Raw genomic sequence first — 57,671 nt, 5'->3', positions numbered from 1 at the left:
GCCCAAGTTATAGTTTGAGAACTTCCACCAGCATAAGAAACAGCAGTATTTGGTGCTGTTACACTAAATGGTCCAGCTGTAGCATTAACAGTAACAATCATATCGTCACTATTGTTTGCAGGCCCACCAGCTCTATTATCACGAACGGTAACTCTAAAATTCATAGTTCTAGCAACCGATGATAATGCTTCAACAGTAAGCTCAGTTCCAGCAGTAGTAGTTGCTCCAGCTAATACTGACGCCATTCTTGGGAAATATCTTGTTGGAGTGGTTGCAGAATTATACGATCTAAAATTCACTCCTGTTGTTTTTGTAGCACTTGGCGCTGCAGATGTAGTTTGAGAATCCATTTGCTCCCAGTTATAAGTTAAAACATCTCCATCAGCGTCTGTTCCTGTTGCTGTCAACATAAATGGAGTACTTTTAGGAATCGTATAGTCTAAACCTGCACTTGCCGTTGGAATTGAGTTCCCAGTTGCTGTATTAACTGAACATGTTTTAGCCTTGATATTATTTGTAACTTGTTGGATACTAATAGCATGAAAATAAGCATCTGAGTGAGGTTGTACATCAAGTGTTGTAATACCAGCATAACCCATAATTGTTGAACCAGAACCTGGCTCCATTTGAACACCTGTACCTTCGTTACTATGTGTAAATGTATGGTTAGCTCCAAATTGGTGACCCATTTCGTGAGCAACATAATCGATATCAAAATTATCTCCCGATGGGATTCCATCTGCAGGAGAAGTGATTCCACTACCCTTAGATCCATTAGTACAAATACAACCTATGCACCCAGCATTTCCACCACCACCAGTTGCGCCAAATAAGTGACCAATATCATAATTAGCCTCTCCGATAACCGATGTTAACGTAGATTGTAATTGTGAATTCCATTGCGACATGCTTGATGAAGCTGCATAAGGATCAGTAGAAGCATTGGTGTAAATTACCAAATCCGTATTGGCTATTAGCACCATTCTTGCACCAAAATCTTTTTCAAAAACCCCATTAACACGTGTCAAAGTATTGTTGATAGCTGCCAATGCCAAAGCTTTAGTACCTCCAAAATAAACGGCATATTCACCCGTACATGACATGGCTAAACGAAATGTTCTTAAAACAGCATCATCTGCATTTGGTCTTAAAACGGCCGAATTAACTTGAGGCGTCACTGCGTCTATCACAGCGCATTCAAAATGGTCAAATGAAGCAGCTTTATCTGATTTTCTATAAACAGTATAAGTAGCTAAATCTTGCGAATAGGGTTCAATAAAAACAGCCGATCGGTCTGCACCTAGAACCATCGATTTGAATCCTAAAGGAGAAACACTAAAATAGGCTGTTAATGTTGGGTTATCAAAACCATAACCCACATACGATTTGATTTCAGGATAGCGAGCGGCTAAAGCAGGATCCAAATTTGAATTTTCAAAAACTTTAAATTTTTCCATTTGTCCATCCGCATTAGGCAAAGACAAAATAACGTTTGATGTTCTTGAAGTTGCACTTCGCTGAGGCGAATTGAAAAGTGCTGCTTTTAAAGCATTTACATCTAAATCTAAAAGGTTTTTTTGAGGAAGTTTCATACTGCTTTGAGCTACAGTAATGTCGCTTTTAGCAGTAGTTTTCCAAAATGAACCTTTTTGTTGCGCAAAAGAAAAGCTCGTTATCACTAATAACGCAACTGAAAGTAATTTGTACTTCATAATTTTTTGATTTTTAGATTATAATAATTTTCGAAAGTATTGACTTTTTTTATTTTCAAAATCAAAATCTTAAAAAAGATATTAACAATGACCCTTAAGATTTGCTTAATTTAAAAAGTATTCACACACTTTTATAGATAAAAATAGGAATTACTTAAATATTTCGTTAGAAAATAATATTATTATAAATTTAAAAAAAACTATTTTTATAAAAAAATTAGACTAACACATGCAACTTAGTTATTGGGAAATTAAAAACTGGTTTTCAAATGTTGATTTTACCATAGTTGGAAGCGGAATCGTAGGCCTTCATTGTGCTTTACATCTACGCGAACGTTTTCCTAAAAGCAAAATTTTAATCCTTGAAAAAGGAATTCTTCCTCAAGGCGCTAGCACTAAAAATGCAGGATTTGCTTGTTTTGGAAGCATCTCAGAAATTATTGACGATTTAAAATCGCACACCGAAGAAGAAGTAATCCAACTCATACAAAAAAGATGGGAAGGATTACAATTGTTGCGAAAACGTCTTGGTGACACTACAATCGATTTCAAACCTTATGGTGGTTATGAATTATTTCTCAAAGAGGATGAAAACACCTATGCTGAGTGCTTACAAAAACTGTCTTTCATCAATGAAATTATAAAACCCTTATTCAAATCTGATGTTTTCAACAAAGAAGTTGATCGTTTTAATTTCAAAGGAATTCACGACTATGTGATTTTTAACCCATTTGAAGCCCAAATCGACACCGGAAATATGATGGAAGCGCTTTTGAAAGAAGCAGTTTCAAACAATATTCTAATCTTGAATCAAGCAACTGTCTCTTCTTTTGTCGAAAAAAACAATGCCGTTAAAGTCATGGTAAATGATTTTTCATTTGACACAAATAAACTTCTTTTTGCCACCAATGGTTTTGCTTCACAACTGACTAATAACGCTGTAAAACCAGCCCGAGCACAAGTACTGATAACAGAACCTATTCCTAATTTAGACATAAAAGGAACCTTCCATTTAGACAAAGGCTATTACTATTTCAGGAATTTTGAAGATCGAATTCTTTTAGGTGGTGGCAGAAATTTAGATTTTGAAGGCGAAACTACAACCGAGTTATCGCAAACCGAAAAAATCCAAAATCGCTTGGAACAATTATTAAAAGAAGTAATTTTGCCCAACCAAGAATTTAAAATTGCACATCGATGGAGCGGCATCATGGGAATCGGTTCTCACAAAAAACCAATTGTTTCTCAATTATCAGAAAATGTGTATTGCGGAGTTAGATTGGGCGGTATGGGCGTCGCAATAGGAAGTTTAATAGGAAAAGAATTAGCAGAATTAGTATAAATGACAACAAAAAAGAACACTTCAAAAACGACAAATCAATCTTTTTTTCAAAAATTAAAACGCTTTATTTGGAAAGCCATGTTGTGGTTTTTTGGACTTTCTGTTTTTTCAGTTATTGTTTTTAAATGGGTTCCGATACCGTTAACTCCTTTGATGATTACACGACCCATCGAACAAAAATTTGACGGTAGAGAAATGACGTGCAGTCACGATTGGGTTCCCATTGAAGACATCTCACCCAACCTTCAAAAAGCAGTAATTGCGAGTGAAGACGGTAATTTTTTAAAACACAACGGCTTCGATTTTAAAGCCATGCAAAAAGCGTTTAAAAACAATAATCGTGGAAAAAAACTCAAAGGTGGTAGCACAATTTCGCAACAAACCGCAAAAAATGTTTTTTTATGGCAAGGCAGAAGCTACATTCGTAAAGGACTAGAGGCATATTTCACCTTTTTAATCGAATTGATTTGGGGAAAAGAACGCATCATGGAAGTATACCTTAATTCTATAGAAATGGGTGATGGTGTATATGGCGCACAAGCTGCAGCAAAGTATTGGTATAAAACCGACGCTAAAAACCTAACTAAAAATCAAGCAGCAGGTATTGCAGCCATTTTACCCAACCCAAGAAAATTCAAAGCTTCGAATTCTTCAGCTTATATTGAAAAACGAAAAGTGAAAATTATACGTGTGATGAATCACATTGGTAAAATAAAATACTAAAAAAAAGCGTTGGCAATCACCAACGCTTTTTTTGATTTATAAAAACAACGATCGGTATTGCGACCAATGTTTGTAAATTAAAATTCCGTTCAAAACCGCAACTACCAATGCTCCGGCTATGGCTGAAGCGTCCAAAAACAAATGAAACAGCAAAATATTTAGTGAAATAGGAACCAATACTACCAGTGCAAATGCCACCCATTTTTTCAAAAGCAGCATAGCGCCAATTATGATTTCCAATAAACCAACCGTTTTCAATACATAACCTGTATTGGCGAGTGATGTCATAAATTCTGCTGCCTTGGTAGGCAATTCTGGCAATGGGATAAAAGGGTTGGGTAAAAGTTTGTTCAATCCAAACAGTACAAGGATTAAACCTAATAGTATTCTAACAATTTTGGTAAACATTGAATTCATAACAATTTGTTTTAACGGTTAGTAATATGGTAAAAATATAATTAATTTTTTAAAATATAAATATTTTTACAGCTAATTTTTTAAACAATACTGTATTTAAAAGTATTTGTACCGCTTTTGTAACATTATAATCAATGCTCTAACTAATAGTAATAATTTAAAAAAAGAATACTTATGCAAGCTCACGAAATAGATTACCAAATTTTTGGAGAAGAAATGCAATACGTTGAAATCGAACTTGACCCTCAAGAAATTGTCATTGCCGAAGCAGGTAGTTTTATGATGATGGACAACGGAATTAAAATGGAAACCATTTTTGGAGATGGTTCCGAACAACAACAAAGTGGTTTGTTTGGAAAATTGCTTTCGGCAGGAAAACGCGTTTTAACTGGTGAAAGTTTGTTCATGACGGCTTACCTAAATCAAAACTACACTAAAAGTAAAGTTTCATTCGCTTCACCTTATCCTGGAAAAATAATTGCACTCGATTTAATGCAATTTGGAGGAAGATTCATTTGTCAAAAAGATTCTTTCTTGTGCGCCGCAAAAGGAGTTTCTGTTGGGATTGAATTTTCTAAAAAATTAGGACGAGGCTTCTTTGGTGGCGAAGGATTTATCATGCAAAAATTAGAAGGTGACGGAATGGTGTTTGTCCATTCTGGCGGAACATTAGCCAAAAAAGAATTAGCTGCAGGCGAAGTACTGAAAGTTGATACCGGTTGTATTGTGGGTTTCACCAAAGATGTTGATTATGATATCGAATTTATTGGTGGAATTAAAAACTCCATTTTTGGCGGTGAAGGATTATTCTATGCCACACTTCGTGGTCCTGGAACCGTTTATGTACAGTCGTTGCCTTTCAGCCGATTGGCCGACAGGATCATCGCATCTGCTCCCAGAGCAGGCGGAAGTTCTCGTGAAGAAGGAAGTCTATTAGGCGGTTTAGGCAATTTATTAGATGGCGACAACCGATTTTAAATAAAATAAAACCTGACAAATTCCTACAATCTGTCAGGTTTTAAAATTTATATAGTAAAATTCACTCCTAAAACAAAAGTTCTTCCCATATTCGGAATACCCTCGTTTTTCAATCTTGAAAGATGTGAAGTATACGTTTTATTCAAAAGGTTATTCGCATTCAAATTCACATCAAAAGCGGTTTTACCCAAAGTTACTTTTCCTCCAAAACCTAGATTTAACAAAGTGTAATCGTTCGATTTTGTTTCAAATTGGCTCGGATTATTTTGATCAAATGTGTACGTAACATTTAAAACTGCAAAACTATCTTTTAAGTATTTACCCGATTTGAATTCGGTTTTAACAGCATTGTTCCATTTGTTAGCCGGAATTAAAGGTAAATTCTCTCCGTTTTGTTTTCTTCCTGTTACACTTTCAAAACTACTCGTAACATGCAACCAATCTAAAGGATGCGGATGAAAATGTATTCCTGCTTCACCACCAAATAAATTAGCATTGGCTTGTAAGTAATCGTAAGTATCAAATCCGTTGGTTACAACACCATTTGGTGCAATAAAAATATAATTGTTGATGTGGTTGTAAAATCCGTTGACAAACAATTCAAAATGCGGATTTCGATATTCAAGATTCCAATCGGTTTGAAAATTCTGTTCATTTTTCAAATTAACATTCCCAATTTCATAGCGATTGCTGCCTTCGTGAACGCCATTTGAAGTTAATTCTGCCAAATTAGGCGCTCTAAATCCAGAAGCTAAGTTCAATCTGAAAATGATGTTTTCTTGTAAATTGGTTTTGAATCCCAACGACGAATTAAAACTTTGAAACGTTTTGTCAATGGCTTGAAAATAACCTTCATCTCCAACAATTCCGTGTTCTGTTGAAGTTACATTTCTATGGTCAAATCGCACTCCGGCTTGAATAACATTTTTCTTCCATTCATAATTTACCGTTCCAAAAAGGCCAAAATCATTCGTAGTAGCATCTGGAATTAAATATTCTTCTCCCGAATTGGTATTGGTTTGATGCATGCCCTGCGCACCAATAATCGATTCAAACTTTCCGATTTTCGGCAAATAATATTTGACATTATAATTATAGGTTTTCAATTTCATGTGTAAATTAGCTACATCACTGTCTTCAAATTCGCTTCTATCGTTAGAAATATAACCCAAATCGGCATCCAGTTTCGATTTTTTGAAAAAAATAGTATTGTTCCAACTCAAAATATTAGCATAAACAGCTTGTTTGGGAAAAGTTGTTTTTTTAGTAGACGTTTGTTCGGCGATCCCATTTTCTGGAATTCCCAAATCCAGTTTATTGAAATTATAACGCAAGGTTGATGTAAAATTATCAACAGCATATCCCAAAGCCGTTTTAAAATCGGATTCGTTATAGCGTGTATTAGTCACTCGATTTCCGTCTGGAATTTTATAATCAGCATGCGTATTGTAACTACCGCGAGCTAAAAATTTTAACTTTTCGGAAGATGCTTTTACACCCAAAGACGAATTACTTCCATTAGTATTGGAAAAGAATTTTTGACTAAAATTTCCTTCAACGGTATTGGATGCAGCGAATTTTTCTGGATTAAAATACAACACACCACCTATAGCATCAGAGCCATACAACAACGACGCTGGGCCCTTAATTACCTCAACACTTTCAATGCCGGCATCGTTTAATCCCAATCCGTGTTCTTCACCAAATTGTTGGTTTTCCAACCTCACGCCTTGTGAATAGACCAAAACACGATTACCACTCAATCCGCGAATGACTGGTTTTCCAATGGAAGTTCCGGTAGAAACTTGAGAAACTCCAGGAATGGTGGCCAAACCCTCAATTAAAGTCGACGATCCTTTTTGCGAAAGCGATTTCATCGATTGATGTTCAACTTTCATCACATTTTGCGATTGCAATTTGTTGAATGCAGTAGAGATAATTACCTCATCCATTTGATGAACGGTTTCTGCTAAAACAATATTTAGAATGACTTCTTTTTGTTGGAAATCAACTGCTTTAGTTTGGGTTTCAAAACCAATAAATGAGAAAATTATTTTAAAACTTCCTTTAGGTAAATTAGAGAAACTGTAGGTGCCTTTTTCATCAGAAACGGTTTCTTTATGAAGTTCTGGCATACTGATAGTAACGCCAGAGACAGGTTTGTTTTGTTGATTTAAAATAGTCCCAACGACTTTATTTTGCGCAGACGCAAGTATAGAAAACCCTAGCATTAGGGCGAGGAAAAATGTTTTCATTTGGAAAATGATTTATTGTTAAAAAATTAGATTTTCCGAATTGAATTCGGAATTAATTTGATTTAAACAATAAAACTGGGTGGTGCCCGAAGAGCAAAAAGACTGCCTCGAAACGATTGGGTAATTTCTTTGGAATAGAAAAAAGAATAGGAAACCGGAATCTCGAGTTTCTTGAAATGGAAGGCTGTAAAATCAGATTTTAAAGAAGAGCTGAAAGTAAATTCACAAACAAAACAGTGATCGTTATTGTGATGTGCATGAGTGAATTCGGTTTTGTTTTTAGCGTATTTGTGATGACATTCTTTGGTAGAAAGTTCCTTTTCTAAGTGACTAAAAGTATGCGCTGATTGGAGCACTATTGCAAACAATACTGCCCATCCAAAAAACAAACTTATATATGCATACTTTTTCTTCATCACCGCAAATGTAACTATGCTGAAATAAAAAACCATTTGAATTAACAAACTTTTAGATGTGTCAACTCAAATGGTTTTTAATAAAATTATAGTATTAAACTAATTTGTTAGCTACTAAATATTCGGCAATTTGAACCGTATTGGTTGCAGCACCTTTTCTTAAATTATCAGCAACAATCCATATATTTAAAGAGTTAGGCTGACTTTCATCACGGCGAATGCGTCCTACAAACACCTCATCTTTTCCTTGTGCAAATAATGGCATTGGATAGGTATAGGTATCATTATTATCTTGAACCACAACACCATCGGTATGGTGCAAAATTTCTCTAACTTCACTTACGTTAAAATCGTTAGCGAATTCTACGTTTACCGCTTCGCTGTGTCCTCCCACAACCGGAATTCTAATAGCCGTTGCAGTTACAGCGATGGTTTTATCACCGATGATTTTTTGGGTTTCACGAACCAATTTCATTTCTTCTTTGGTGTAGCCGTTATCTTCAAAACTATCGCATTGCGGAATGGCATTGCGGTGAATTTGGTATTTGTACGCCATCTCGCCTTTCACTCCAGCATATTCATTTTCCAATTGCTGTACCGCTTTCACACCAGTACCTGTAATCGATTGGTAGGTAGAAACAATAACGCGTTTGATTTTATATTTTTGGTGTAAAGGTGCTAGAACAATTACCATTTGAATCGTAGAACAGTTAGGATTGGCAATAATTTTATCGTCTTTCGTCAATTCGGAAGCATTGATTTCTGGAACGATTAACTTTTTAGTTGGATCCATTCTCCAAGCCGATGAATTATCGATAACTGTAGTTCCTGCTGCTGCAAATTTTGGTGCCCACTCTAAAGACGTATCTCCACCAGCCGAAAACAAAGCTATGTCTGCTTTCATATCAACAGCCGTTTGAAGGCCAACCACTTTATATTTGGTTCCTTTAAATTCAATTTCTTTACCTACCGATTTCTCTGAGGCGACCGGAATTAACTCGGTAACTGGAAAATTTCTTTCTGCTAAAACTTGAAGCATCACTTCGCCAACCATTCCGGTTGCACCTACAACAGCAACTTTCATATAATATATTTTAGATTTTAGTTAAATTTTGGAAGTACAAAAGTAAATAGAAAATACTTTTAAAAATGAAAATTTTGAATATTCAATAAGGAATTTTGAATGTTGAAGATTTTAAAAAGAAAAACCGCCTCAATTATGAAGCGGTTTTATTTTGCTGGCGCTCCATACAGTTCGGCTGCGCCTCGAGTTTGTTAGAATATATAATATAGCGGTATTATTTTTTCAATAAATCTCTAATTTCAGCCAACAATTGTTCTTGCGTTGGACCAGCTGGTGCCGCAGGAGCCGCTTCTTCTTTTTTCTTCATGCTATTGATGGCTTTTACCATGATAAAAATTACAAAAGCAATTACTAGAAAACTTATTACTGCTGCTAAGAATTTTCCATAGAGTATGCCATTATCTGTTTTTAAATCAGCCAAGTTTTCTACATGTGCTGCTTTCAATGCTGGATTTAACAATGCTGGTGTGATTACGTCGGCAACTAATGAATTTACAATAGCTCCAAATGCTGCTCCAATGATAACTCCAACAGCTAAATCCATTGCGTTTCCTTTTGCAATAAAATCTTTAAATTCTGATACCATTCCCATAATTAAATTGTTTTTTGGTTATTATTTGTTTTAGTTTATAAACCAAAGATAAATAAAATTTTAACATAAATTTTGAGATTTTGTAGAATTATTACTACTCTCTATAGAAAATTCGCTTCACACGTTGCGAAATACTGGTCATAATTTCATACGGAATGGTTCCCAATTGTTTAGCCATATAGGTTACGGTTGGGTTTTCACCAAAGATGATTACTTCTGTACCTTCTTTGCAATCAATTTCTGTAATATCCACCATCAGCATGTCCATACAAACGCTTCCCAATATAGCTGCTTTTTTATTTTTAATGACCACATAACCTACGCCATTATCCCAATGTCTTGAAATTCCGTCGGCATAACCTATCGGAATTGTGGCAATTTTGGTTTGTTTTTCAGCCATAAAGCGTCTGCCATAACCTACACTTTCTCCTGCTTCTATCGTTCGAATTTGTGAAATAATCGATTTTAACGTCCCAACATTCTCTAAAAGCTTTTGTTCTTCTTCGTCATTGGAAACACCGTAAAGCCCTATTCCCAATCGAACCATGTCGTATTGTGCTTGTGGGAAATTAGAAATTCCAGAAGTATTTAAAATATGTCGAATGGGTTGAATTTGCAGTTCATTCATAAGTTTAGAAGATAACTTCTCATACAACTTAATTTGCGATAACGTGAAATCAATAAATTTCATGTCGTCACTCGTTGCCAAATGCGACAAAATGCTTTTCACTTGAACTGCTTTGTTGTCTTTGAGTTTGGCAATTAACTCGTCTATATTTTCTTCTTCAAATCCCAATCGGTGCATGCCTGTATCCAATTTGATATGAATCGGAAAATTTTTTAATTTCTTTTGCTCGGCCATTTTTAAGAAAGCCGTCAACCCTTTAATCGAATAGATTTCGGGTTCCAATTGATATTGGATAATCGCTGCAAAACTCGTATTTTCTGGGTTCAAAACCATAATTGGCAAATCGATTCCGGCGTTTTTTAACGAAATTCCTTCATCGGCAAAAGCCACACCCAAATAATCGACTTTATGATGCGACAACAACTTAGCGACTTCAAATCCGCCATTGCCATAACTAAACGCTTTCACCATCACCATTAACTTAGTCTCAGGCTTTAGCTTCGATTTATAGAAATTCAGGTTATGACTGATGGCATTCAGGTTGATTTCTAGAACTGTTTCGTGCGTCTTTTCTTCGAGCGAAGCCACAATTTCTTCAAAATGAAAATGACGTGCTCCTTTTATTAAAATAGTTTCATTCTCAAACGAAATCTTGTCTATTCCTTCTAAAAATTGGGCTGTTGTTTCAAAAGCAATGCAATTAGGAAACTTACTTTTAAATCCGGAAATGGTTTTACCAATAGCAATCACACGATTGATTTTGTTGGAAACAATCAAATGCGAAACCTGCGAATACAATTCATCGGTCACCAATCCACTTTGAAAAATATCGGAAAGAATCAAGGTTTTCTTTTTGTACTGCTTTTGACTTTCCAGAAAATCTAACGCTATTTTTAACGACTGAAAATCGGAACTATAACTATCGTCAATCAGCGTGGTATTGTTGTTACCGTTTTTAACTTTCAAACGCATTTCAACAGGATACAACATCGTCATCCGTTGCTGAATAATGTCTTGATCGTATCTAAAATAAAGCATTACCATCAAACAATGCATGGCGTTTTCAATAGAAGCTTGATCGGCAAACGGAATGGTAATTTTGAAACACAGTTTTTGAAACGTGATTTTCAATTCGGTTTTATCCGAACTTTCTTTGGCAATCACAAAAACATCGGCTTTTCCATCTTCAGAACTCCACGTAAAAGTTCTAATTTTCGGATTGAGAAAGGCTTCGATGGTTCTATTTTTATTCATAATTAAAACGTCTACCGACGAGAACAATTTTAATTTTTCTTTTATTTTTTCGCCTGCATCATGAAAACCTTCATCGTGTGCCGAACCGATATTAGACAAAATTCCGATGGTCGGTTGAATGATGCGTTGCAGATTCACCATTTCGTTAACGGTAGAAATTCCAGCTTCAAAAATTCCGAGATTGTGTTTTTCGTTAATTCCCAAAACCGAAAGCGGCACACCCACTTGTGAGTTGTAGCTTTTGGGTGAACGAATGATATTATAATCGGGACTTAACAAAAAATTTAACCATTCTTTGATAATGGTTTTTCCGTTACTGCCCGTAATTCCGATGATAGGAAAATCGAAGTCACTGCGGTACGTGGCCGCAAATATTTGTAGCGCTTGAAGTGTATTTTCAACCACCAAAAAATTGGCTTTCCCTTGTAAATTAGATGGAATATAATTGACGACAAAATTGACGACACCGTTTTCAAGCAGTTCGGCAACATATTTATGTCCGTCGTTATTGGGTCCGATGATGGCAAAAAACAAAGTGCTTTCGCTATTTTGTAACGAACGACTGTCGATAGAAACAGCGTCGATAATAGCTACCTCATTAGTTCCAACAAATTTGGCTTTAATGATGGGAATAATATTTCTGATGGATAAAGTCACTTTGACTATTTTTTTTCGTCTTCCGACAAATGTTCTGCATCTTTTACTTCCATGTTTTCGCGCATGGCTTTAAAATAAGCCGCTCGACTTAATGGTTCGTATTCTTCGGTTTCACCTAGTAAAACAAGATTGTCGCTATCGGCTTTTCTGAAACTGTAATGGGCTAAATTCCCGGTTCGCGTACAAACGGCATGTACTTTCGTGACATATTCGGCAGTAGCCATCAAAGCAGGCATGGGTCCGAATGGATTTCCTTTAAAATCCATATCCAAACCAGCCACAATTACACGAATGCCTGAATTGGCCAAATCATTACAAACTCTAATAATTTCGTCGTCAAAAAACTGCGCCTCATCAATACCTACCACATCACATCCTTGAGCAAGGATTCTAATGTTGGCAGCCGCTGGAACTGGTGTCGAACGAATTTCGTTTTTATTGTGGGAAACCACCATTTCTTCATCATAACGAGTGTCGATTGCCGGTTTGAAAATCTCCACTTTTTGCTTGGCAAATTGGGCTCTTTTCAACCTTCGAATGAGTTCTTCGGTCTTTCCAGAGAACATCGATCCGCAGATTACTTCAATCCAGCCAAATTGTTCTTTATGATTTACAGTATTTTCGAGAAACATTTAGTATTTTCGTTATTATAAAATGGTAATTTCTGTTACATTTGTACAAAACAAAAATATCAAAATTCTAACTACATATTCCACTTCAAGCGATAAATTATGAAAAAAAGATTGGAAGCTGAATTAATAAGCATTGCACACCGAGTTTTAAAGTTAAAAAACAAATCGGAAATCGATCAATTGTATCATGAAACTCAGAAATTATACGAAGCATTAACTGTTTTAAAATTTTACGGAGACAATTATGAACAAGTAAAATTGGATGTTGCTGCAGCTGATTTGGAAGAAAAAGTAACTGCTTTTGTAGAAGATAAAAACGTAGTAGAAACTCCTAAAGCGATTGAAATTGAAGCGCCACAAACTGCGATGGAAGAGACTCCTATGGAAGAAGAAGAAATTCTTGTGGTTGAGGAAGAACCAGTAGTTGAAGAAGAAGATGTTGAAACCCCAGAAGAACCTGTAGTTGTGGGCGAAATTACCATTGAAGAAGACGAAGTTGAAGAAGAACCTGCTGCTCCATTAAAAAGTGATTTCGATTTCGAACCGATATTTGAACTAGCTGCAGAAACTATTGAAGAAGAAACTGCATCTGAAGACATTGTGGAAAAAGGTGAAGTGAAAGTTGAAACTCCAAAACAAGAAACCAAGCAAATTTCGTTTGAAGATTTGTTGGGTGAAAATTATACCGAACCTGTTTTTGTTAAACCAAATGACATTGTGGTTCCCGATTCGTTAAAAAATATAATCGACGAAAAACCCTTATCGTTAAACGACCAACATTTAAAAGTTATTAATATTGGATTGAATGATAAAATGGCCTTTGTAAAAAATCTTTTTGGCGAAAGCAACGAAGATTACAACCGCGTTTTATCGCAATTGAATACGTTCAGCACGTTTGAAGAAGCCAAAGATTTTATTGATGAAATTATCAAACCCGATTACAACAATTGGGATGGCGTTGACGATTATGCTGAGCGATTTATCGAAATTGTAGCGAAAAAATTCTCGTAAATGGGAAAATTGTACCTTGTGCCAACACCCATTGGCAATCTCGAAGACATGACTTTTAGAGCGATTACCGTTTTGAAAGAAGCCGATTTGATTTTGGCAGAAGACACACGTACTAGCGGAAAATTGCTGAAACATTTTGAGATTGCAACGCACATGCATAGCCATCACATGCACAACGAACACAAAACCGTTGAAAATTTGGTAGCCCGATTGAAAGGCGGCGAAACGATTGCATTGATTTCAGACGCAGGCACTCCTGCTATTTCCGATCCCGGATTTTTATTGACACGCGCTTGCGTTGAAAACGGAATTGAAGTCGATTGTTTGCCAGGCGCAACGGCTTTTGTGCCAGCATTAGTGAATAGTGGTTTACCCAACGATCGATTCATATTCGAGGGATTTTTACCTGAAAAAAAAGGAAGACAAACACGCTATTTGGCTTTAGCCGAAGAGACACGAACGATGATTTTCTATGTTTCTCCTCATAAATTAGTCAAAACATTAGCCGAATTTATACAGTATTTTGGGGCCGAACGCCAAGTTTCTATTTCAAGAGAGTTGTCTAAATTACACGAAGAAACGGTTCGAGGCACGGCAACAGAAGTTTTGAAACACTTTGAAGCCAAACCACCCAAAGGTGAGATTGTGGCTGTGGTTGGTGGGAAAAATTTGAAGTAAAAAAAGGCAAACACAGATTACACAAATTTTCACAAATTATTTTGTTTATAAAAAATGTAATCGTTTGACATCCAACACAATTTTTATACATTTACGAAAATATAAGCCATAACATCATAATTCATAATTTTTAATTCCTAATTAAACTATGCGTTGGACCCTACAATCAAAGCCAGAAAAAGAACAAGTTCAAAAACTACAAAACGAACTTCAAGTCGATGAAATTATTCCTACTTTATTGATCCAAAGAGGAATTACCACCTACGATCAAGCTAAAACTTTTTTCCGACCAACATTAAACGATTTACACAATCCCTATCTGATGAAAGATATGGACAAAGCGGTTACTCGTATTGAGAAAGCGATTGCAAACGGAGAAAATATTCTCGTTTTTGGCGATTATGATGTTGATGGAACCACAGCGGTTTCATTGGTTTCTTCTTATTTAAAAAGTTATTACCCAAATGTTGCCACCTACATTCCAGACCGATATGACGAAGGATATGGCATTTCCTATAAAGGCATCGACTTTGCCGAAGACAACGAATTTACCTTAATTATTGCCCTCGATTGCGGGATTAAATCTATAGAACATGTGGCATATGCCAATGCAAGAAACATCGATTTTATCATTTGCGATCACCACCGGCCTGGCGATGAATTGCCCAATGCCATCGCGGTTTTAGATCCTAAACGTATCGATTGCAATTATCCTTATGACGAACTTTGTGGTTGTGGTGTGGGTTTCAAATTGATTCAAGCCTTGGCCGAAAACCGCAATCAAACGATTGACGATTTGATTCCGTATTTAGATTTGGTGGCTACCGCCATTGCCGCCGACATCGTTCCGATTACTGGTGAAAATAGAGTGTTGGCTAAATTTGGTTTGGAAGTCATCAACTCTAATCCAAGACCCGGAATTAAAGCTTTAATCCAAAATGTGAAGAAAAAAATTCTCACAATTACCGATGTGGTTTTCATAATCGCACCACGAATCAATGCGGCTGGAAGAATCAAACACGGAAACGAAGCGGTGGCTTTATTGACCGAATTTAATTTGGCGCAAGCCGAAATTTTTGCTTCCGAAATTGAACAACACAATGCCGACCGAAAAGATTTAGACAAGCAAATTACGATTGAAGCATTGGCTCAAATTGAAAACAACAACGAAAAAGAACGATTTACCACAGTTGTTTATCAAGACAATTGGCACAAAGGCGTTATTGGCATTGTGGCTTCGCGTTTGACTGAAACTTACTATCGACCTACAATTGTATTTACCAAAAGTGGCGATAAACTAGCCGCTTCGGCACGTTCGGTAAAAGATTTTGATGTATACAATGCCTTAGAAGCTTGCTCCGAACATTTGGAACAATTTGGTGGACACAAGTATGCTGCAGGCATGACTTTGAAAGAAGAAAATTATCAGAATTTTAAAAATGCTTTCGAAGAAGAAGTTAAAAAAACCATTCCTCCCGATTTGTTAATCCCAGAAATCGCTGTTGATGCGGAAATTGATTTTTCTGATATTACTCCGAAATTGATTCGAGTTTTAAATCAGTTTGAACCATTCGGACCACAAAACATGACACCTGTTTTCATGACAAAGAACATAAAAGACACTGGGTATGCTAAACTATTAGGTCAAAATGACGAACATCTAAAATTATTTGTAAAACAGCTACAATCTGATGGTTTTGGTGCTATAGGTTTTGGTCTTGGAACTAAAGTTAATTTAGTTAAAAATCAAGCCCTTTTTGATATCGCATATTGTATTGATGAAAATGAGTATAATGGATCCGTTTCCATTCAACTTCGTATAAAAGACATAAAACCAGCTGTTCAATGAAAAAGTCATACCTCTATGTTATTTTATTTATTCTGGTAGGTTGTAAAAACGTATCCGAGGAATATGTTGATGTTCGCGGAAAAGAGTATGCAGGTTCACAAAGTTGTATTCAATGTCATCAAAATATTGTGGATTTAATGGCTCAAAATTCACATACTAAAGCATCAATGCCTGCAATTACAGAAAATCTTTTAGGTAAATATGACGATGACAAAGATGCTTTTGTATACAATCCAAATCTTAGTTTACGCATTCAAGAACACAATGACAGTTTATATCAAGTGGTTTATGCCAATGGAAAACCCGTAGAACGCCATCGATTTGATATTGTTTTTGGAGTAAAACATGCGCAAACTGCTGTGTTTTGGAAAGACGAAAAACTATATGAAATGCCAATTTCGTATTATAATTCAATTAAGAACTGGGCTACAAGTCCGGGTTATGAAGCGCAATTTCCTTTTTTTGACAGAATGGTAAAAAAAGACTGTTTCAGTTGCCACAGTTCCAATATTGATAGTCCGCAACCCAAAGGTGTTACTGCCAATCAACATTATGGATCAACAGAACTAACGGGCATGTTAGACAAAAACTCATTAGTTTATGGAATTGATTGTGAAAGTTGTCATGGTCCAGCGGCAAAACACGTACAACATCACCTTCAATTTCCTAAAGAAAGAATAGCGCAATTTATTACATCAAACAAGACATTAGATGACCAACAAAAACTAGATCGTTGTGCCATCTGTCATTCTGGAAATGATACCCCACAATTAAAATCGCGTTTTGCATTTCGTCCTGGCGATCGATTATCGAGTTATTTTTTATCCAAAAAATCAACCTCAACCAAGGCTACTTTTGATGTTCACGGCAACCAATTGGAGTTGTTAAAACAAAGTCAATGTTTTATTAAAGACCAAAGTTTGAATTGCATTACGTGTCATAACCCGCACACAAACGCTGAAAAGAGCACGTCTTATTATTCACAAATTTGCATGAACTGTCACAAAGAAAATTCGGATAAATTCTGTAAATCAAAAAGTGTAATGAAAACGAATTGTATCAATTGTCATATGCCTGTAAAAAACTCGGATGTGATTCGTTTTACACAATCGGGAAGTAGTAAAAAGTATTTTTATTCGTTAAGAACCCACCAAATTGGTATTTATCCAATAAAGAAAAAAGATTAAAATTTCTTTAATTCCATGGTGGCTCCATCAAAAACACCATACGTAAAATAACCAATCCAATCGCCAAGATTTACATATTCAGAATGGTCTCCAACGGCAACAATCATGGGTAAATGACGGTGTCCAAACACAAAGTAATTGTAGTGTTTTGTTTCTAATTTACGTTTGGCATATTGAATCAACCATTCGTTATCTTCACCTAAGTAAACGACATCTTCTGCACCCGAAATCAATTTGTTTTTAACTGAAAGGTATTGTGCCAATCGCATACCAACATCGGGATGCAACCAACGGTACAACCATTTTGAAAACGGATTGGTAAACACTTTCTTCATGCGTTTATAGCCTTTGTCTCCAGGGCCTTTTCCATCGCCATGACCAATTAAAAACGTTTTATTATTGTAGGTAAACTCTTGGTTATCGTGATATACAGGAATGTTCAATTCTTTCTGAAAATAATCGTCCATCCATAAATCGTGATTTCCTACGAAGAAATAAATTGGGATTCCGCTGTCGCGAATTTCGGCTAATTTTCCGAGCACACGTACAAATCCTTTGGGAACAACCGTTTTATATTCAAACCAAAAATCAAACAAATCACCTAGCAGAAAAATAGCTTCGGCATCTTTTTTAACCTCATCCAACCAAGCTACAAATTTTTGCTCACGCGGAAAACTAGCTTCTGGCGTTGGAGCGCCAAAATGTTGATCGGAGGCAAAATAGATTTTTTTAGCTGACATGTGGTAAAAATATGAAATTACAAATTATCAGACGCATACCATTCGGCAAAAGAACTTTCTGTTTCTTGCAATTTTAAAGAGTGTAATTGAATTGCGTTAGGAAGTCGGTCTTGAATTTTTTTGGCAAAATCAACCACCATATTTTCACTAGTTGGTTGATAATCAACTAAAATAACATGATGCCCACGGGTTTTAAGTTCTTCGGCCAATTCAACATGAGGTGTGTTTTTATTGAAAACCGTAGCGTGATCAAATTGGTCTACGATTTCTTCTTTTACAATTTTCTTCAAATCAGAAAAATCGATTACCATTCCGAATTTCACGTTAGAACTGTCAGAAATTGGGGTTCCAATAACCGTTACTGAAAGTTTATAACTGTGTCCGTGAACGTTTTTGCACTTTCCGTCATAGCCATAAAGTGCATGTCCGGTTTCAAAACTAAATTGCTTGGTAATTCTGATTTTACTCATGAGAAATTATTTGGTGCAAATTTAGTGAAATTTACTCGTTTTGTTGTTTGTTTTTTGCACGATAATACATCCAATAGGCAATACCTACTAAAACTATAAAAGGCAAAAAAGATCCTATGGCAACTCCTATTTGATAGCTACCGTCTGGAGCATGTTTTACTTTTTCAGCAATAGCAACGTGTTGGATTAGTGAGAAGAAAGTCATGTTGATGGAATTAATTGCTAACAAATTTACAAAAAAATAAGGTCACCTTTGGAGTGACCTTACTAATATAGTTTTAATCTAAATATTATGGATTTTGCTCAAACGCTTGATTTTCACCAGGAACTGAAGATCGAACGTTAATTGCTTTTTTATCATTTCCAACAACAAACGCCACAAAGCTCATATTAGAAGCATTGGTCACATTAGTTGGTACGGGAACTGAGAATGTTTTTGTTATGGTTTGACCAGCAAGCGTACTTTCTGTAATTGGATCTCCTAGAATATCCGTTAAATTGGCTCTCAAAACGTGATCATTTTCAAAGTTAGCAATCACACTTCCTCCACCATAAAAGCTAGTGTAGTTGGTTTGGTTGCTGAATAAATTATCTTCTAAAACGTATACTACTAATTTTAAATTTGAGTAGTCATTAGCCAATTTAACCTTAACATCAAGATTAATTGTTCCTGCTGAAACATTAGAATTCATGGCCAAACCTAATCCCACATTATTACCAGTTAAACTTTTAACTTGTGCAATATTTGAATTCTCAGGATAGCTCCAAGTTGTTGTTCTATTCAACATTCCTGTTGGATAGCCTGACAAACTTATCATTTGTTTTAATGGATCAGCACCCGAAAAATGGAATCCATCGTAGCCGCTGCTTGTTTGTTGATGAATCGCTACAGGAACCGCTTTGGTAGTTTGCTCTAATACTTTTTCAATTCCGTAGGCAACTCTTGGGCAATACCCACACCAAGAACCCGTGTAATCTTCAATCAAAACTCTTTTTTGAAACTGTCCAGAAACTGGATCAACGCTTACTGGTGGAGTTACACTTCCTCCACCACTTCCTCCAGAAGAGGAGTCGTCTTTACTGCAAGAGGCAAAAAATACAGCCGCAGCTAAAACAATAATGTTTTTGTAATTTTTCATGGTTTAATCTGTTGGTTTGTTATTAGATATGCAAATAAAATAAAAAAAATGTTACAAAACTTCATTAAATTTTAATTTATTTGCAATTATAAACTAACAAACTATGAAAAACCTACTTGTGCTCTTTCTTTTTATTGGAATGAAATCCTTTGCTCAACAAACTTTACCCAATCTTACTATCCAAAACACAGAAGGAAAGACTCTTTCTTTAAAAACAGATTGTGCCGAAAAAGACAAATTGTATGTGTTTTCTTTTTGGGCAACTTGGTGTGCGCCATGTGTACAAGAGTTGGATGCTATAAGTGATGTGTATGATGATTGGAAAAAGGAAGTAAATGTCGAATTAATTGCTGTGGCTACCGACGATTCAAGAACGCAAAAAAGGGTAAAACCTTTGGTCAATGGTAAAGGCTGGGACTATCAGGTTTTGTTGGATACCAATCAAGAATTCAAACGAAGTCTAGGCATTTCTAATGTACCTTATTTGATAGTGGTAAAAAATGGAAAAATCGTTTTTACTGAAAACGGACATACCCCTGGCGGTGAAACGGAATTGTTTGAAAAATTAAAAAGTTTAAAATAATGAGAACCAATTACATCCTTTTGTTTTTTGTTTTATTTACTATAGCGACATCGGCACAAGAACAAAATAAAGATTCGGTAAAAGGGCGTCTTTCGGGATCGTTTGAATCGAATGGGCAATGGTATTTGAACGACAAAAAAAGAGATATTCAGCACGATTCGGTTCCTTTACGTTCTAATAATTATTTGTCGGTAAATTATAATTATGGCAAATGGACTACAGGTGTTCAGGTGGAATCGTATGCTTCTCAAGCCTTATTGAATTACAATCCGAAATTTAAAAATACCAATCTTGGAACCTATTTCCTAAATTATAAATCCACCAAAATAGACGCTACACTAGGCCATTTCTATGAGCAATTTGGCAGTGGATTGTTACTGAGAAGTTATGAAGACCGCTCTTTAGGAATCAATAATGCCATTCGTGGAGGAAGAATTAATTTCAAACCCAATCAAAACCTTTCGTTTACGGCTTTATACGGAAGAAAACGAACTGGTTTTGATGTAAGTAAAGGCCAGATTTTCGGATTTGACTCCAATTTCAATCTGAGTTCCTTACTGAAAAAAGAGGCTTTTGAATTAACTTTAGGAATGAGTTATGTGGGTCGTTATGAAAAAAGCTATTTCGAAACACCTAATTTTTCTGAATTAACAAGCGCTTATTCGGGTCGAATTGGTTTTACAAAAGATAAATTTTACATCAATGGTGAATACAATCTAAAATCGAAAGATGCCGTTCTTATTGTCGCCAGTAATAAAGTCAGCAACGATTTTATAAAACCAGGTTCGGCGGTCTTATTGAATTTTGGATATTCAAAAAAAGGATTGGGATTTGACACCACTTTAAGACGATTGGAAAATATGACTTTTCTTTCTGAGAGAGAACCTACGTTTTTAGGCATTGAAAAAACCAGTTTGTATTACAACGACGGCTTAATGAATTTTCTACCGAGTTTGACCAAACAAAATCACGCCAATTTATCCAATATTTACGTATACCAAGCGCAAGGAGGAATTAACATTGACCCTACCAATGGTATCGCAAAAGCTGGTGAAATTGGGGGTCAAATCGACTTTTTTTATGACTTTAAAAAAGGAAGTGCACTTGGCGGCAAATACGGAACCAAAGTAGCCATCAATTGCTCCAATTGGTATAATTTAGGTGGAAAATATACATTTGAAGACCAATACGGAAACTATGCTCCTAATTATACCACCGATTTTTTTGCTACTAAAGAAAAATACTATTCCGATTACAACATCGAATTTTCTAAAAAATTGAGTTCAAAAGTTAATGGAACCCTTTCCTACATTAATCAATATTACAACAACAGGTACATTACAGGAGCGGCCAATTTAGTAGTTAAAACTAACATTGTTACCGCAGAATCAACGGTGAAGTTTTCAAAATCTAAATCGTTTACCTTTGGTTTAGAGCACATGTGGGCCGATAACGACAGAAAAAATTGGTTATCTTCGTCAATCGAATACAATCATAATGCTAATTGGTCAATGTATGTAACCGATATGTACAATTATGGTTATGACGCCAATGCTGAATTAATTTCTCATGGAGTTGATGCTTTTAGAATACATTTTTATAACTTTGGGGGCTCTTATAAAAAAGGAAGTACTCGAGTTGCCCTAAATTATGGCCGTCAAAGAGGCGGATTGGTATGTGCTGGAGGAGTTTGCAGATATGTGCCACAAAGTACAGGAATTTCATTATCTTTGAGCACTGCTTTTTAAAATATTGGGGGATTAGCTCATTTGGCTAGAGCGCTTGCCTGGCAGGCAAGAGGTGACCGGTTCGAATCCGGTATTCTCCACAAAAAAACCGTCATGTTTTAAACAGACGGTTTTTTTTGTTATTTTCCATTTTTCAAATCTTCGGCAACTTTCTCTAATTCTGAGTACCAATCTTCTCCAAATCTTCGAATGAGTGCTTCTTTCACAAATTTATAAATGGGAACTTCAAGTTCTTTTCCTAAACTACAAGCATCGTCGCAAATATCCCATCGATCATAATTTACAGCGGCAAATTCGGTAAAATCTTTCACCCGAATCGGATATAAATGACACGAAACTGGTTTTTTCCAATCGATCACACCTTGATTATAGGCCTGTTCAATACCACAAAGTGCCGTTTTTCCATCAAAAATTACATAAGCACAATCTTTATTGTCAATAAGTGGTGTTTCCAAATCTTGGTCGGTTCCTTTAACCCAAGTCCCCAATCGTTCGATGGCTTCAATGCCTTCTTTTCTCAAAAAAGGTTTTACTTTGGGATAAATAGCCTCCATAATTTTGGTTTCTTCTTCGTTTAAAGGCGCTCCAGCATCACCATCAACACAACAAGCCCCATGACAAGCTGAAAGGTTGCACACAAAATCTTTTTCTAAAATATCTTCCGAAACGATGGTTTTCCCTAATTGAAACATTGGCTTTTGGAGTTTTTAAATACAGGCCAAAGGTACAAAGGATTTTTATGTTTTTTGCTATGCTCTTTATTAATCGAAAATTAACGTAATCTTTAGATTTTAACCGTTTGGAAAGAAGTAATTTTGCACTTTTAAAGAAATGAATTATGTTAGGATTTGATTTTAAAGAGATTGCAACTATAAGCATGGTGCTTTTTGCCGTAATTGATATTGTGGGAACGATTCCGATTGTAGTTGATTTACGTCAAAAATACGGTCATATTGAATCGGAAAAAGCCTCAATTGCCGCTGGATCCATTATGATTGTGTTTCTTTTTGTTGGAGAAGAGTTACTCAAATTAATCGGAATTGATGTGCATTCGTTTGCTGTTGCTGGTTCATTCGTATTGTTCTTTTTAGCGCTCGAAATGATTTTGGGAATCCGAATTTATAAAGAAGAAGAAGCCAGTTCGGCATCGATTGTTCCCTTGGCATTTCCTCTGATTGCAGGTGCCGGAACGATGACTACATTACTTTCATTGCGTTCTCAATTTCAAACTGTAAATATTATAATTGCTATAGTTTTAAACATCATTTTAGTGTATGCCGTATTAAAATCGTCTTCCAAAATTGAAAAAATGTTGGGTAAAAATGGTTTGGGTGTCATTCGAAAAACCTTTGGTGTTGTGCTACTAGCAATTGCTGTTAAATTATTTGCAGCTAATGTTAAAGGATTATTTGTTTAAATCAAATTTTACTATTTTTACCCTCTAAATTTATTCGATGAAAATTTTTACTACTATATTGATTGTTTTAGCAATTGCGCTTATCATTTTTAACGTCACCATGTTAGATTTCAACAAGCCTTTTGAAGGCAACAGCATGGTCGCTTTAATTGGAATTATAGCTTCTTTTTGCGCGGTTTTTATCCTTCTGATCTTCAAAATGTCGAAGAAAATTGAAGAAAAACTTAAAAATCAATAATCAATGTTTGATGTTCTTATTATTGGTGGAGGCGTTTCTGGAGTTTCTTGCGCTTTGATTTTAGGTTCTGCACACAAAAAAGCCTTTGCACAAGATAAAAAAATCGGAATTATTGCACATCAAAAAGCCTCTTCACTTCAAGATGCCTTATTTAACAATGCTTATGGTATCGCTCCAGGCAAATTAGGCTCTGAATTGCTTTCAGAAAGTTTAGAACAACTACACACTTTATATCCACACATTTCTCAAATTGAAGAAGAAAAAGTAATGGCAATAGCTGATGAATTTCCTAATTTCACAGTGATTACCAATAAAAATTCCTATGCGACAAAAAACATTGTGGTAGCCATTGGTTCATCCAATATGTTTGCTATTGAAGGCTTAATGCACTATGTGGAACCTCACAAAAAAGCAGTTGCCGAAAAACAACGCATCCAACTTAAAAATGACGACCACAAAGTTGCCGACGGGATTTATGTTGCTGGAACTTTGGCGGGCCATCGAAGTCAATTAGCGATTGCGGCCGGAAGCGGCGCGGCTGTCGCCACCGATATTCTAACTTTATGGAATAATGGGATTTCGAGTCAAGCTCATGATTCAATTAGGAAATAAAACTATTTTTTCAAAACCGCTTTGATCATTTTATCTTCTTTCAAAACAATTTGATAGTATTGGTTTTCGCCAAATAATTGTCGTGCAAATTCTGCTGTAATGTAACGGTTTACAATTGATTTGTTATTGCTCAAATTTACATCTATTCCTACTTTAGATAAGTATTTTTCAAACTGGTCTACATAGTAAGAATTGTTTAGCATTTTAACCTGAAATTGCTCAAAATTTAGTCCTTTAAAAGCATTTCTATTCTGATCCAGTTGTTCAAAAACAAAATGGCCTACAACACCTGTTTGCAAAATATATTCTAAACTTTCATCACCATGCGCTACTTCTAAAGGCACGAAAACATCAGGCACAATTCCGCCACCGCCATACACAATTCGACCTCTTTTAGTTTTAAATTTTAACGAATCGGCAATTTTTATTTTATCTTTTTCATACAATTCACCGCTTGCGTATCGACTTTCAGATTCTTTATAATAATCTTCGCTATCGCCTTTCTTATACGGTTTTTGAATGGAACGACCACTTGGTGTGTAGTATCTGGCAATGGTCAATCGCACTGCCGAACCATCGTCAAAATCCATTTCGCGTTGCACCAAACCTTTACCAAAAGAACGTCTTCCATAAATGGTACCTCGATCATTATCCTGAATAGCTCCTGCCAAAATCTCACTAGCTGAAGCCGAATTCTCATCAATTAAAACCGATACACGACCCGTTTCAAAATCGCCGTCTTCGGTAGCAAATGTCTTGTCTATAGCTCCTTTTTTGTTTTTAGTAAAAACAATAAGTTCTTCGTCTTTCAACAATTCGTCTGCAATTTGAACCGCCATTTCCATAAATCCACCGCCATTTTCGCGCAGGTCAATAACCAAAGAGTTCATACCACTTTGCTTTAATTTTACTAAAGCAGTATGGAATTCTCGACCAGTAGTTTCGGCAAAACGGTTGATTTTGATATACCCGGTAGTTTTATTCAGCATAATGCCAACATCGACACTTTTAATGGGAACAACATCGCGTTTTACGGTCACTTTCAATTGCTTTTTTTCCGATTTTCTATACACGGTTAGCGTTACTTCCGAATCTTTTTGCCCTTTTAGTTTGCTGTATAATACGTCATTTTTAAGCTTTTTGCCAAAAAGTTTGAAGTTGTCTGCATACAAAATTCGGTCGCCTTCTTTGATTCCTGCTCTTGCAGCTGGTCCGTTTTCAATGGGTTTTATAACCGCAATGGTATCATTATAAGAGTAAAAATTAATACCAATGCCTACAAAATCGCCTTTCATGCTTTCGGCAACCGCAGTTTGTTCACTAGGTGGAACATACACTGAATGCGGATCGAGATTGGCCAAAATATTGGTAACGGTTAAATCAACAATAGAGTCGGTTTTTACATCATCGACATATTCTTTGTCAATAAAATCTAAAAGTCGGTTGAGTTTAGTTTTGTAGTTGTTTTTGGCAAAGGCACCTTTTCCTAAAGGATAATTAATAAATCCGCCAATAACTATTCCTAATGCTATGCAGGAAAAAAACAAAATGGGTATGTAGATTTTATTGATTTTCATTGTGAAACAAGTGCTTAACTACAGTTAAAACGTGGTTTTTGAAGTATTATTTCTTTTATTTTATTCTAAATCTTCTATTTGTGAAACTTCAATTCCGGCTTTAATCAAAAAGTCTACACCCGAAGTATCGCGATAGCCGTTTTTGTAAACCACACGTTTGATACCCGATTGATGGATTAGTTTGCTGCATTCTTTGCAAGGCGAAAGTGTGATGTATAAAGTGGCATTATCGCACGATTGTGTCGAACGTGCTACTTTTAAAATAGCATTAGCTTCGGCGTGTAAGACATACCATTGCGTCAATCCTTCTTCGTCTTCGCAACAATTTTCAAAACCCGATGGCGTTCCGTTGTAGCCATCGGAAATGATCATTCGATCGCGTACGATGATCGCACCTACTTGTTTGCGCTTGCAATAGGAAAGTTTGCTCCATTCGGCGGCAATTCGGAGATAAGCCTTATCGTATTTATGTTGTTTTTTTTCTTTCATGGTGTGAATTCTATGCAAATGGATTACTTTCTAGCCCTGATTGCAATGGAAATCATTTTTTAATGATTGCAATGAAAAGCAGGAAATACCATTACAAATATAACTACTGATTCGCTTCTAATACAACTTATTTTTTCCAAATTGGATTTTCGATTAATAACGGTACTAAAACCCCTATGACGAAGCTTGACATGATGAGTGTAAAATCGCGCTTATTGAATCGGAATAAGGTTTGTGCAATAAAACCTAAAATTAAAACACCAATAACCACCAGAATTTGAGCGCTTTCAATCCCGAGTGCAAATTCGAAAAGCGGCCCTAATTTTTCGGCTGGTTTTCCAGGTAAAATAGAATTGAAATAATTGGAAAATCCCAATCCGTGTATGATTCCGAAGAAAACAGTAACGCTGGCTACAAAAGTCATGTTGCCACTTTTAGCCGTTTTTCCAGCCATAATGAGATTGAAAAGTGCCGCAATTAGAATAGTTATGGGGATTAAAAATTCGACTATTTCTGCTTTGACAGCAATCACATTAAACACAGAAAGTAATAAGGCTAAGGTATGTCCGAGGGTAAAAAACGAAACTAAAATTAAAATTTTCTTCCATTCTTTGGCCACATAAGGCGCTGTTAAAGCAATTAGAAAAAGTAAATGATCATAGCCATGAAGATCTAACACATGGTTCAACCCTACTTTAAAAAATATCCAGAAATCGTTCATAAAAAAGGGAATTAAGCAATTTTATAATGGTAAACATACAATATATTTTGATTTAGAGATATAAAGATTGTCTTAAATTCGATTAAAAACATTTTCCGTTTTTGAGGAATTTGAATTATCTTTGCCTTATAAAACTAATATAATTATGTCATTTTCAGATTTATTTGATAGCGAATTTAAAACCAGAAATAAAGGACACTTTTCAGCAATTGTTCGTGTTGCTACTGCCGACGGAGATTTAAGTCACGAAGAAAAAGAGTTTTTAGACAAACTTGCCGTTCGATTAGAAATTTCTCCTGCAGAATATGATGAAATTTTAGAAAATCCTTTGAAATACCCTATTAATCCGCCGTATTCTTATGCGCACCGATTGGAGCGTTTGTATGATTTATCAAGAATGGTGTATGCCGATCACGTGCTAGGACCAAAACAAAAAGAAATTTTAACCAAATTTGCTATTGCTTTAGGATTTACGCCAGGCAATGTAAACTATATCGTTGACAAAGCGTTATCTCTTTTAGTGATGAATGTAGATTTAGATACATTCACCTACGAAATGATACACATGAATAGATAATAAACCCTTTCAAAATAAAAAAAGTCCTGATTTCTCAGGACTTTTTTGTTATCTAGAAGCTTCCATAAATTCTTCAGCTTTTTGAACCATATTATAGCTACCGCAAAAGAATGGAACCCGTTGGTGCAATTCGGTGGGTTGAATTTCCATAATTCGAGAATAACCATCGGAGGCTTTTCCTCCAGCTTGTTCTGCAATAAATGCCATAGGATTGCATTCATACAACAGGCGAAGCTTCCCTTTTGGCGCTTTAGAACTGGTTGGATAAATATAAATGCCGCCTTTAATCATGTTTCGGTGAATGTCTGAAACTAAACTTCCAATATATCTTGAAGTGTAAGGTCTGTCGCCTTCTTCCAACTGGCAATATTTTAGGTAATTTTTTACCCCTTGTGGAAAATGAACATAATTCCCTTCATTGATAGAATAAATGCTTCCGTCTTTAGAAAATTGCATGTTGGGATGAGAAAGGTAAAAAGTACCGATAGCCGGATTCAACGTAAACCCATTTACACCGTGACCCGTAGTATACACCAACATGGTGGATGTGCCATAAATAACATAGCCAGCCGCCACTTGATTGATTCCGGGTTGTAAAAAATCTTCTAAAGTAACCGGTGTTCCCACAGGCGTCACTCTTCTAAACACCGAAAATATAGTTCCAACCGAAACATTTACATCAATATTAGATGAGCCGTCCAACGGATCCATCAAAACCACATATTTGTTATTGTGACTTTTATCACTTCCGGCAACGGTAATAAAATCGTCGTTTTCTTCCGAAGCAATTCCGCATACAATTTCGCGGTTGATCAACGTTTGAATGAATACTTCATTAGCATACACATCCAATTTTTGTTGGTCTTCACCTTGAATATTTTGTTCTCCTGCGGCACCAACAATATCAACCAAACCTGCTTTGTTTACCTTATAATTAACCACTTTGGCCGCCAATCGAATAGAGTTAATAATGCGCGATAATTCGCCTGATGAATACTGAAAAGCATTTTGATTTTCAATGATAAATTCTCCTAAAGTAGTGTTGCGTGTTTCCATTACGAAATCGTTGTAGTTATTTGTGCAAATATCGTTTTTTTTATGAATTTTAGAGGGGAAAAGTAAAAATTATTCTACATCAAATTGTCCAAAGTTATTTTACCTTTGTAGTAGAATTTTAAACTTAAAAATCATGAAAAAAAGAGCCATATCCCTACTGACAATACTATTTGTTCTGAGTTTTTCAAAAGGATTAGCCCAAATTAATTTAGGCGAAAGAGCTTTAGGTGCTCTTCAAAATGGCGTAGCGAGTTTTACCTTTAGTGATGAAGACGCTGCTAATTTATCGAGAGAAGCAGTTAGAAAAATGGATTCTGTAAATAAAGTCGCTGGACCAAAAGATGGGTATACGTTGCGATTAAATCGTGTTTTTGGAAAACACAGTTCTGAAAACGGTTTGAAATTAAATTACAAAGTTTATTTGACTAAAGAGGTAAACGCCTTTGCTACTGCCGACGGAAGTGTTCGCGTATTTTCAGGCTTGATGGATATCATGGACGACAATCAATTGTTGGCGGTAATTGGTCACGAAATTGGTCATGTGGCCAACCACGATTCCAGAGATGCGATGAAAGCCGCTTACAGAAAAGCCTTTATTTTGGATGGTTTAGCCTCACAATCGACTACTATTGCCAAAGCGACCGATAGTCAATTGGGACAAATTGGAAATGCGATTTTGGACAGCAAATACAGCCGAAAACAAGAATCAGAAGCCGATGCCTTTTCGTATGAATTCATGAAACGCAACAAATACGATGTAAATGCGGTGGAATCGGCTTTCAATATTTTAGCCAATTTAAGCGAAGGTGGCGAATCCAATTTTTTAACACAAATGATGAGTTCGCATCCCGATCCAAAAGAAAGAGCAGCAACTGCCAAAGCCAAAGCAGAAGCGGATGGATTGTACAAAGCGTATGTTCAAAAAGCAATTAGCAATAAAGCTGTTGTGGTCAAAACTCCAGTTAAAAAAGCACCAAAAAAGAAAAAATAATTTTTTTAACTTTTCCTATAAATCCCAAATGCTATTAGTCGCATTTGGGATTTGTTTTTTACATTTACCGCTAATCCAATTTAGTTGTATTTATGATTATTCGAAAAGGAACTCCAGCCGACATGCCTTCGGTTTTAGATTTGATTAAGGAATTAGCTGTTTTTGAAAAAGAACCCGAAGCGGTTATAGTCACCGTAGATGATTTGGTGCGTGATGGTTTTTCAGACAATCCATTGTTTCATTGTTTTGTGGCTGAGGTCGATAATGATATTATAGGAATTGCACTCTATTATTACCGCTACTCCACTTGGAAAGGCAAAACCATTCACTTAGAAGATTTAATTGTGAGAGAAAACCAACGCGGAACCGGTGCCGGATTTGCGCTGTATAAAGAAATCATCCGTCAAGGAAAACGAGATAATGTGCGACGTATCGAATGGGCAGTTCTCAATTGGAATACACCAGCTATAACTTTTTATGAAAAAACTGGTGCCAAAGTATTAGACGACTGGCGTGTGGCACAAATGGATGAAAACGGAATAGAGGCCTTTTTATCTCAAAATAAATAACCATAGTTACTGCATTAGAATTTGTTATTTTTTTAGATTTGTAAATTATTTAAGATTGTTAGTTTTAAACAAGAATTTGTACGGTTATGAGAATTTTTAAATTTGGTGGTGCATCAGTAAAAGATGCTGATGGTATTAAAAATGTATTCGATTTATTGCACAAAGTAGGTCATGAAGACGTGCTTTTGGTGATTTCAGCAATGGGAAAAACAACCAATGCATTGGAATTGGTAATCAAAAATTATTTCGAAAAATCGAATGAATTTCATGCTTCGCTTCAAGAAGTTAGAAAATACCACAACCAAATTTTACTCGACTTGTTTGACGACGAAGAACACGATGTGTTTTTTGCAGTAAACAGTCATTTTGCCGACTTAGAATACTTTTTAAGAAGCAACAAATCGCCTAACTATAACTTTGTTTACGATCAAGTGATTAGTTTTGGAGAACTAGTTTCGACTACGATTGTGAGTTATTATTTCAACGAAAAAGGTTTGAAAAACAACTGGATTGACGTGCGTAATTTCATCAAAACCGACAATACGTATCGCGATGCTAATGTAGACTGGGATCATACTCAAAAATTAATTTCAAAAGGCATCAAAAAGAAATCGTTGAACATCACCCAGGGATTTTTAGGTTCTGACGAAAACAACTTTACCACCACTTTGGGTCGTGAAGGTTCCGATTATACCGCTGCGATTTTTGCCTATTGCTTGAGTGCCGAAAGCGTGACCATTTGGAAAGACGTTCCGGGTGTTTTAAATGCCGATCCGCGTTATTTTGAAAATGCCATTTTGTTGAATCAAATTTCGTATCGTGAAGCCATTGAGTTGGCTTTTTATGGGGCATCGGTAATTCACCCAAAAACGTTGCAACCCTTACAAAAAAAGGAAATTCCGTTGTATGTAAAATCGTTTATCAATCCGCTTTTACCCGGAACAAGCGTTTCTAAAGGCGAAGATTTAGAACCCAAAACTTCGTGTTTTATTGTAAAGAAAAACCAATTATTAATTTCACTTTCGTCTATCGATTTCTCTTTTATCATGGAAGAGAACATCAGTGAAATTTTTGCCTTGTTCCACCAATTCAAAATGAAAGTGAGTTTGATTCAGAATTCGGCGATTAGTTTTTCCGTTTGTATTGAGGATAAATTTGGAAACTTCAACGACTTGAAAGCCATTTTAGCCAAGAAATTCAAAGTTTCCTACAATGAAAATGTGTCGCTTTACACCATCAGACACTTCACTAAAGAAGCCGCTGAAATGGTTGAAAAAGACAAAGTAGTTATCTTAAGACAACTTTCTAGAGAAACGATGCAGATTGTGACTAAGGAGTAATTTTTCACCAACTTTTTCCAATAATAAATACTACTTTTGACATTTAAGAGTTATCTTATCTATGTTGAAAAATAGTTTTTTATGGGCACTTTTGTTTTGTTTTTCGGGCGTTTTGGCTCAGGAAATCGAAACGCCTTATAAAAATAAAAAACTTCCTTTTTCAAAAGACACTATTGCAATTGACAATGTCAGCATCAACCAATCGTTTTTTAAAATTCTCGACAAACAAGGCAATCCTATTGATACTTCCTTTTATAAAATCGATTTCAAAAAAGCGAAACTCATTTTCAAAAACAACTATGTTTCCAACGATTCCATCACCATTCGGTATTTAAAATTTCCCGAATTTCTAACCAAAACTTATACGATATATGACGATGCGAGTGTGGTTCCCAACGAAGCTGGAAATTTATATGTGGTAAAAAGAGATAACATCAAACCGTTCAAACCCTTTGACGGATTGAATACTTCGGGCAGTATTACTCGTGGCATCACCGTTGGAAACAATCAAAATTCTACGGTAAATTCCAATCTCGATTTGCAAATTACGGGTAAGATTTCCAATAAAGTATCATTACGTGCTTCCATTCAAGACAGCAATATTCCACTTCAAAATGGTGGTTATTCGCAAAAATTAGATGAATTTGATCAAATTTTTATTGAGCTTTTTTCAGACAAATGGAACATTCGCGCAGGCGATTTATTTTTAGAAAACAGGCAATCGCAATTTTTAAATTTTAACAAAAAAGTACAAGGATTATCTACGCATTTCACTTTTGGAACTCCTGAAAACAAAACCGAAATCTTCGCCGCTGGTGCAGTCGTTCGCGGACAATATGCCAAAAGCAATTTTACCGGTCAAGAGGGTAATCAAGGACCATACAAACTTCGTGGCAATAACGGCGAGTTGTATGTGTTGGTAATTTCTGGTTCGGAACGGGTTTATGTGAATGGAATTTTGCTCAAACGTGGCGAAAACAACGATTATGTCATCGATTACAATGCTGGTGAAATCAAGTTCACCTCGCTTTTCCCAATTACTTCCGAAATGCGAATTGTGATTGAATACCAATATTCCGATCGAAGTTATACCCGATTTGTAACCTATGGTGGTGTGAATCATCAAGAAGAAAAATGGAGTTTGGGCGGTTATTTGTATTCTGAAAGTGATGTCAAAAACCAACCGTTGCAACAAAATTTATCGAGCGATCAAGTTGCCATTCTTCAAAATGCTGGTGATGATACTGCCTTGATGAATGCACCTTCTGCGTATGTCGACTCGTATTCTGAAAATAAAATCTTGTATCGAAAAGTAAACATTGGTGGCGTTGATGTTTTTCAATATTCCAATGTTTCTACCGATGTGTTGTACAATGTAAAATTCACTTTAGTCGGTGCCAATCTGGGAAATTACAACCTTACTAATAACTCGGCTGTTGGAAAAATTTACGAATATGTAGCACCAATTGGCGGTATTCCGCAAGGAAATTACGAACCCATTATACGATTGATTCCGCCATCGAAAATCCAAATTGCGACCGTTTTAGGAAAGTTCAATCCGTCTGAAAAAACTTCAGTCGATTTTGAATTGGGCATCAGCAATAACGATTTGAATTTGTATTCCAAAATTGATGATGGTAACAACAAAGGAATTGCGTCTAAATTCAATGCCAAACAACGACTTTTCACAGGAAAATATACGATTGATGCGTTTGCCAATTACCAATTGATTCAGAATAATTTCAAAACCATCGAGCGATTATTTACCATCGAATTCAACCGCGATTGGAATTTAACCAACATTTCAGGAACACAAAGTTTGTTGACTTCGGGTTTAAAGTTTGATTTTAAAGAAAAAGGCACTGCCAAATACCAACTGGAAAAACTCGATTTTTCGAATACTTTTTCGGGAACACGACATATTGTACAAGGAAATTTTAAAACCAAAAATCTTAGCTTACAACAAAACAGCAGTTATCTAAAAAGCTCAGGAAGCATTTCAAATACAACCTTTTTACGAAATCAAACCCGAGGAAAATACCATTTTAAGAAAAATTGGATAGGTTCAAGTTTTCGCCTAGAAGACAATCAAGAAAAACTGGTAGCCACCAATCAATTTACCACATTAAGTCAGCGTTTTAGTGAAGTTGGTGCGTTTATTGGTCGTGGTGACAGCACGCGAGTATATGCCGAAATGGGATATTTGCATCGCAACAACGACAGTTTGCAATCGGGATTTTTGAAACGTGTGAATACGTCTAATTCCTATTATTTGAAATCAAAATTGATTCAAACCCAAAAAACCAATTTATCGCTTTTTGTGAATTACCGCCGTTTGACCTTTACTGATGGGATTAAACCGAGTGAACCGTCGTTGAATTCGCGTCTTTTATATAACGACACTTTTTGGGGTCAAATGATTCAAACGAATACCGCTTATGAAACCGCTTCGGGAACCATTGCGCAACAGGAATTCACCTATTTACAAGTCAATCCTGGTCAAGGAGTTTATATGTGGAACGATTATAATAACGACGGTATTCAGCAGTTGCAAGAATTTGAAGTGGCGCCATTTCCCGATTTGGCGAAGTACGTTCGAGTTTTTCTTCCGAATCAAATTTTTGTGAAAACCCATCAGAATAAATTCTCACAATCGGTGACTTTGAGCCCGTCGAGATGGAATAACGAAGAAGGATTTAAAAAACTTCTTTCTTATTTTTACAATCAAACCGCATTTTCATTGGATCGAAAAATCGAACGCAATTCGGATAATTTCAATCTGAATCCGTTTTCAACCAGCACCGATAACTTATTGGGATTGAACACGAGTTTTAGAAACAGTTTGTTTTACAATCGTGGCAAACAAAAGCATTCGGTGACGTATACTTATTTAGAAAGTCGGGTTAAAAGTTTGCTTTCTATTGGATCACAAGAAAATAACTCAAGTTCTAATCAATTGCAATATGCCCATTTGCTTCAAAAAAGTTGGTTGTTCAATTTTGATACTTCTACTACTAAATCGAGCAGTATTTCGGATAATTATGCTTCGCGAAATTTTGAATTGAACAGTTATGCTGTGGCGCCAAAAGTTTCCTATTTATTCTCAAACAACAAAAGTTTGTCGCTATTTTTTGAATACAAAAACAAACAAAACACGATAAATGACCAAGAGCGATTGAAACAACAACGCATCGGATTATCGTTTAATTATTCGAGTGACCGAAAAATTACCATTAACGGTGAGTTTTCATTGTATAGTAATGACTTTATTGGAAATCAACTTTCTCCGGTTGCTTTTCAAATGTTGGAAGGATTGCAAGCGGGTAAAAACAATACGTGGCGTTTGTTATTGCAGAAAAATCTAACCCAATATTTAGACATTAACATCAATTATCAAGGCAGAAAATCAGATTCGAGTGCCGCGATTCATACCGGAAATGTGCAACTTCGAGCCTTTTTTTAGTGTCATAAAAATTCTACAGCCAACTTCTTGATGCGGAATGGTTATTGTTTCAATAAATTTCGTTAATTTTAATCTTTAATAACCAAAATTAGAAATCACCATGAAAAAACTAATTGTATTGTGTTTTGTGTTTTTATTTTCAAACACATTTTTTGCTCAAGACTTAAAAGAAAAAGCCTCTAAAGCAAAAGCGAAGACAGAGAAAGCGGCAACAGCCAAGAAAGAAAAAGCCGAAAAAGAAGCTAAATCAAAAGAGAAAAAAGCTAAAAAAGAGGTAGATGAAAAAGCCTCTAAACTAAAAAAAGATGGAACGCCTGACAAACGTTTTAAAGAGGCCAAAGAAAAAACAGATAAAGCTAAAAAAGAGACTGCAGAAAAAGTAAAAGAAACTAAAGCTTCAGCCACAGGAAAAGCAAAATCTGCAGAGGGTAAAGCCAAAGCAGAAGCAAACAAGACTGTTGCCAAAGTTAAAAAAACAGCTGCTGAAGAAAAAGAAGACCTAAAAGAAACAGCTGCTTCTAAAGCTGCCGAGAAAAAAGTAGCTGATAAAGTAACTGGAACTTATAAAGGCAAAAAGGTATTTACCGGACCAAAAGGTGGCAAATACTACATTAACAAAAATGGAAACAAAACATACATCGACAGAGATAGTAACTAATTGTCAAAATTCACACGATTTAAACTTAAATCTTTACGAATTTAGCATCAAAAACAGCCAAATTTTAGTGATGTAAATAGAATTCAAAAAATCACCCAAAAACGCAACTTTATTTTTTCAAAAGTTGCGTTTTTTTTATGGCTTTTTGGGTTTATAAAACCCTCCGAAAACTTCACGAAAACAAATTACACAAAAACATAAATCCCTTATTTTTAGCGTTTTTTTCATTTTTTAACGTTTGTAATTTATTGACAAACAATAATTTACAAAAAATACTAAAAGTAGCGTATTTCCTACGCATTGTTAAAAACTAAAGCCGATTGTGAATAAGTTTGACTTTATTCTTTGCTTAAAATTGACAATCTTTGTAACAGTTGAAATAAGTTAAAAAAACCTTAAAAAAACACCATAATTATGTCTTTCATAGAACCAATTCTAAAAGAGAACAAAGATCGCTTCGTAATTTTCCCGATTAAGCATCAAGATATTTGGGAATGGTACAAAAAACAAGAGGCGTGTATTTGGACTGCAGAAGAAATTGATTTGCACACCGATTTAAACGATTGGAATAACAAATTGAGTGCTGATGAAAAATACTTTATCAAGCACATTTTGGCATTTTTTGCCGCTTCTGACGGAATTGTAAATGAAAATCTTGCAGAGAATTTTGTGAGTGAAGTGCAATATCCTGAAGCTAAGTTTTTCTATGGATTTCAATTGATGATGGAAAACATTCACAGTGAAACCTATTCGCTATTGATTGATACCTATGTAAAAGATGAAGCTGAAAAATACGAATTGTTTCACGCTATAGAAACCTTTCCTGCGATTAAAGAAAAAGCAGAATGGGCTTTGAAATGGATTGAGTCGGATTCGTTTGCAGAACGTCTAATTGCTTTTGCAGCCGTTGAAGGCATCTTTTTCTCGGGTTCCTTTTGTTCTATCTACTGGTTGAAAAAACGCGGTTTGATGCCTGGTTTGACTTTTTCTAACGAATTGATTTCTCGTGATGAGGGAATGCACTGTGATTTTGCCGTGCACTTACACCGAAACCATATTGTAAATAAAGTACCCAAAGCCAGAATCACCGAGATTTTAACGAATGCTTTAGACATCGAGAGAAAGTTTATCACCGAATCACTACCTGTGAGTTTGATTGGAATGAATGCCACTTTGATGACCCAATATTTAGAATTTGTTACCGATCGATTGTTGGTTGAATTGGGCTGCGATAGAGTGTACAACTCTTCTAATCCATTTGACTTTATGGACATGATTTCGCTTCAAGGAAAAACCAATTTCTTTGAAAAACGTGTAGCCGAATACCAAAAAGCAGGTGTAATGAATTCGGATGCAGAATCGAGTAAAATTAGTTTCGACGCTGATTTTTAATATCACAAACCCTTTCAGAGTTATAAACTCTGAAAGGGTTAATAAAAAAATCTTATTACAAATAACCCGAAATAGGGAAGGGATTTTCTATTTCACAAAAAACAAGAACCTATGTACGTAGTAAAAAGAGATGGCCATAAAGAGCCTGTAATGTTTGACAAAATCACTGATAGAATTAAAAAACTATGCTATGGTTTAAATGATAGAGTGGATGCCGTGAAGGTAGCCATGCGAGTGATTGAAGGATTGTATGACGGAGTTACTACGTCGGAATTGGACAACCTGGCTGCAGAAACAGCAGCATCTATGACCATTTCGCATCCCGATTATGCACAGTTGGCGGCTCGTATTGCGGTTTCTAACTTGCACAAAAACACCAACAAATCATTCTCGGAAACGATGAATGAAATGTACCATTATGTAAATCCGAGAAACGGTCAATTAGCACCACTTTTATCGGAAGAAGTACATACTGTAATTCAGGAAAATGCCGAATTTCTAAATTCTCACATCATATACAACCGCGATTTCAACTACGATTATTTTGGTTTTAAAACCTTAGAACGTTCGTATTTATTGAAAATCAATGGTAAAATTGTAGAGCGCCCACAACACATGTTGATGCGTGTTTCGGTTGGAATTCACCTAAACGACTTAGATGCTGTAATAGAAACCTACGAATTAATGTCGAAGAAATTCTTTACACACGCTACTCCAACCTTATTCAATGCTGGAACCCCAAAACCTCAAATGTCTTCTTGTTTCCTATTAACCATGAAAGACGACAGTATTGATGGTATTTACGACACCTTGAAACAAACGGCTAAAATCTCGCAATCGGCTGGTGGTATTGGATTATCTATTCACAATGTTCGTGCGACAGGATCCTACATTCGTGGTACCAACGGAACGTCAAACGGAATTGTTCCAATGTTGAGAGTTTTCAACGACACCGCCCGTTATGTAGATCAAGGTGGTGGAAAACGTAAAGGAAGTTTTGCTATTTATTTGGAAACGTGGCATGCTGATATCTTCGAATTTTTAGATTTGAAAAAGAACACTGGTAAAGAAGAAATGCGTGCAAGAGATTTGTTTTTTGCCATGTGGACTTCCGATTTATTCATGAAACGCGTAGAAGAAGACAGCCATTGGACATTGATGTGTCCGAATGAATGTGCTGGATTGTGCGATGTGTATGGCGACGAATTTGAAGCATTATATACGTCATACGAAGCGGCTGGAAAAGGAAGAAAAACCGTTAAGGCACGTGAGCTTTGGGAGAAAATCTTAGAATCGCAAATTGAAACGGGTACACCGTATATGTTGTACAAAGATGCCGCAAACCGAAAATCGAACCAAAAGAATTTAGGAACCATTCGTTCGTCTAACTTGTGTACCGAAATTATGGAATACACCTCAGAAGATGAAATTGCGGTATGTAACTTGGCTTCGATTTCATTACCCATGTTTGTGGAAAATGGAAAATTTGATCACGAATTGTTGTTTAACGTAACCAAACGTGTAACACGCAACCTGAATAAAGTAATCGACAGAAATTACTATCCAGTTAAAGAAGCGGAAAACTCTAACATGCGCCACCGCCCGGTAGGATTGGGTGTGCAAGGTTTGGCCGATGCCTTTATCATGATGCGCATGCCGTTTACCAGTGACGAAGCCAAACAAGTGAACCAAGATATTTTTGAGACCTTATACTTTGCTGCTGTAACCGCTTCGATGGAAATGGCTAAAGAAGAAGGTGCGTATTCAACCTTTAAAGGTTCTCCAATTTCAGAAGGAAAATTCCAACACAACCTTTGGAACATCAAAGACGAAGAACTTTCGGGTCGTTGGGACTGGGCAAGTTTGAGAAAAGAAGTGATGGAACACGGTGTGAGAAACTCATTGTTAGTAGCGCCAATGCCAACGGCTTCTACGTCGCAAATTCTTGGAAACAACGAAGCTTTTGAACCGTATACTTCTAATATTTACACACGAAGAGTACTTTCTGGAGAATTCATTGTGGTAAACAAACACTTATTGAATGATTTAGTAGAAAGAGGTTTGTGGAACGAAACGTTGAAACAAGAAATCATGCGCCATAACGGTTCGGTTCAAAATATTGAGCAAATTCCGGCCGATTTAAAAGAATTATACAAAACGGTTTGGGAAATGTCGATGAAAGATATTATCGACATGAGCCGTCACAGAGGTTATTTTATTGACCAATCGCAATCGTTGAACTTGTTCATGCAAGATGCCAATTATGCGAAATTGACCTCGATGCACTTTTATGCTTGGAAAAGCGGCTTGAAAACTGGTATGTATTATTTGAGAACTAAAGCAGCGGTAGACGCAATTAAGTTTACATTAAACAATGACAAAAAAGCAGAACCAACCATCGTAGAAAAACAAGCTGCCGTGGCTGTTGAAGTAGTGGCTCCTGTTGAAAACGGCGAAATGACTGCTGAAGACTTTGCTGCTATGGTAGAACGTGCTCGCAACGCTGCTGGAAACGGTGGTGATGATTGTGAGATGTGTGGGTCATAGAAAATAGAATAAAGAGAAAAGAACAAAGAAACAGCTGTCTACAAGATGGCTGTTTTGTTTTTTAATTATCTTTGAAATCAAATTAAATACCATGGCAAAAGAAAAAGGAGTCTACACTGGAATTATAGAAAAAGACGAAAACGGCAATTATTTTTGTGGCGAATATTTATTGGATTACCAATATACCGAAGCGAGTTTTAAATTGGGCGACGAAATCAATATTAAAAGTGTGATTGCCAACCCAAGTGATAAAAGCTACAACCAATATCCAAAGAAATCAAGAAATTTCTTTTTGGCCAACGATAAAAAGTAACTTCAAATGATTACGCTTAAAAGAACGACTTCGGATCATCCTGATTTTGAAAAATTAGTGGTCGCACTCGACACGTATTTAGCCATTCTAGACGGAGACGATCACGAATTTTATGCGCAATTCAACAAAACGAATTTACTGAAAAATGCGATTATTGCCTATGAAAATGAAACGGTAGCAGGCATTGGAGCCTACAAAGAATACGATTCTGAAACGGTTGAAATGAAACGAATGTACACAGTGCCCGAACACCGCGGTAAAGGAATTGCTTCTAAAGTTTTATCCGAATTGGAAACGTGGGCCAAAGAAGAAAAGTACACAAATGCTGTTCTTGAAACAGGATTTATGCAAAAAGAAGCGATTTCATTGTATCAAAAACTAGGGTATGTTATAATCGAAAACTACGGTCAATATATAGGGGTTGAAAATAGTATTTGTATGAAGAAAACTCTTTTGAACATCTCTAAAATTTAATATCTAATATTTCATATTCCATGATGAACTGGGAACAACTTTTATCCTTAAAACGTCAAGGCGACAAAGGAAAACGACTTCGAATTGAACAAGACGATACACGTTTAGGTTTTGAAGTAGATTACGACCGCATTATCTTTTCTTCTGCATTTCGCAGTTTGCAAGACAAAACGCAAGTAATTCCACTTTCCAAAACCGATTTTGTACACACGCGATTGACACACAGTTTGGAAGTATCCGTTGTAGGCCGCTCGATAGGAAGGTTAGTTGGAAAAAAAATAATCGAAAAATACCCTCATTTACAAGAAGTACACGGATATCAAGCCAACGATTTTGGGGCGATTGTTGCAGCAGCTTCGTTAGCACACGACATTGGCAATCCGCCTTTCGGACATTCGGGAGAAAAAGCTATTGGTGAATATTTCTCGATTGGAAAAGGACAACAATTCAAAAGTGAATTAACCGCTAAAGAATGGCAAGATTTGATCGATTTTGAAGGAAATGCCAATGGTTTTTCAGTATTAACGAGTTCGCGTCCCGGAATTGAAGGCAGTATCCGATTGACTTATGCCGTTTTGGGTGCTTTTATGAAATATCCCAAAGAAAGTTTGCCTAAAAAACCAACGTCTAACATTGCTGATAAAAAATACGGTTTCTTTCAATCAGACAAAGCCTTTTTTAAAGAAGTTGCCGACGAATTGGGTTTAATTCCTAATAAATCGGGTAATGATATTGGTTACGAACGCCATCCACTGGCCTATTTGGTCGAAGCTGCCGATGACATTTGTTATACTATTATCGACTTTGAAGACGGCATCAATTTGGGATTGGTTTCCGAAGATTATGCCTTAGAATATTTAATCAAATTGGTGAAAGATACCATTGATACCAATAAATACCAAACCCTAACCACTAAAGAAGATCGCATCAGTTATTTGCGTGCTTTGGCGATCGGAAATCTGATTAATGATGCTGTTCGGATTTTTATTGAAAATGAAGAAGCTATTTTAAAAGGAAAATTCCCATATGCTTTAACCGACAAGAGCAAATACAAAGCACAAATTGACGACATCATCAAATTGAGTGTTAAAAATATTTATCAAAGTCGAGAAGTAATTGAAAAAGAACTTTCGGGTTACCAAATGATTAACAACTTGTTAGATAAATTCATCACGGCATATAACAACAAACACGTAGGAAAAGCCACAAATTACGACAAGCTATTATTGAAAATTCTTCCTGAAAAACACGATATCGAAAAAGAAAGTTTATACGATCGTCTTTTACACATTTGTCATTTTATTTCGATGCTAACTGACGGTAAAGCATTGTTATTTAATCAAATAATTTCGTCTTAAAAATTGTTAATTTTTTGATTTTCAACCAAAATAATTGCATTTACATCAAAAATAAATTAAGTTTGTCCATCTATTAAAAAACTACAAATTAAAATTATGAGAAAAATTACCTCTCTAGTAATGATTTTGTTCACAGTTTTAGGTTTTTCCCAAGACAACAAAGGAAAAATTCAAACCTATTTAGAACAAAATAAAGCTAAATTAAACTTATCAAACTCCGATATTTCCGATTGGTTTATCGAAAGCATTGGTACTTCTGAGTCGACAAAAATCGATACGTATTGGATCAAACAACGTTACCAAGGCATTGAAATCTTTAATGCAGTATCGAATGTTTGGATTAAAAATGATGAAGTAATCAATATTCAAAATGGCTTCATTTCAAATATTGGTCAAAAAATCAACACTACTGCTCCAAGTTTAAGTGTTTTAAATGCTTTGCAAAAAGGATTTATTGCGGTTAACGCTATTGATGTTAACGGACAAGTAATTGAAAATAAAAACGATAGAGAATACAAAATTTCTAATGGAATTTTAGGTGACGAACCTATTACCGCAGAATTAGTTTACCAACCCAATGGTACATCGTTAAAATTGGCTTGGGATTTTACATTCTACACGCAAGACCACAATCATTTATGGAGTATCAGAATTGATGCTACCAATGGAACGTTGTTAGAGAAACACGACCAAGTGATTTCTTGTAATTTTGATAACCACAACGCTTCTGCAAATGCTGGATTTTCATTTTACAGAAATGCGTTTAAAGAAGAAAATGCTGCTTTACCTGCTGCGCAAGTTCAAGGTGGATCGTATAGAGTAGTTCCTTTTAACTATGAAAGTCCAAACCACCACAGTAGAGATTTGCTTACAAATCCTGAAAACGCAACGGCATCTCCTAAAGGATGGCACGATACCAATACTTTGGCTGGAACAACGGCCTCACTTAGATATACTTATTTAAGAGGAAACAACGTATGGACAAGAGCTGATTATACCAATGGAAATCCAACAGCTACTTCAACTACTTCAACAGCCAACGGATATTCTCCAACAAATGCCAGTTTGACTTTTGACTATCCTTATCCTGGAACATCTGTTGCGGCCAACACCTATATTGATGCTGCTACTACCAATTTATTCTACATGAATAACGTGTTACACGATATTTGGTTCCAATATGGATTCAACGAGCCAAATGGAAACTTTCAACAAACCAACTATGTATCAGGAGGTAGTGCTGTAGATGCTGTTTGGGGTGATGCGCAAGATGGGTCAACAGCTGCAACACCAACTTTGAATAACGCTAACTTTTCTACTCCAGTAGATGGGTCAAAACCAAGAATGCAGATGTATTTGTGGAGTTATAGAAGAGTAACACAATTGTTAACCGTTAATTCTCCTTCTGATATTGCCGGACCAAAATACACTAGTGATAACGGATTCAATCCAGGTCACGTGAATGTACCAGTAGCGCCAGCAATGATTCAATCGGATATTGTTTTATACGATGATGGTACTCCAGATGTGGGGCAAACCGATAATGCTGACGGTTGTGCTGCTGCTGTAAATGCTGCTGCTATCAACGGTCACATTGCCATTATTAGACGTTCAACTTCGGTAGCCAACGGTGGAAATCCTTGTACTTTTGCAGCTAAAGCTGTAAATGCAACTAACGCTGGAGCAACCGCTTTGATAATTGTAAACAATGATGCAACTGCACCTGATTCAAGTATAGGTATGTCTGGAGCAGACGGAGCAATTACAATCCCAGTTATCAGTGTTTCGTTAAACAATGGTGAGGCTATCATCGCAAAATTAAAATTAGGTCAAACGGTTAATGCTAAAATTCAAGCGGCTTCACAATTGGATTTGTTTGTAAATACTGATGGTGATTTAGACAATGGAGTTATCGCTCACGAGTTTGGTCACGGAATCTCTACGCGTTTAGCTGGTGGTAGATTAAATTCTAGTTGTCTTCAAAACGAAGAACAAATGGGAGAAGGATGGTCAGACTGGTTCGCATTGATGTTGACGATGCACCCTGGTGATGTAGGTACTACTGCAAGAGGTATGGCAACATTTGTGATTAATCAAGACCCAACAGGTAGTGGTTTAAGAAATTACCCTTATTCAACCGACATGACCGTTAACCCTGAAACATTCAACACCGTAAATCTTAATCAAGTTGACGATGGTAATGGAAACATGGTTACTGAGACTCATAATGTTGGTGAAGTATGGGCTACTATGCTTTGGGACTTAACTTGGGCTTATATTAATAAATATGGTTATGACGACAACAAATACACTGGAACTGGTGGTAACAATAAAGTAATGCGTTTGGTTTTAGACGCCATAAAATTACAGCCATGTAGTCCATCATTTGTTCAAGCACGTAATGCTATTTTAGCTGCTGACTTAGCAACTACTAATGGTCAAGATTACTGTTTAATATGGGAAGTTTTTGCAAGAAGAGGTTTAGGATTAAATGCTGATTCTGGAAGTACAAACTCATCAATTGATGAAATTGAAGATTTCACAGTTCCAACTCCAGGAGCAACACCAGCAACAGGTTCTAACTGTACTTTGAGTGTAAACTATTTTGAAAACCAAGAGTTATTTAGAATATACCCTAACCCAACCAATGGATTTCTTAACGTAAGAATCAACAACTACGTTGGAAAAGTAAACATCCAAGTAATTGACATCAACGGAAGAATTGTAAGTGAGTACAAAAACGAAGACTTCAACATTGAAAAATCGTTAAACTTAAACAATCTTCAAACCGGAATGTATGTCCTTAAAGTAAGCGGAGATTCGTTGAACTTTACTCAAAAAATAATGAAAAACTAGATTTGTTATTATTTATAAATAGAAAAGCGGCTTAAATTAAGCCGCTTTTTTTATGTCTATTTTTAGTACTCTATTCTGATAAAACGTTGACAATCCCTTCAACAGCAATACCACATATTCTTTGAAGTTCCTCTACTGTTCCATGTTCCATAAACTCATCAGGAACACCAAGTGTTTTTATTGGAATGGTGTAATTGTTTGTTGTAGCAAATTCAATAATGGCACTACCAAAACCACCTTTTACAACACCATCTTCTATAGTAATTATTTTTTCAAAAGATTGAAAAATTTCATGCAAAAGAGTTTCATCTAAAGGTTTTACAAATCCAAAGTCATAATGGGCGATCTCATCTGAACTAGAAATTTGGTCTAATGCTAAACTCACATTATTCCCTATAAAACCAGTTGATAAAACCGCTATCTTAGTGCCTTTTTTGAGCAAATGAGCTTTTCCTATAGTTATATTTTGAAATTCGTAATTCTTGATTCTTAATTCATAATTAGAATACTTTCCTCTTCCTCTTGGATATCGAATCGCAATAGGATGCTCCAATCCTAAGGAAGCTGTGTACAACATATTTCGCAAATCGATCTCATCTTTTGGAGCGTAAATAATCAAATTGGGAATACATCGCAAATACGCCAAATCAAAAACGCCATGATGTGTAGCACCGTCTTCACCCACCAATCCTGCCCGATCCAAACAAAAAATTACTGGTAAATTTTGCAAAGCTACATCGTGAATCACTTGGTCGTAAGCACGTTGCAAAAAGGTAGAATAGATATTGCAAAAAACCACCATTCCTTGCGTAGCCATTCCTGCCGCCAACGTCACGGCATGTTGTTCGGCAATACCCACATCAAAAGCCCGTTCTGGAAAAGCCTCCATCATAAATTTTAACGAACTACCTGTAGGCATTGCAGGGGTTATGCCAATTATTTTTGGATTAGAAGAGGCCAATTCCACCAGCGTTTTTCCAAAAACATCTTGAAATTTAGGTGGTAAATTAACTTCCAATTTGGGATGGATTTCACCGGTAATTTTATCAAATTTTCCAGGAGCATGATATTTTACTTGGTCTTCTTCTGCCAATTGTAACCCTTTCCCTTTTGTGGTTATAATATGCAAAAACTTAGGCCCTTTTACTTTTTTCAATCGGTTTAATTCGGAGATCAAAGCGTCTAAATCGTGCCCATCAATGGGTCCAGAATAATCAAAATTCAGGGACTTAATCATGTTGTTTTGCCTCGGATTTTTGCCTTCTTTAACTGAAGTCAAATAATTTTTCAAAGCGCCAACACTAGGGTCAATTCCGATAGCATTATCGTTTAAGATCACTAATAAATTAGCATCGGTTACGCCAGCATGATTCAAACCTTCAAAGGCCATACCACTAGCAATTGAAGCATCTCCAATCACGGCAATATGATGTTTATTTTCGCCTTTCAATTGAGAAGCAATCGCCATTCCCAATGCTGCCGAAATGGATGTAGATGAATGTCCGACTCCAAAGGTATCATACACACTTTCAATTCGTTTAGGAAAACCCGAAATACCACCCAATTCTCTATTGGTATGAAAAACGGCTTTTCTTTCGGTTAAAATTTTATGGCCATAAGCTTGATGCCCCACATCCCAAACCAATAAATCATCTGGCGTGTTAAACACATAATGCAACGCAATAGTTAATTCAACAACACCCAAACTGGCACCCAAATGTCCTTCTTTGGCCGAAACGATATCAATAATAAAATCACGCAATTCACCTGCCAATTGGGGCAATTGCGAGGTTTCCAATTTTCGTAAATCGATTGGATTGTTGATATATTTAAGTAAATTTTCCGACATGTAGCAAAGGTACGAATTGAATTCCTATTTTTGCTTTATGGAAAACATTTTCACCGACGAATACTTCATGAAAAAAGCCTTACAAGAAGCCGAAACGGCTTTTGATAAAGGCGAAATTCCTGTTGGTGCCATTGTAGTAATCAACAACAAAGTCATTGCACGAAGTCATAATTTGTCCGAATTACTCAACGATGTTACCGCTCATGCCGAAATGCAATCCATAACTGCTGCAGCCAATTTTATCGGCGGAAAATATTTAAAAGATTGTACTTTGTATGTTACGCTTGAACCTTGCCAAATGTGTGCGGGTGCTTTGTATTGGAGTCAGATTTCAAAAATTGTTTTTGGGGCTCGAGATGAACAACGAGGGTTTCTAACATTAGGCACAAAACTACATCCAAAAACCCAAGTAATTCAGGGAGTTTTAGCTGAAGAAGCGTCCAACTTGATGAAACTTTTTTTTGCTTCCAAAAGAAAATAATATTAGTATTTTTTTACAGGAAAAATAGTCCAAAAATTTATTTTAACTTTACTACAATAATTCAATATCTTTTGGAGTTATGCCATTAATTGAAGATGTGATTTTAACATAATTTTCGAGAAAAAGTTCTAACCAATAATCCTTTTAAAAACTATGAAGACCATTAAGTTAATCGGTTTGTTTTTAGCAATCTTTGTATTGCATTCTTGTTCCAAAAAATCGGCTGCCGATTTTGATTCTGACTTTTCATTGTATAAGGATTACATCTCGAGTTTCTCATCTGGATACGTTCCGGTAAACTCCGATTTTCGGGTACAATTGGCCTTCAATAAAAGTGATTGGAAACCTAATCAAGAACTTGATGAAGATTTATTCGACATCTCACCAAGTGTTAGTGGAAAAGTGGTGGCGCTTTCTAGCAATACCATCGCATTCATTCCAAAAGAGAAATTGGAACAAAATACCTTGTATCAAATTACACTACATCTTTCGCAAATCAACAGTAAAACTCCTAAAGAATTAGCCGATTTTAACTTCTCGGTTAAAACCATCAAACAAGATTTTATTGTTAATACCTTAGATTTACAATCCTACGATAAAGACACTTATTACTTAAACGGAACTATAAAAACTGCTGATAATTTGAGCTTTGAAGACGCTCAAAAGCTGCTTGAAGTAACCCAAAATGATGAAGATTTAAAAGTAACTTTTGATAAAGCCACCAGCACTTCAACAGAATTTAAATTTACCATTGAAAAAATAAAACGCTTTGATGAAGACAGCGAAATTACCATTGCTTGGGACGGTGATGATGTCGATATTGAACAAAAAGGTGAAGTGAAATTCCCTATTCCGGGTAAAAATCAATTCAAAGTACTCGACATAAAAATTGGTGACGAAAACAACCAGTCGTTACTCATCAATTTTTCCGACCCATTAAAACGCGACCAAGATTTTAAGGGTTTGATTGCTATTGAAAATACTAAAAATTTGAAATTTGCCACAATGGGCAACGTTCTAAAAGTGTTCTTTAGCAACGAAGTCAAAAATGGAGAAGTAGACAAAGGCACATCCAATACAGCCGTAGCGGTTGAAGCTGTGGTTGATACTGCCGCTGTAGCTACAGATACTGCTGTTGCTGTGGTGGATGATATCTCCGATGCCGTAGTAGAATCTGTGGAAGAGGTTCCATCTTCTGAACAATCGTTTGCTGGCACTAAACTAGTCGAAGTCTTTCAAGGAATTGAAAACGACTACGGCTATAAAATGAAAAATAATTATTCCGAAAAATTGCTGTTTGACCAAATAAAACCAGGCGTTAAATTGGTTAAAAGCGGCACCATTATGCCGAGTTCCAACAATTTGAAACTGAATTTTGAAGTAGCCAACTTGAATGCTGTGGATGTAAAAGTGTATAAAATTTACAAAAACAACATCATGCAATTCCTTCAAGACAATGAAATAAACGGCACACGAAATCTAAAACAAGTGAGTCAGGCTATCGCCAAAACCACCATCGAATTGAAGCAAAATAACTTGCTGAATTACAGTAAATGGAATACCTATGCCTTAGATCTTTCTAAAATAATCAAGCCAGAACCCGGTGCCATTTATCGTGTAGAATTTTCGTTCAAGAAAAAATATTCACTTTACAAATGCACTTCTTCTGATAATACTGACGACAATGCATCTGAAGATGACGAAGAAGAGGTCGATGAAAATGACGTGAATTACAGCGGAGAAAACTACGACGATTACTACTATGAAGAAGATTATGACTATAGAGACAGTCAAGATCCATGCACCAATTACTATTTTTATAACACCAGAGTTGGAACGAACATTCTAGCTTCCGATTTAGGTGTAATTGCCAAAAGAGGTACAGACAAATCAGTTGTAGTTGCTGTAAGCGATATCGTTTCAACCGATCCTGTTTCGGGTGCTACCGTAACCTTATACAATTACCAACAACAAAAAATTGGCGATTCGAGTACAGATGGAGACGGAATAGCGTCATTTCAACTCGAAAAAATGGCCTATTTCGCCATTGTTACTAAAGGCGACCAAAGCACGTATGTAAAATTAGACGACGAACTTTCATTGTCGGTTAGTAATTTCGATGTTTCGGGTGAAACATTACAAAAAGGATTGAAAGGTTATTTATACGGCGAACGTGGCGTTTGGCGTCCAGGTGATACCTTATTTTTATCGTTCATTTTGAATGATAATGCCAATAAATTACCGCCAAACCATCCAATTAAATTAAAATTAAACGACCCTAACGGCAAAACCGTGTACCAATCGGTACAAAAACTAAACGATCTCAATCACTACAAATTTGTGGTGCCAACACAGTCGAGTGCTCCAACTGGAAATTGGGAAGCTGTAGCAAGCATAGGTGGTGCTCGTTTTTACAAAAGCATCAAAATTGAAACCATCAAACCCAATCGTTTAAAAATCAAAAATAGTTTTAACGACGCGATTCTTTTTACGAGTAAAAACAACGTAAATAACATTCAAGTGTTGTGGCTTCATGGTGCTGTCGCAAAAGATTTAAAAACCGAAGTTCAAGCCAAATTTTCACAACAAGTCACTACGTTTAAAGGTTATGACAAATATGTTTTTGACGATCCAACACGCAATTTCTCTACCGAAGAAATCAATATTTTTTCTGGAAAAGTTGACGCAAATGGCCGTGCTTCTATTCCGATAAAACCAACCTTACAAGGTCAAGCGCCTGGTATGCTAAAAGCAGCTTTCATCACTAAAGTTTACGAACAAGGTGGTGATGTGAGTACCGATGTAGCCTCGGCTTCCTACTCGCCTTACCAAACCTATGTAGGTGTAAAAGCACCTGAGCCTAACAAATACGGTTTGTTAGAAACAGGCAGAGTCAACCGTTTTGATATTGTAACGGTTACTGAAAATGGCAAACCAAAGGCAGTTCAAAATTTGGATGTGCGCATTTACAAATTAGAATCACGTTGGTGGTGGGATGCTTCCAATGATAATTTATCCAATTACAGTTCATCAAACTCCACGATAGCTTACAAAAATTATAGAATTTCAACCGATTATTCAGGAAAAGGAAACGTAGCTTTTGTGGTACCAGAAAACGATTGGGGTAATTACTTAATTCGTGTTTCCGATCCAACAAGCGGTCATGCTACTGGAACAAGAGTGTACATTGATTCGCCGTATTGGTCGGCTAAATCTAAAAATACCGATGGCGAATCGGCCAATATGTTGCGCTTTTCTACCGACAAAACCAAATATGCGGTAGGCGAAACAGCTAAGATTTTCTTTCCATCCAGTGAAGGCGGAAGAGCCTTAATCGCTATCGAAAATGGAACCAAAGTCGTAAAAACACTTTGGGCAAAAACCAAAAAAGGCGAAACGTCAGTCGAATTACCCATTACTGGTGAAATGGCACCTAACATATACATTAACATCACATTACTGCAACCACATGCGTCGACTAAAAACGATTCGCCGATTCGTATGTATGGTATCGTTCCTATTGAAGTGGTGGATAAAAACACCGTTTTGGAACCGCAAATTGTTATGCCAAATACGCTTCGTCCTGAACAATCAGTCAACGTAAAAGTTTCCGAGAAAAATGGCAAAGCGATGACGTACACTATTGCTGTGGTTGATGAAGGTTTGTTGGATTTAACTCGTTTCAAAACACCAAATGCTTGGGATAGTTTTTATACTCGTGAAGCTTTGGGTGTTAGAACTTGGGATGTTTATGATGATGTTATTGGTGCGTATGGTGGAAAAGTAAACCAAGTATTTGCTATCGGTGGTGATGCCGATTTGGGTGGTGGTAAAGCCAAAAAAGCCAATCGCTTCAAACCTGTTGTAATGTATTTCGGTCCGTTCGTATTAGAAAAAGGAGAATCCAAAACGCATAAAATAAAACTACCAAAATACATTGGTTCAGTGCGCACTATGGTGGTTGCAGCCAACAAAGAAAACAGCGCTTATGGTATGGCAGAAAAAGCTACACCTGTAAAAAGTCCTTTGATGGTATTGGCTTCGTTACCTCGAAAAATATCACCATCCGAGAAAGTAACTATTCCGGTAACGCTATTTGCAACCGAAAAAACCATAAAAAATGTTACGCTTCAAATTAAAACCAACACTGCGGTTAGAGTGGTTGGAAGTAAATCACAAATAATAAAATTCACACAACCCGATGAAAAAATGGCCTATTTCAATCTCGAGGTTGGAAGTGCTACAGGTTTGGGTAAAATCCAGATTATTGCCACTTCGGGTAAAGAAAAATCGGTCTATGATGTCGAAATTGATGTAACCAATCCAAATCCGGTAACCACCACTTATACCGATATTGTGGTCAATCCGAACAGTTCCAAAACCATTTCATGGAAATTATTTGGTGTAACTGGAAGCAACAAGTCTAAAATGGAAGTATCGTCTGTTCCAACGGTCGATTTCAGTCGAAGATTGGATTATTTGATTCAGTACCCGCACGGTTGTGTAGAACAAACTACGTCATCGGTTTTTCCACAATTGTATTTGAATGATGTTATGGATTTGGACGCCAATTACAAACAACGCATTCAAAGAAATATCACTGCTGGAATCCAAAAACTAGGTAATTTCCAAGTAGCCAATGGTGGATTCTCCTACTGGCCAGGCAATGCCGATGCCGACGATTGGGGTTCTTCATATGCCGGACATTTCTTAATCGAAGCCGAAAAAAAAGGCTATGTGTTACCGATTAGTTTTAAAAACAAATGGGTTTCCTACCAACAAAAAATGGCCAAACAATGGCGCTTCGAAAAACAATACGCCAACGATTTGGCACAAGCGTATCGTCTGTATACATTAGCATTAGCAGGTTCAGCCGATTTAGCTTCGATGAACCGACTTCGAGAAACGGTTGGCATTTCTAACGAAAGTAAATTGCGTTTGGCTGCTGCGTATGCCATCATCAAACAAAATGCTGCGGGTATGGCGTTGTTAAGCAAATCGATGATTGACGAGCAAAACGAAACCTATTATTACTATTATGGTTCGAGCGAAAGAAATCGCGCCATGGCGTTAGAAACTTTGATTCTGTTGGGTCAAAAACAAAAAGCCTTTGCGATGGCCACTAAATTAGCTAAAAACTTATCTAGCAATCAATGGATGAGTACGCAAACTACGGCCTACGGACTCTATGCAATGTCAAAATTTGCCCAAAGCAATGGCAGTAAAGGCGTTTCAATTCAGTACAACAATGGTGGAAAACCACAGGTGATCAATACCAACAAAACTATTGCGCAACGCGACTTAGTTTTAGTTTCGGGAGCCAATTCAGTAACCATTAAAAACAATAAAAACAATACGTTATTTGTGCGGGTTTTAAACAGTGGCATTCTTCCTGTTGGAAAAGAAAATGTGGTACAAAACAACCTTACTGCTAGTGTGGTTTTCAAAGACCGAAAAGGAAAAGCAATTTCAGTAACCAAAATTGCCCAAGGCACCGAGTTCATTGCCGAAGTAACGCTAACCAATCGCAAAAACGAATACGTATCCAATGTAGCTTTGTCTCAAATCCTTCCATCTGGATTCGAAATTGTAAACACGCGTTACACCGATTATGGCGATGCCACCAATAATGTAGCCGATTACATCGACATTCGTGACGACCGAGCCAACTACTATTTTGGAATGAGAGCCAACGAAACACGAACCTTCAAAATCTTATTAAATGCTTCCTATTTAGGTAAATATTACTTACCTGGATTGCAATGCGAAGCCATGTACGACAACGAGTTCTTAGCCAGAACGAAGGGACAATGGGTGGAAGTGGTAAAATAAAAAATAATACCCTATCAGAGTTTAAGACTCTGATAGGGTTGTTCTAAAAAATGAAAGAAAAAATAAAAGCGTTTTTCCAACGCATTATGAAATACATCAAAGCCAACAAAAAGAAATCTGCAAAAAACAGCATATAAATCATAAATCGCTTCCAAATGAAAATTACCCTAAAAACCTCAATTTTTTTTATATTCTTAATTATTGGATGTAAAAGCAATAAAGGTAATTTTATTAAAACAGATAGTGGTTCTAATTTTGATTCAACCGCTCTTGTTGTACAGACAGATACAGCTAAATATCAAGAAGTTGAAGAAGTTAAAAAAGAAAATAAATTTAATATTGATAGTATTCTAAAATCAAATCGTAATATCAAAATTGAATATAAAGACAGCCTAATTTACGTATTAGGTGATAGAGAATTTTATAATACCAATGGACAAACTGTTGCATATACAAAACTACAAGAAGGTGGTGATGTGTTTGCAATTGTTTATCCAAACTCTTCAGATGAAGAGAACATACCTAATGTATTATTTTATATTTTTAAAAATGAAAAATGGATTTTAGTTTCCAAATTTGATTCTAATGAAGTTAGTTACTTTGAAATTATAGATTTAAACAATGATGGAGTTAGAGAAATTCAATCTATAGGTTATCCAAACATGAATGGAAATTACACGAACACTTTTTACAGCTATTCTAAAACCGAAAATAAATTTATTGATGGTGGTGGATTTTTTTCAAGTATGTACGAATTTAAACCACAGTTAAGTAGAGTTGAAGTGGAATATGGAGGAAGCTGGTATATGCCCTATTCCAAGACAATTTATTATTGGAAAAGGCAAAAACTAATACCCTATAAAGAAGTAGAAGTAGGGTTAAAAAAAGCCGACATGAAACATGATGCTTGCTATATCAAATATTCAGAAAATTTAACTTTAGAGAAAGATTCTGTTGAACTAATTTATAAAAAATCGTTTCGAGGTAAAAAATTGAACGAAATCTATAATAACTTTTTTGAAAATAATTAAAGTGAAAAAGCTATTTCAAAAATTTTATAATTTCATCAAACTAAAAGTAATAAAAAATAAGAAAAAATCGATTGCCTTGTTTTTACTTTTAATAGTTTATTATTTTTCATTACCTCGAACGCTTTTCGAAGAGCCTTATGCCACCGTAATCGAAAGCCAAGACGGCGAACTTCTTGCCGCTAAAATTGCCAACGACGGACAATGGCGTTTTCCGGCTAGCGATAGTGTTCCCGATAAATTCAAAAAGTGTATCGTGTATTACGAAGACGAACATTTTTACCATCACTTTGGTTTCAACCCAGCAGCCATGTACAAAGCCTTTCAACAAAACAGAAGCGCAGGCAAAGTCGTTCGTGGTGGCAGCACATTGACCCAACAAGTCATTCGGTTGTCGCGCCATCACCAAAAAAGAACGTACTACGAAAAAGTGATTGAAATGATTCTCGCCACGCGTTTGGAATTTCGTCATTCTAAAGAAAAAATACTTAAACTCTACGCTGCACATGCGCCTTTTGGAGGCAATGTAGTGGGTCTTGAAATGGCTTCATGGCGGTATTTTGGTGTACAAGCACACCAACTTTCGTGGGCAGAAAGTGCTACTTTAGCTGTTTTACCCAACGCACCGAGTCTAATTTACCCGGGTAAAAACCAACAAAAATTACTCAAAAAACGCAACGCCTTGTTATTAAAATTATACCATGAAAAAGTCATCGACAAGATGACCTATCAATTGTCGATAACCGAACCGTTACCACAGAAACCCTATAATTTACCGCAAATTGCACCGCATTTGTTGCAACATATTGCTAAAGAAAATGAAGGCAAACGCATCAAAACTACCATTAATGTGTCGTTGCAAAATCGGGTGAATCAAATTGCGTCGTATTACTACAACCAATACAAACAAAATGAAGTCCATAACCTAGCTATTATGGTCATTGATATTCAAAACCGCAACATCATCAGCTATGTTGGGAATGCACCAACCGACAAAGATCACGACAAAGACGTCGATATCATAACCGCACCACGAAGTACTGGTAGTATTCTAAAACCCTTGCTTTTTGCTTCGATGCTCGATGATGGCGAACTGCTTCCGAACACACTCGTGCCTGATATTCCAACCCAAATTTCGGGGTATGCGCCTGAAAATTTTAACTTGACTTTCGACGGTGCAGTACCGGCACAACGAGCCTTGTCGCGTTCGCTAAACATTCCGGCGGTGCTCATGTTGCAAGAACATGGTGTGAATAATTTTTATGAATTACTGCAAAAATTCAAACTCAAAAACATCAACAAACGCCCAGATCATTACGGTTTATCGCTTATTCTAGGTGGTGCCGAAAGCAACCTTTGGGATTTGTGCCGCACCTATGCCAACCTATCATCAACGCTCAATTACTACAACACGTCCAAAGGGAAATACCGCACCAACGAGTTTGCTGAACTCAACTTCAACAACGGTTTTAAGCAAGATTACGGCAGCGACACCTACCAAAAGACCGTCTTAGGCGCAGGTTCTATTTATCTTACCTACAACGCCATGAAAGAAGTCAACCGTCCCGAAGGCGATGAAGCTTGGAAGTTCTACGATTCGTCACTCGAAATCGCTTGGAAAACAGGAACCAGTTTCGGAAACCGCGATGCTTGGGCTATTGGCACCAATTCGCGTTACGTTGTAGGCGTTTGGGTGGGCAACGCTTCAGGTGAAGGCCGTCCGCAATTGACAGGTGTCGAAAGTGCTGCGCCTATTTTGTTTGATGTCTTCAATTTATTACCCCGAAAAGGCTGGTTTCAAGCGCCGTTAAACGATTTAGAATACGCCGAAATCTGTACGAAAAGCGGCTATTTAGCGCAAGACGATTGTCCGAAAAGCAAACAATTAATTCCGAGAAATGGTACCAAAACCGCACTTTGTCCCTACCACAAATTGGTACATTTAGATGCCACCGAGCAATACCGCGTGAACAGCAGTTGCGAAAATATCGAGAACATAATCAATAAAAAATGGTTTGTGCTACCACCCGTAATGGAATGGTACTACAAAAGCAACCATATTGATTACAAACCTTTACCGCCTTTTCGCGACGATTGCCAGCAAACGCAACAAGCGTCTATGGACTTTATCTACCCCAAAACCAACAGCAAGATCTATCTCACCAAAGATTTCAACAGTAAAATCCAACCCGTGATTCTCAAAGTGGCGCATTCCAACAAAGAAGCCAAGCTCTATTGGTACGTTGATAATGTCTATAAAGGCACTACACAAACCTTTCACGAAATGCAAATCGAAGCCAATACCGGTTTTCACTACATTACAGTAGTCGATGAATATGGTAATGAAATTAAAAGAAAAGTAGAGATTGTTAGAGATTAGAAAAGTTACTGGTTTGGTCTTTTTGTTTTAATTTTTTATAAACTTACGACTCATCATTCCTCTGTCACTAGTAATCTTAATAACGTAGCTTCCTGTTTTTAATCCTGAAACATCGATGGTTTCGGATGGATTTACATCTACTTGAACCAATTGACCAATAATATTGTAAATGCAAATTGTTTTGAGATTTATATTTTGAGGAAGTTTGATATTCAATTTTGTACTCACTGGATTTGGATAGACTGAAACCATAAAATCATCCCGATTATCGCTAGAATTTAATGTATTCGAGCAATCTGTGATATCGCAATCTGAAGAGAACGTAATAGTATTAGAGTTAGCTGTAGTAAAATACATTTGTGCTTCATACATTTCGGTCGCATCAGCACAAATGTATTGAAGAGAAGGTAAGTTCTGTGCCCAAAAAGGCGGAAATGGAGGTTCTTGCCAAACTGTTGCAGAAATTACATTGTTTTTAAGATTTATAGTCGTCAAATTTGGATTATCATAACAAAAAAGAACGGCAACTCCGGTACCGCAAAGATTTATTTCGGTTAGAGGATTATAGGAACACCATAATGAAGTAACATTTGTAAAACTTTGAATACCTTCCAAAGAATTTATGTTTGCATTGTCCAGATAGAGTCCCGTTACACTCAACGCTTCACTTTCTTGAATTTCGCCATCAGTATTAGTATCAACACCATTGGAGATAAGTTTTGCTTTAAAATTTGGATCGGGAATATTTACAATTTGTGCGTTGATGGTGCATATAAAAGAAAAGAAAGTAAAGAGAAAAGAAAAGTTTTTCATAGCGATCAGTTTGATATTCAAATATATAAAAAATACTCTAAAGTATCTATTTTCAAGTAGTTTCATGTAGTTTCATGTATGAAACGTTTAGCCCTAGCCCACCTTGTGCAGTTTACGAAGCAAGATAAAGGCGAAAGCTGGAAATAGCTACTAAAAACATTTCTTATTGACATCTTCTGAATAAAGACATTTTAATCTATGAAAATTTGCGCCATCTGTGTTCCCAATGGCACATAAAAAAACCGCCTACTCGAGGACGCTCGCGGCCGAACAGGCTGAAAGCAATCTCACGAAAGGCGGTTTCAATTATTTAATCTCTTTTCCTTGATTATCAAAAAATGATATTCTAGGTACGTGTAAGCGTCACGAGATTTGAGATTAAGAGGAGGAAGCCCAGTGGGCTTCAGGTACTGTCTATTCTAGTATAAACAAAAAAACGCCTCTCTTTCGAAAGGCGCTTCATTATTTAATTTCTTTTCCTTGATTGTCAAAAAAATGATATTCTAGGTACGTGTAAGCGTCACGAGATTTGAGATTAAGAGGAG

The 57,671-nt window shown here is 36.3% G+C and carries 47 protein-coding genes and 1 tRNA gene (1 of these 48 running past the window's edge); 29 read left to right on the top strand and 19 right to left on the bottom strand.

What is annotated here, in order from left to right; genetic code table 11:
- A protein-coding gene (locus ACODSI_RS06635) for a reprolysin-like metallopeptidase (protein ID WP_488916053.1) crosses the window boundary here: on the bottom strand, positions 1–1,712 show its 5' portion. The gene continues 1,486 nt to the left of window position 1, outside the view; 1,712 of the gene's 3,198 nt are visible here — the first part of the coding sequence; its start codon is at positions 1,710–1,712; its stop codon lies beyond the left edge, outside the window.
- A 229-nt stretch (positions 1,713–1,941) separates the two neighbouring features.
- On the opposite strand from ACODSI_RS06635, the gene ACODSI_RS06630 reads away from it, so the two are divergent.
- Positions 1,942–3,054 (top strand): NAD(P)/FAD-dependent oxidoreductase, encoded by a 1,113-nt coding sequence (locus ACODSI_RS06630; protein WP_488916052.1) that lies wholly within the window; start codon positions 1,942–1,944, stop codon positions 3,052–3,054.
- Positions 3,055–3,777, top strand: coding sequence for a monofunctional biosynthetic peptidoglycan transglycosylase (gene mtgA / locus ACODSI_RS06625; RefSeq protein ID WP_488916051.1), 723 nt, complete (start codon positions 3,055–3,057; stop codon positions 3,775–3,777).
- Positions 3,778–3,813: 36 nt separating this feature from the next.
- Here the strand turns inward: mtgA and ACODSI_RS06620 are convergent, their stop codons facing one another.
- Positions 3,814–4,194: a DoxX protein gene (locus ACODSI_RS06620; protein WP_488916050.1), complete on the bottom strand. Its 381-nt coding sequence runs from the start codon at positions 4,192–4,194 to the stop codon at positions 3,814–3,816.
- Positions 4,195–4,368: 174 nt separating this feature from the next.
- On the opposite strand from ACODSI_RS06620, the gene ACODSI_RS06615 reads away from it, so the two are divergent.
- Positions 4,369–5,172, top strand: coding sequence for a TIGR00266 family protein (locus ACODSI_RS06615; RefSeq protein ID WP_488916049.1), 804 nt, complete (start codon positions 4,369–4,371; stop codon positions 5,170–5,172).
- 47 nt (positions 5,173–5,219) lie between these two features.
- Here the strand turns inward: ACODSI_RS06615 and ACODSI_RS06610 are convergent, their stop codons facing one another.
- The 6 genes from ACODSI_RS06610 to ACODSI_RS06585 form a co-directional block, all read right to left on the bottom strand.
- The gene (locus tag ACODSI_RS06610; RefSeq protein ID WP_488916048.1) at positions 5,220–7,427 is read right to left on the bottom strand and encodes a TonB-dependent receptor; all 2,208 of its coding nucleotides are present in this window, start codon (positions 7,425–7,427) and stop codon (positions 5,220–5,222) included.
- A gap of 62 nt (positions 7,428–7,489) precedes the next feature.
- Entirely contained in the window at positions 7,490–7,843 is a 354-nt protein-coding gene (locus ACODSI_RS06605) for a hypothetical protein (protein WP_488916047.1), read from the bottom strand.
- A 94-nt stretch (positions 7,844–7,937) separates the two neighbouring features.
- Positions 7,938–8,927 (bottom strand): aspartate-semialdehyde dehydrogenase, encoded by a 990-nt coding sequence (locus ACODSI_RS06600; RefSeq protein ID WP_488916046.1) that lies wholly within the window; start codon positions 8,925–8,927, stop codon positions 7,938–7,940.
- A gap of 214 nt (positions 8,928–9,141) precedes the next feature.
- Positions 9,142–9,519: a large conductance mechanosensitive channel protein MscL gene (gene mscL / locus ACODSI_RS06595; protein ID WP_488916045.1), complete on the bottom strand. Its 378-nt coding sequence runs from the start codon at positions 9,517–9,519 to the stop codon at positions 9,142–9,144.
- A 94-nt stretch (positions 9,520–9,613) separates the two neighbouring features.
- Complete coding sequence (locus tag ACODSI_RS06590) at positions 9,614–12,058, bottom strand: bifunctional UDP-N-acetylmuramoyl-tripeptide:D-alanyl-D-alanine ligase/alanine racemase (protein WP_488916044.1); 2,445 nt, start codon at positions 12,056–12,058, stop codon at positions 9,614–9,616.
- 5 nt (positions 12,059–12,063) lie between these two features.
- Positions 12,064–12,690, bottom strand: a complete 627-nt coding sequence (locus ACODSI_RS06585; protein WP_488916043.1) for a thymidine kinase — start codon at positions 12,688–12,690, stop codon at positions 12,064–12,066.
- A 99-nt stretch (positions 12,691–12,789) separates the two neighbouring features.
- On the opposite strand from ACODSI_RS06585, the gene ACODSI_RS06580 reads away from it, so the two are divergent.
- The 4 genes from ACODSI_RS06580 to ACODSI_RS06565 all read left to right on the top strand — a co-directional run bounded on the left by ACODSI_RS06580 (position 12,790) and on the right by ACODSI_RS06565 (position 17,415).
- On the top strand, positions 12,790–13,701 hold the full coding sequence (locus ACODSI_RS06580; protein ID WP_488916042.1) for a DUF8457 domain-containing protein: 912 nt from the start codon (positions 12,790–12,792) through the stop codon (positions 13,699–13,701).
- Positions 13,702–14,379, top strand: a complete 678-nt coding sequence (gene rsmI / locus ACODSI_RS06575) for a 16S rRNA (cytidine(1402)-2'-O)-methyltransferase (RefSeq protein ID WP_488916041.1) — start codon at positions 13,702–13,704, stop codon at positions 14,377–14,379. It abuts the gene before it with no gap.
- 148 nt (positions 14,380–14,527) lie between these two features.
- Positions 14,528–16,228 (top strand): single-stranded-DNA-specific exonuclease RecJ, encoded by a 1,701-nt coding sequence (gene recJ / locus ACODSI_RS06570; protein WP_488916040.1) that lies wholly within the window; start codon positions 14,528–14,530, stop codon positions 16,226–16,228.
- The gene (locus ACODSI_RS06565) at positions 16,225–17,415 is read left to right on the top strand and encodes a multiheme c-type cytochrome (RefSeq protein ID WP_488916039.1); all 1,191 of its coding nucleotides are present in this window, start codon (positions 16,225–16,227) and stop codon (positions 17,413–17,415) included. The genes recJ and ACODSI_RS06565 overlap by 4 nt, the downstream gene beginning before the upstream one ends.
- Here the strand turns inward: ACODSI_RS06565 and ACODSI_RS06560 are convergent.
- From ACODSI_RS06560 to ACODSI_RS06545, 4 genes are all read right to left on the bottom strand, one after another.
- Positions 17,412–18,155: a UDP-2,3-diacylglucosamine diphosphatase gene (locus ACODSI_RS06560; RefSeq protein WP_488916038.1), complete on the bottom strand. Its 744-nt coding sequence runs from the start codon at positions 18,153–18,155 to the stop codon at positions 17,412–17,414. The genes ACODSI_RS06565 and ACODSI_RS06560 overlap by 4 nt on opposite strands.
- Before the next feature lie 17 nt (positions 18,156–18,172).
- Positions 18,173–18,625 carry a 6-pyruvoyl trahydropterin synthase family protein gene (locus tag ACODSI_RS06555; RefSeq protein ID WP_488916037.1) on the bottom strand — a complete coding sequence of 151 codons (453 nt, stop codon included), beginning with the start codon at positions 18,623–18,625 and terminating at the stop codon, positions 18,173–18,175.
- 31 nt (positions 18,626–18,656) lie between these two features.
- Entirely contained in the window at positions 18,657–18,830 is a 174-nt protein-coding gene (locus ACODSI_RS06550) for a hypothetical protein (RefSeq protein WP_488916036.1), read from the bottom strand.
- Between the two features lie 85 nt (positions 18,831–18,915).
- Positions 18,916–19,764, bottom strand: a complete 849-nt coding sequence (locus tag ACODSI_RS06545) for an Omp28-related outer membrane protein (protein WP_488916035.1) — start codon at positions 19,762–19,764, stop codon at positions 18,916–18,918.
- Positions 19,765–19,867: 103 nt separating this feature from the next.
- Here ACODSI_RS06545 and ACODSI_RS06540 point away from each other — a divergent pair, with 103 nt between their 5' ends.
- The 3 genes from ACODSI_RS06540 to ACODSI_RS06530 all read left to right on the top strand — a co-directional run bounded on the left by ACODSI_RS06540 (position 19,868) and on the right by ACODSI_RS06530 (position 22,175).
- On the top strand, positions 19,868–20,347 hold the full coding sequence (locus tag ACODSI_RS06540; RefSeq protein ID WP_488916034.1) for a TlpA family protein disulfide reductase: 480 nt from the start codon (positions 19,868–19,870) through the stop codon (positions 20,345–20,347).
- Positions 20,347–22,095 (top strand): DUF6029 family protein, encoded by a 1,749-nt coding sequence (locus ACODSI_RS06535; RefSeq protein WP_488916033.1) that lies wholly within the window; start codon positions 20,347–20,349, stop codon positions 22,093–22,095. The genes ACODSI_RS06540 and ACODSI_RS06535 overlap by 1 nt, the downstream gene beginning before the upstream one ends.
- Before the next feature lie 6 nt (positions 22,096–22,101).
- Positions 22,102–22,175 (top strand) — tRNA-Ala (locus ACODSI_RS06530).
- Between the two features lie 39 nt (positions 22,176–22,214).
- Here ACODSI_RS06530 and ACODSI_RS06525 read toward each other — a convergent pair.
- Positions 22,215–22,787, bottom strand: a complete 573-nt coding sequence (locus ACODSI_RS06525; protein WP_488916032.1) for a DUF3109 family protein — start codon at positions 22,785–22,787, stop codon at positions 22,215–22,217.
- 146 nt (positions 22,788–22,933) lie between these two features.
- Between ACODSI_RS06525 and ACODSI_RS06520 the strand changes: the two genes are divergently transcribed.
- Genes ACODSI_RS06520 through ACODSI_RS06510 form a run of 3 tightly spaced genes read left to right on the top strand, consistent with a single transcriptional unit; the run spans position 22,934 to position 24,362 of the window.
- Positions 22,934–23,512 (top strand): MarC family protein, encoded by a 579-nt coding sequence (locus tag ACODSI_RS06520; RefSeq protein WP_488916031.1) that lies wholly within the window; start codon positions 22,934–22,936, stop codon positions 23,510–23,512.
- A gap of 37 nt (positions 23,513–23,549) precedes the next feature.
- Entirely contained in the window at positions 23,550–23,750 is a 201-nt protein-coding gene (locus tag ACODSI_RS06515; RefSeq protein WP_488916030.1) for a hypothetical protein, read from the top strand.
- 3 nt (positions 23,751–23,753) lie between these two features.
- Positions 23,754–24,362: an FAD-dependent oxidoreductase gene (locus ACODSI_RS06510; RefSeq protein WP_488916029.1), complete on the top strand. Its 609-nt coding sequence runs from the start codon at positions 23,754–23,756 to the stop codon at positions 24,360–24,362.
- A 2-nt stretch (positions 24,363–24,364) separates the two neighbouring features.
- On the opposite strand, the gene ACODSI_RS06505 is transcribed toward ACODSI_RS06510, so the two are convergent.
- The 3 genes from ACODSI_RS06505 to ACODSI_RS06495 all read right to left on the bottom strand — a co-directional run bounded on the left by ACODSI_RS06505 (position 24,365) and on the right by ACODSI_RS06495 (position 27,149).
- Positions 24,365–25,939: a S41 family peptidase gene (locus ACODSI_RS06505; protein WP_488916028.1), complete on the bottom strand. Its 1,575-nt coding sequence runs from the start codon at positions 25,937–25,939 to the stop codon at positions 24,365–24,367.
- Positions 25,940–25,999: 60 nt separating this feature from the next.
- Positions 26,000–26,428 carry a deoxycytidylate deaminase gene (locus ACODSI_RS06500; protein WP_488916027.1) on the bottom strand — a complete coding sequence of 143 codons (429 nt, stop codon included), beginning with the start codon at positions 26,426–26,428 and terminating at the stop codon, positions 26,000–26,002.
- 127 nt (positions 26,429–26,555) lie between these two features.
- Complete coding sequence (locus ACODSI_RS06495) at positions 26,556–27,149, bottom strand: HupE/UreJ family protein (protein WP_488916026.1); 594 nt, start codon at positions 27,147–27,149, stop codon at positions 26,556–26,558.
- Between the two features lie 145 nt (positions 27,150–27,294).
- Here ACODSI_RS06495 and ACODSI_RS06490 point away from each other — a divergent pair, with 145 nt between their 5' ends.
- Positions 27,295–27,726 carry a tellurite resistance TerB family protein gene (locus ACODSI_RS06490; protein ID WP_488916025.1) on the top strand — a complete coding sequence of 144 codons (432 nt, stop codon included), beginning with the start codon at positions 27,295–27,297 and terminating at the stop codon, positions 27,724–27,726.
- A gap of 48 nt (positions 27,727–27,774) precedes the next feature.
- On the opposite strand, the gene fbp is transcribed toward ACODSI_RS06490, so the two are convergent.
- Positions 27,775–28,782: a class 1 fructose-bisphosphatase gene (gene fbp, locus ACODSI_RS06485; RefSeq protein ID WP_488916024.1), complete on the bottom strand. Its 1,008-nt coding sequence runs from the start codon at positions 28,780–28,782 to the stop codon at positions 27,775–27,777.
- A gap of 133 nt (positions 28,783–28,915) precedes the next feature.
- Between fbp and ACODSI_RS06480 the strand changes: the two genes are divergently transcribed.
- The 11 genes from ACODSI_RS06480 to ACODSI_RS06430 all read left to right on the top strand — a co-directional run bounded on the left by ACODSI_RS06480 (position 28,916) and on the right by ACODSI_RS06430 (position 44,743).
- A complete protein-coding gene (locus ACODSI_RS06480; RefSeq protein WP_488916023.1) occupies positions 28,916–29,773 on the top strand; it encodes a M48 family metalloprotease in 858 nt (285 codons plus the stop codon).
- A 92-nt stretch (positions 29,774–29,865) separates the two neighbouring features.
- Complete coding sequence (locus ACODSI_RS06475; RefSeq protein ID WP_488916022.1) at positions 29,866–30,342, top strand: GNAT family N-acetyltransferase; 477 nt, start codon at positions 29,866–29,868, stop codon at positions 30,340–30,342.
- Positions 30,343–30,428: 86 nt separating this feature from the next.
- Positions 30,429–31,682 (top strand): aspartate kinase, encoded by a 1,254-nt coding sequence (locus tag ACODSI_RS06470; RefSeq protein ID WP_488916021.1) that lies wholly within the window; start codon positions 30,429–30,431, stop codon positions 31,680–31,682.
- Positions 31,683–31,743: 61 nt separating this feature from the next.
- Positions 31,744–35,145, top strand: coding sequence for a DUF8818 domain-containing protein (locus ACODSI_RS06465; protein WP_488916020.1), 3,402 nt, complete (start codon positions 31,744–31,746; stop codon positions 35,143–35,145).
- A 100-nt stretch (positions 35,146–35,245) separates the two neighbouring features.
- Entirely contained in the window at positions 35,246–35,803 is a 558-nt protein-coding gene (locus ACODSI_RS06460; RefSeq protein WP_488916019.1) for a hypothetical protein, read from the top strand.
- 414 nt (positions 35,804–36,217) lie between these two features.
- The gene (locus ACODSI_RS06455) at positions 36,218–37,195 is read left to right on the top strand and encodes a ribonucleotide-diphosphate reductase subunit beta (RefSeq protein ID WP_488916018.1); all 978 of its coding nucleotides are present in this window, start codon (positions 36,218–36,220) and stop codon (positions 37,193–37,195) included.
- Between the two features lie 111 nt (positions 37,196–37,306).
- A complete protein-coding gene (locus ACODSI_RS06450) occupies positions 37,307–39,742 on the top strand; it encodes a ribonucleoside-diphosphate reductase subunit alpha (protein ID WP_488916017.1) in 2,436 nt (811 codons plus the stop codon).
- 91 nt (positions 39,743–39,833) lie between these two features.
- Positions 39,834–40,055, top strand: a complete 222-nt coding sequence (locus ACODSI_RS06445) for a hypothetical protein (protein WP_482473806.1) — start codon at positions 39,834–39,836, stop codon at positions 40,053–40,055.
- 6 nt (positions 40,056–40,061) lie between these two features.
- Positions 40,062–40,529, top strand: a complete 468-nt coding sequence (locus ACODSI_RS06440; protein ID WP_488916016.1) for a GNAT family N-acetyltransferase — start codon at positions 40,062–40,064, stop codon at positions 40,527–40,529.
- Positions 40,530–40,552: 23 nt separating this feature from the next.
- Positions 40,553–41,887 carry a deoxyguanosinetriphosphate triphosphohydrolase gene (locus tag ACODSI_RS06435; RefSeq protein WP_488916158.1) on the top strand — a complete coding sequence of 445 codons (1,335 nt, stop codon included), beginning with the start codon at positions 40,553–40,555 and terminating at the stop codon, positions 41,885–41,887.
- A 96-nt stretch (positions 41,888–41,983) separates the two neighbouring features.
- The gene (locus ACODSI_RS06430) at positions 41,984–44,743 is read left to right on the top strand and encodes a T9SS-dependent M36 family metallopeptidase (RefSeq protein WP_488916015.1); all 2,760 of its coding nucleotides are present in this window, start codon (positions 41,984–41,986) and stop codon (positions 44,741–44,743) included.
- A 70-nt stretch (positions 44,744–44,813) separates the two neighbouring features.
- Here ACODSI_RS06430 and ACODSI_RS06425 read toward each other — a convergent pair whose 3' ends face one another.
- Entirely contained in the window at positions 44,814–46,592 is a 1,779-nt protein-coding gene (locus ACODSI_RS06425) for a 1-deoxy-D-xylulose-5-phosphate synthase (protein ID WP_488916014.1), read from the bottom strand.
- A gap of 37 nt (positions 46,593–46,629) precedes the next feature.
- On the opposite strand from ACODSI_RS06425, the gene ACODSI_RS06420 reads away from it, so the two are divergent.
- From ACODSI_RS06420 to pbpC, 4 genes are all read left to right on the top strand, one after another.
- Complete coding sequence (locus ACODSI_RS06420; protein ID WP_488916013.1) at positions 46,630–47,073, top strand: nucleoside deaminase; 444 nt, start codon at positions 46,630–46,632, stop codon at positions 47,071–47,073.
- A gap of 153 nt (positions 47,074–47,226) precedes the next feature.
- Positions 47,227–52,905: an alpha-2-macroglobulin family protein gene (locus tag ACODSI_RS06415; RefSeq protein ID WP_488916012.1), complete on the top strand. Its 5,679-nt coding sequence runs from the start codon at positions 47,227–47,229 to the stop codon at positions 52,903–52,905.
- A gap of 155 nt (positions 52,906–53,060) precedes the next feature.
- On the top strand, positions 53,061–53,936 hold the full coding sequence (locus tag ACODSI_RS06410; RefSeq protein ID WP_488916011.1) for a hypothetical protein: 876 nt from the start codon (positions 53,061–53,063) through the stop codon (positions 53,934–53,936).
- A 1-nt stretch (position 53,937) separates the two neighbouring features.
- Positions 53,938–56,313, top strand: coding sequence for a penicillin-binding protein 1C (gene pbpC / locus ACODSI_RS06405; RefSeq protein ID WP_488916010.1), 2,376 nt, complete (start codon positions 53,938–53,940; stop codon positions 56,311–56,313).
- Positions 56,314–56,340: 27 nt separating this feature from the next.
- Here the strand turns inward: pbpC and ACODSI_RS06400 are convergent, their stop codons facing one another.
- The gene (locus ACODSI_RS06400; protein WP_488916009.1) at positions 56,341–57,126 is read right to left on the bottom strand and encodes a T9SS type A sorting domain-containing protein; all 786 of its coding nucleotides are present in this window, start codon (positions 57,124–57,126) and stop codon (positions 56,341–56,343) included.
- Positions 57,127–57,671: the final 545 nt, after the last annotated feature.

It is taken from the genome of Flavobacterium sp. FG139 (assembly GCF_057809695.1).
The sequence above is the reverse complement of the archived record's forward strand: the minus strand, read 5'-3'. Positions and strand labels throughout refer to the sequence as shown.

Coding starts and splice junctions, on each gene's coding strand:
- ACODSI_RS06630 (WP_488916052.1), top strand. CDS start 1,942: ATGCAACTTAGTTATTGGGAAATTAAAAACTGGTTTTCAAATGTTGAT.
- mtgA (WP_488916051.1), top strand. CDS start 3,055: ATGACAACAAAAAAGAACACTTCAAAAACGACAAATCAATCTTTTTTT.
- ACODSI_RS06620 (WP_488916050.1), bottom strand. CDS start 4,194: ATGAATTCAATGTTTACCAAAATTGTTAGAATACTATTAGGTTTAATC.
- ACODSI_RS06615 (WP_488916049.1), top strand. CDS start 4,369: ATGCAAGCTCACGAAATAGATTACCAAATTTTTGGAGAAGAAATGCAA.
- ACODSI_RS06610 (WP_488916048.1), bottom strand. CDS start 7,427: ATGAAAACATTTTTCCTCGCCCTAATGCTAGGGTTTTCTATACTTGCG.
- ACODSI_RS06605 (WP_488916047.1), bottom strand. CDS start 7,843: ATGAAGAAAAAGTATGCATATATAAGTTTGTTTTTTGGATGGGCAGTA.
- ACODSI_RS06600 (WP_488916046.1), bottom strand. CDS start 8,927: ATGAAAGTTGCTGTTGTAGGTGCAACCGGAATGGTTGGCGAAGTGATG.
- mscL (WP_488916045.1), bottom strand. CDS start 9,519: ATGGGAATGGTATCAGAATTTAAAGATTTTATTGCAAAAGGAAACGCA.
- ACODSI_RS06585 (WP_488916043.1), bottom strand. CDS start 12,690: ATGTTTCTCGAAAATACTGTAAATCATAAAGAACAATTTGGCTGGATT.
- ACODSI_RS06580 (WP_488916042.1), top strand. CDS start 12,790: ATGAAAAAAAGATTGGAAGCTGAATTAATAAGCATTGCACACCGAGTT.
- rsmI (WP_488916041.1), top strand. CDS start 13,702: ATGGGAAAATTGTACCTTGTGCCAACACCCATTGGCAATCTCGAAGAC.
- recJ (WP_488916040.1), top strand. CDS start 14,528: ATGCGTTGGACCCTACAATCAAAGCCAGAAAAAGAACAAGTTCAAAAA.
- ACODSI_RS06565 (WP_488916039.1), top strand. CDS start 16,225: ATGAAAAAGTCATACCTCTATGTTATTTTATTTATTCTGGTAGGTTGT.
- ACODSI_RS06560 (WP_488916038.1), bottom strand. CDS start 18,155: ATGTCAGCTAAAAAAATCTATTTTGCCTCCGATCAACATTTTGGCGCT.
- ACODSI_RS06555 (WP_488916037.1), bottom strand. CDS start 18,625: ATGAGTAAAATCAGAATTACCAAGCAATTTAGTTTTGAAACCGGACAT.
- ACODSI_RS06550 (WP_488916036.1), bottom strand. CDS start 18,830: ATGACTTTCTTCTCACTAATCCAACACGTTGCTATTGCTGAAAAAGTA.
- ACODSI_RS06545 (WP_488916035.1), bottom strand. CDS start 19,764: ATGAAAAATTACAAAAACATTATTGTTTTAGCTGCGGCTGTATTTTTT.
- ACODSI_RS06540 (WP_488916034.1), top strand. CDS start 19,868: ATGAAAAACCTACTTGTGCTCTTTCTTTTTATTGGAATGAAATCCTTT.
- ACODSI_RS06535 (WP_488916033.1), top strand. CDS start 20,347: ATGAGAACCAATTACATCCTTTTGTTTTTTGTTTTATTTACTATAGCG.
- ACODSI_RS06525 (WP_488916032.1), bottom strand. CDS start 22,787: ATGTTTCAATTAGGGAAAACCATCGTTTCGGAAGATATTTTAGAAAAA.
- ACODSI_RS06520 (WP_488916031.1), top strand. CDS start 22,934: ATGTTAGGATTTGATTTTAAAGAGATTGCAACTATAAGCATGGTGCTT.
- ACODSI_RS06515 (WP_488916030.1), top strand. CDS start 23,550: ATGAAAATTTTTACTACTATATTGATTGTTTTAGCAATTGCGCTTATC.
- ACODSI_RS06510 (WP_488916029.1), top strand. CDS start 23,754: ATGTTTGATGTTCTTATTATTGGTGGAGGCGTTTCTGGAGTTTCTTGC.
- ACODSI_RS06505 (WP_488916028.1), bottom strand. CDS start 25,939: ATGAAAATCAATAAAATCTACATACCCATTTTGTTTTTTTCCTGCATA.
- ACODSI_RS06500 (WP_488916027.1), bottom strand. CDS start 26,428: ATGAAAGAAAAAAAACAACATAAATACGATAAGGCTTATCTCCGAATT.
- ACODSI_RS06495 (WP_488916026.1), bottom strand. CDS start 27,149: ATGAACGATTTCTGGATATTTTTTAAAGTAGGGTTGAACCATGTGTTA.
- ACODSI_RS06490 (WP_488916025.1), top strand. CDS start 27,295: ATGTCATTTTCAGATTTATTTGATAGCGAATTTAAAACCAGAAATAAA.
- fbp (WP_488916024.1), bottom strand. CDS start 28,782: ATGGAAACACGCAACACTACTTTAGGAGAATTTATCATTGAAAATCAA.
- ACODSI_RS06480 (WP_488916023.1), top strand. CDS start 28,916: ATGAAAAAAAGAGCCATATCCCTACTGACAATACTATTTGTTCTGAGT.
- ACODSI_RS06475 (WP_488916022.1), top strand. CDS start 29,866: ATGATTATTCGAAAAGGAACTCCAGCCGACATGCCTTCGGTTTTAGAT.
- ACODSI_RS06470 (WP_488916021.1), top strand. CDS start 30,429: ATGAGAATTTTTAAATTTGGTGGTGCATCAGTAAAAGATGCTGATGGT.
- ACODSI_RS06465 (WP_488916020.1), top strand. CDS start 31,744: ATGTTGAAAAATAGTTTTTTATGGGCACTTTTGTTTTGTTTTTCGGGC.
- ACODSI_RS06460 (WP_488916019.1), top strand. CDS start 35,246: ATGAAAAAACTAATTGTATTGTGTTTTGTGTTTTTATTTTCAAACACA.
- ACODSI_RS06455 (WP_488916018.1), top strand. CDS start 36,218: ATGTCTTTCATAGAACCAATTCTAAAAGAGAACAAAGATCGCTTCGTA.
- ACODSI_RS06450 (WP_488916017.1), top strand. CDS start 37,307: ATGTACGTAGTAAAAAGAGATGGCCATAAAGAGCCTGTAATGTTTGAC.
- ACODSI_RS06445 (WP_482473806.1), top strand. CDS start 39,834: ATGGCAAAAGAAAAAGGAGTCTACACTGGAATTATAGAAAAAGACGAA.
- ACODSI_RS06440 (WP_488916016.1), top strand. CDS start 40,062: ATGATTACGCTTAAAAGAACGACTTCGGATCATCCTGATTTTGAAAAA.
- ACODSI_RS06435 (WP_488916158.1), top strand. CDS start 40,553: ATGAACTGGGAACAACTTTTATCCTTAAAACGTCAAGGCGACAAAGGA.
- ACODSI_RS06430 (WP_488916015.1), top strand. CDS start 41,984: ATGAGAAAAATTACCTCTCTAGTAATGATTTTGTTCACAGTTTTAGGT.
- ACODSI_RS06425 (WP_488916014.1), bottom strand. CDS start 46,592: ATGTCGGAAAATTTACTTAAATATATCAACAATCCAATCGATTTACGA.
- ACODSI_RS06420 (WP_488916013.1), top strand. CDS start 46,630: ATGGAAAACATTTTCACCGACGAATACTTCATGAAAAAAGCCTTACAA.
- ACODSI_RS06415 (WP_488916012.1), top strand. CDS start 47,227: ATGAAGACCATTAAGTTAATCGGTTTGTTTTTAGCAATCTTTGTATTG.
- ACODSI_RS06410 (WP_488916011.1), top strand. CDS start 53,061: ATGAAAATTACCCTAAAAACCTCAATTTTTTTTATATTCTTAATTATT.
- ACODSI_RS06400 (WP_488916009.1), bottom strand. CDS start 57,126: ATGAAAAACTTTTCTTTTCTCTTTACTTTCTTTTCTTTTATATGCACC.